This is a genomic window from Mesorhizobium sp. M1409 (assembly GCF_040317535.1).
Lineage (GTDB): Bacteria > Pseudomonadota > Alphaproteobacteria > Rhizobiales > Rhizobiaceae > Mesorhizobium.
On sequence record NZ_JAMYKV010000026.1, the window covers coordinates 1 to 55,306 of the forward strand.

57 protein-coding genes, 3 pseudogenes and 1 riboswitch (1 of these 61 cut by a window edge) are annotated in these 55,306 nt (G+C 62.9%); of the genes and pseudogenes, 18 read left to right on the forward strand and 42 right to left on the reverse strand.

Translation table 11 applies throughout. From position 1 onward, the window contains the following. Positions 1-136: 136 nt before the first annotated feature. The 12 genes and pseudogenes from rnhA to coxB form a co-directional block, all read right to left on the reverse strand. Positions 137-667, reverse strand: a complete 531-nt coding sequence (rnhA, locus tag NKG99_RS19815) for a ribonuclease HI (protein WP_352870325.1) — start codon at positions 665-667, stop codon at positions 137-139. Next, the gene (locus NKG99_RS19820; RefSeq protein WP_352870326.1) at positions 664-1,641 is read right to left on the reverse strand and encodes a homoserine kinase; all 978 of its coding nucleotides are present in this window, start codon (positions 1,639-1,641) and stop codon (positions 664-666) included. Before NKG99_RS19820 ends, rnhA begins: the two co-directional genes overlap by 4 nt. 5 nt (positions 1,642-1,646) lie before the next feature. Next, positions 1,647-2,657: a 4-hydroxy-3-methylbut-2-enyl diphosphate reductase gene (ispH, locus tag NKG99_RS19825; protein WP_352870327.1), complete on the reverse strand. Its 1,011-nt coding sequence runs from the start codon at positions 2,655-2,657 to the stop codon at positions 1,647-1,649. A gap of 89 nt (positions 2,658-2,746) precedes the next feature. Continuing rightward, the gene (locus NKG99_RS19830; protein ID WP_352870328.1) at positions 2,747-3,502 is read right to left on the reverse strand and encodes an SURF1 family protein; all 756 of its coding nucleotides are present in this window, start codon (positions 3,500-3,502) and stop codon (positions 2,747-2,749) included. Next, complete coding sequence (locus NKG99_RS19835) at positions 3,499-3,885, reverse strand: DUF983 domain-containing protein (protein ID WP_352870403.1); 387 nt, start codon at positions 3,883-3,885, stop codon at positions 3,499-3,501. The genes NKG99_RS19830 and NKG99_RS19835 overlap by 4 nt, the downstream gene beginning before the upstream one ends. 21 nt (positions 3,886-3,906) lie before the next feature. Further along, a pseudogene (locus NKG99_RS19840) lies at positions 3,907-4,017 on the reverse strand (L,D-transpeptidase family protein); the annotation flags it as partial. Positions 4,018-4,163: 146 nt separating this feature from the next. Then, positions 4,164-5,045 (reverse strand): cytochrome c oxidase subunit 3, encoded by an 882-nt coding sequence (locus NKG99_RS19845; protein ID WP_352870329.1) that lies wholly within the window; start codon positions 5,043-5,045, stop codon positions 4,164-4,166. A 1-nt stretch (position 5,046) separates the two neighbouring features. Further along, complete coding sequence (locus tag NKG99_RS19850; protein WP_352870330.1) at positions 5,047-5,679, reverse strand: cytochrome c oxidase assembly protein; 633 nt, start codon at positions 5,677-5,679, stop codon at positions 5,047-5,049. Next, complete coding sequence (locus NKG99_RS19855; RefSeq protein ID WP_023759130.1) at positions 5,679-5,846, reverse strand: cytochrome c oxidase system small membrane protein; 168 nt, start codon at positions 5,844-5,846, stop codon at positions 5,679-5,681. Before NKG99_RS19855 ends, NKG99_RS19850 begins: the two co-directional genes overlap by 1 nt. Next, on the reverse strand, positions 5,843-6,787 hold the full coding sequence (locus NKG99_RS19860; protein ID WP_352870331.1) for a heme o synthase: 945 nt from the start codon (positions 6,785-6,787) through the stop codon (positions 5,843-5,845). Before NKG99_RS19860 ends, NKG99_RS19855 begins: the two co-directional genes overlap by 4 nt. A 76-nt stretch (positions 6,788-6,863) precedes the next feature. After that, on the reverse strand, positions 6,864-8,516 hold the full coding sequence (ctaD, locus tag NKG99_RS19865) for a cytochrome c oxidase subunit I (RefSeq protein ID WP_023759128.1): 1,653 nt from the start codon (positions 8,514-8,516) through the stop codon (positions 6,864-6,866). Positions 8,517-8,553: 37 nt separating this feature from the next. Continuing rightward, positions 8,554-9,387, reverse strand: a complete 834-nt coding sequence (gene coxB / locus NKG99_RS19870) for a cytochrome c oxidase subunit II (RefSeq protein WP_352870404.1) — start codon at positions 9,385-9,387, stop codon at positions 8,554-8,556. On the opposite strand from coxB, the gene NKG99_RS19875 reads away from it, so the two are divergent. The 3 genes from NKG99_RS19875 to tldD all read left to right on the forward strand — a co-directional run bounded on the left by NKG99_RS19875 (position 9,305) and on the right by tldD (position 11,968). Continuing rightward, positions 9,305-9,628, forward strand: coding sequence for a hypothetical protein (locus NKG99_RS19875; protein WP_352870413.1), 324 nt, complete (start codon positions 9,305-9,307; stop codon positions 9,626-9,628). The genes coxB and NKG99_RS19875 overlap by 83 nt on opposite strands. Positions 9,629-9,829: 201 nt before the next feature. Next, positions 9,830-10,354, forward strand: coding sequence for an invasion associated locus B family protein (locus NKG99_RS19880; RefSeq protein ID WP_352870332.1), 525 nt, complete (start codon positions 9,830-9,832; stop codon positions 10,352-10,354). Positions 10,355-10,555: 201 nt separating this feature from the next. Further along, positions 10,556-11,968 carry a metalloprotease TldD gene (gene tldD / locus NKG99_RS19885; protein WP_352870333.1) on the forward strand — a complete coding sequence of 471 codons (1,413 nt, stop codon included), beginning with the start codon at positions 10,556-10,558 and terminating at the stop codon, positions 11,966-11,968. Between the two features lie 197 nt (positions 11,969-12,165). On the opposite strand, the gene NKG99_RS19890 is transcribed toward tldD, so the two are convergent. Together NKG99_RS19890 and NKG99_RS19895 are read right to left on the reverse strand one after the other, a co-directional pair. Continuing rightward, positions 12,166-13,407 (reverse strand): class I SAM-dependent RNA methyltransferase, encoded by a 1,242-nt coding sequence (locus tag NKG99_RS19890; protein WP_352870334.1) that lies wholly within the window; start codon positions 13,405-13,407, stop codon positions 12,166-12,168. Beyond that, positions 13,404-14,168 (reverse strand): TlyA family RNA methyltransferase, encoded by a 765-nt coding sequence (locus NKG99_RS19895; RefSeq protein ID WP_352870335.1) that lies wholly within the window; start codon positions 14,166-14,168, stop codon positions 13,404-13,406. The genes NKG99_RS19890 and NKG99_RS19895 overlap by 4 nt, the downstream gene beginning before the upstream one ends. 328 nt (positions 14,169-14,496) lie before the next feature. Between NKG99_RS19895 and NKG99_RS19900 the strand changes: the two genes are divergently transcribed. Together NKG99_RS19900 and NKG99_RS19905 are read left to right on the forward strand one after the other, a co-directional pair. Beyond that, positions 14,497-15,492: a sterol desaturase family protein gene (locus NKG99_RS19900; protein WP_352870336.1), complete on the forward strand. Its 996-nt coding sequence runs from the start codon at positions 14,497-14,499 to the stop codon at positions 15,490-15,492. Continuing rightward, entirely contained in the window at positions 15,489-16,637 is a 1,149-nt protein-coding gene (locus NKG99_RS19905; RefSeq protein ID WP_352870337.1) for a GNAT family N-acetyltransferase, read from the forward strand. The genes NKG99_RS19900 and NKG99_RS19905 overlap by 4 nt, the downstream gene beginning before the upstream one ends. A 106-nt stretch (positions 16,638-16,743) precedes the next feature. Here NKG99_RS19905 and NKG99_RS19910 read toward each other — a convergent pair whose 3' ends face one another. The 6 genes from NKG99_RS19910 to NKG99_RS19935 form a co-directional block, all read right to left on the reverse strand. Further along, on the reverse strand, positions 16,744-17,031 hold the full coding sequence (locus NKG99_RS19910) for a hypothetical protein (RefSeq protein WP_352870338.1): 288 nt from the start codon (positions 17,029-17,031) through the stop codon (positions 16,744-16,746). 142 nt (positions 17,032-17,173) lie between these two features. Beyond that, positions 17,174-19,087 (reverse strand): 1-deoxy-D-xylulose-5-phosphate synthase, encoded by a 1,914-nt coding sequence (dxs, locus tag NKG99_RS19915; RefSeq protein ID WP_352870339.1) that lies wholly within the window; start codon positions 19,085-19,087, stop codon positions 17,174-17,176. Positions 19,088-19,231: 144 nt separating this feature from the next. Beyond that, on the reverse strand, positions 19,232-20,152 hold the full coding sequence (locus NKG99_RS19920) for a pirin family protein (protein ID WP_352870340.1): 921 nt from the start codon (positions 20,150-20,152) through the stop codon (positions 19,232-19,234). Positions 20,153-20,190: 38 nt separating this feature from the next. Next, positions 20,191-20,457, reverse strand: coding sequence for a DUF2277 domain-containing protein (locus tag NKG99_RS19925; RefSeq protein WP_023759114.1), 267 nt, complete (start codon positions 20,455-20,457; stop codon positions 20,191-20,193). Positions 20,458-20,566: 109 nt separating this feature from the next. Next, positions 20,567-20,818, reverse strand: a complete 252-nt coding sequence (locus NKG99_RS19930; protein ID WP_027046614.1) for an exodeoxyribonuclease VII small subunit — start codon at positions 20,816-20,818, stop codon at positions 20,567-20,569. Between the two features lie 3 nt (positions 20,819-20,821). Further along, the gene (locus tag NKG99_RS19935; protein WP_352870341.1) at positions 20,822-21,748 is read right to left on the reverse strand and encodes a histone deacetylase family protein; all 927 of its coding nucleotides are present in this window, start codon (positions 21,746-21,748) and stop codon (positions 20,822-20,824) included. A gap of 121 nt (positions 21,749-21,869) precedes the next feature. Further along, positions 21,870-22,049: riboswitch (cobalamin riboswitch) on the forward strand. Between the two features lie 60 nt (positions 22,050-22,109). Here NKG99_RS19935 and bluB point away from each other — a divergent pair. Next, positions 22,110-22,727, forward strand: a pseudogene (gene bluB, locus NKG99_RS19940) (5,6-dimethylbenzimidazole synthase); the annotation flags it as partial. Positions 22,728-22,843: 116 nt separating this feature from the next. Here bluB and NKG99_RS19945 read toward each other — a convergent pair. Further along, the gene (locus NKG99_RS19945) at positions 22,844-23,827 is read right to left on the reverse strand and encodes a hypothetical protein (protein ID WP_352870342.1); all 984 of its coding nucleotides are present in this window, start codon (positions 23,825-23,827) and stop codon (positions 22,844-22,846) included. Between the two features lie 341 nt (positions 23,828-24,168). Next, positions 24,169-24,777: a TetR/AcrR family transcriptional regulator gene (locus NKG99_RS19950; RefSeq protein ID WP_352870343.1), complete on the reverse strand. Its 609-nt coding sequence runs from the start codon at positions 24,775-24,777 to the stop codon at positions 24,169-24,171. Between the two features lie 120 nt (positions 24,778-24,897). On the opposite strand from NKG99_RS19950, the gene NKG99_RS19955 reads away from it, so the two are divergent. Continuing rightward, complete coding sequence (locus NKG99_RS19955) at positions 24,898-26,121, forward strand: MFS transporter (protein WP_352870344.1); 1,224 nt, start codon at positions 24,898-24,900, stop codon at positions 26,119-26,121. A 44-nt stretch (positions 26,122-26,165) separates the two neighbouring features. On the opposite strand, the gene ribB is transcribed toward NKG99_RS19955, so the two are convergent. Next, complete coding sequence (ribB, locus tag NKG99_RS19960) at positions 26,166-27,266, reverse strand: 3,4-dihydroxy-2-butanone-4-phosphate synthase (protein WP_352870345.1); 1,101 nt, start codon at positions 27,264-27,266, stop codon at positions 26,166-26,168. Positions 27,267-27,381: 115 nt separating this feature from the next. After that, positions 27,382-28,482 (reverse strand): chorismate synthase, encoded by a 1,101-nt coding sequence (aroC, locus tag NKG99_RS19965; RefSeq protein WP_352870346.1) that lies wholly within the window; start codon positions 28,480-28,482, stop codon positions 27,382-27,384. A 278-nt stretch (positions 28,483-28,760) separates the two neighbouring features. Between aroC and NKG99_RS19970 the strand changes: the two genes are divergently transcribed. Next, positions 28,761-29,021 (forward strand): DUF1344 domain-containing protein, encoded by a 261-nt coding sequence (locus tag NKG99_RS19970; RefSeq protein WP_352870347.1) that lies wholly within the window; start codon positions 28,761-28,763, stop codon positions 29,019-29,021. A gap of 135 nt (positions 29,022-29,156) precedes the next feature. Here the strand turns inward: NKG99_RS19970 and NKG99_RS19975 are convergent, their stop codons facing one another. From NKG99_RS19975 to NKG99_RS19990, 4 genes are all read right to left on the reverse strand, one after another. Continuing rightward, positions 29,157-29,744: a histidine phosphatase family protein gene (locus tag NKG99_RS19975; RefSeq protein ID WP_352870348.1), complete on the reverse strand. Its 588-nt coding sequence runs from the start codon at positions 29,742-29,744 to the stop codon at positions 29,157-29,159. 42 nt (positions 29,745-29,786) lie between these two features. Further along, the gene (gene fabI / locus NKG99_RS19980) at positions 29,787-30,605 is read right to left on the reverse strand and encodes an enoyl-ACP reductase FabI (RefSeq protein ID WP_128288839.1); all 819 of its coding nucleotides are present in this window, start codon (positions 30,603-30,605) and stop codon (positions 29,787-29,789) included. Positions 30,606-30,711: 106 nt separating this feature from the next. Next, positions 30,712-31,641, reverse strand: a complete 930-nt coding sequence (locus NKG99_RS19985; protein ID WP_352870349.1) for a DnaJ C-terminal domain-containing protein — start codon at positions 31,639-31,641, stop codon at positions 30,712-30,714. Between the two features lie 261 nt (positions 31,642-31,902). After that, a complete protein-coding gene (locus tag NKG99_RS19990) occupies positions 31,903-32,364 on the reverse strand; it encodes an RT0821/Lpp0805 family surface protein (RefSeq protein WP_352870350.1) in 462 nt (153 codons plus the stop codon). Between the two features lie 77 nt (positions 32,365-32,441). Here NKG99_RS19990 and pdxH point away from each other — a divergent pair, with 77 nt between their 5' ends. Next, a complete protein-coding gene (pdxH, locus tag NKG99_RS19995; RefSeq protein WP_352870351.1) occupies positions 32,442-33,059 on the forward strand; it encodes a pyridoxamine 5'-phosphate oxidase in 618 nt (205 codons plus the stop codon). A gap of 9 nt (positions 33,060-33,068) precedes the next feature. Here the strand turns inward: pdxH and NKG99_RS20000 are convergent, their stop codons facing one another. Beyond that, positions 33,069-33,821 carry a crotonase/enoyl-CoA hydratase family protein gene (locus tag NKG99_RS20000; protein ID WP_352870352.1) on the reverse strand — a complete coding sequence of 251 codons (753 nt, stop codon included), beginning with the start codon at positions 33,819-33,821 and terminating at the stop codon, positions 33,069-33,071. 19 nt (positions 33,822-33,840) lie between these two features. Beyond that, positions 33,841-35,610, reverse strand: coding sequence for an acyl-CoA dehydrogenase family protein (locus NKG99_RS20005; protein ID WP_352870353.1), 1,770 nt, complete (start codon positions 35,608-35,610; stop codon positions 33,841-33,843). Positions 35,611-35,797: 187 nt separating this feature from the next. Between NKG99_RS20005 and NKG99_RS20010 the strand changes: the two are divergent. From NKG99_RS20010 to NKG99_RS20025, 4 genes and pseudogenes are all read left to right on the forward strand, one after another. Beyond that, positions 35,798-36,033 (forward strand): annotated as a pseudogene (locus tag NKG99_RS20010) (hypothetical protein). Positions 36,034-36,091: 58 nt separating this feature from the next. Next, positions 36,092-36,379, forward strand: a complete 288-nt coding sequence (locus NKG99_RS20015) for a type II toxin-antitoxin system TacA family antitoxin (RefSeq protein WP_352626533.1) — start codon at positions 36,092-36,094, stop codon at positions 36,377-36,379. After that, positions 36,376-36,879, forward strand: coding sequence for a GNAT family N-acetyltransferase (locus tag NKG99_RS20020; protein ID WP_352870354.1), 504 nt, complete (start codon positions 36,376-36,378; stop codon positions 36,877-36,879). Before NKG99_RS20015 ends, NKG99_RS20020 begins: the two co-directional genes overlap by 4 nt. A 134-nt stretch (positions 36,880-37,013) precedes the next feature. Further along, positions 37,014-38,123: a glycoside hydrolase family 25 protein gene (locus NKG99_RS20025; protein ID WP_352870405.1), complete on the forward strand. Its 1,110-nt coding sequence runs from the start codon at positions 37,014-37,016 to the stop codon at positions 38,121-38,123. 26 nt (positions 38,124-38,149) lie between these two features. Here NKG99_RS20025 and purD read toward each other — a convergent pair whose 3' ends face one another. Both purD and NKG99_RS20035 read right to left on the reverse strand, forming a co-directional pair. Continuing rightward, complete coding sequence (gene purD, locus NKG99_RS20030; RefSeq protein WP_352870355.1) at positions 38,150-39,427, reverse strand: phosphoribosylamine--glycine ligase; 1,278 nt, start codon at positions 39,425-39,427, stop codon at positions 38,150-38,152. 154 nt (positions 39,428-39,581) lie between these two features. After that, a complete protein-coding gene (locus NKG99_RS20035; protein ID WP_352870356.1) occupies positions 39,582-40,403 on the reverse strand; it encodes a phytanoyl-CoA dioxygenase family protein in 822 nt (273 codons plus the stop codon). A gap of 89 nt (positions 40,404-40,492) precedes the next feature. Between NKG99_RS20035 and NKG99_RS20040 the strand changes: the two genes are divergently transcribed. After that, a complete protein-coding gene (locus NKG99_RS20040; RefSeq protein ID WP_352870357.1) occupies positions 40,493-41,401 on the forward strand; it encodes a LysR family transcriptional regulator in 909 nt (302 codons plus the stop codon). A 68-nt stretch (positions 41,402-41,469) separates the two neighbouring features. Then, on the forward strand, positions 41,470-42,453 hold the full coding sequence (ubiA, locus tag NKG99_RS20045) for a 4-hydroxybenzoate octaprenyltransferase (RefSeq protein ID WP_352870406.1): 984 nt from the start codon (positions 41,470-41,472) through the stop codon (positions 42,451-42,453). 96 nt (positions 42,454-42,549) lie between these two features. Here the strand turns inward: ubiA and NKG99_RS20050 are convergent, their stop codons facing one another. The 3 genes from NKG99_RS20050 to NKG99_RS20060 all read right to left on the reverse strand — a co-directional run bounded on the left by NKG99_RS20050 (position 42,550) and on the right by NKG99_RS20060 (position 45,715). Further along, complete coding sequence (locus NKG99_RS20050; protein WP_352870358.1) at positions 42,550-43,116, reverse strand: DUF6101 family protein; 567 nt, start codon at positions 43,114-43,116, stop codon at positions 42,550-42,552. 185 nt (positions 43,117-43,301) lie between these two features. Next, positions 43,302-44,732, reverse strand: a complete 1,431-nt coding sequence (locus tag NKG99_RS20055) for an FAD-binding oxidoreductase (protein WP_352870359.1) — start codon at positions 44,730-44,732, stop codon at positions 43,302-43,304. Positions 44,733-44,740: 8 nt separating this feature from the next. Further along, entirely contained in the window at positions 44,741-45,715 is a 975-nt protein-coding gene (locus NKG99_RS20060; RefSeq protein WP_352870360.1) for an L-threonylcarbamoyladenylate synthase, read from the reverse strand. 224 nt (positions 45,716-45,939) lie between these two features. Here NKG99_RS20060 and NKG99_RS20065 point away from each other — a divergent pair, with 224 nt between their 5' ends. After that, the gene (locus NKG99_RS20065) at positions 45,940-46,416 is read left to right on the forward strand and encodes a hypothetical protein (RefSeq protein WP_352870361.1); all 477 of its coding nucleotides are present in this window, start codon (positions 45,940-45,942) and stop codon (positions 46,414-46,416) included. Between the two features lie 159 nt (positions 46,417-46,575). Further along, positions 46,576-46,962, forward strand: a complete 387-nt coding sequence (locus NKG99_RS20070) for a hypothetical protein (protein ID WP_352870362.1) — start codon at positions 46,576-46,578, stop codon at positions 46,960-46,962. A 107-nt stretch (positions 46,963-47,069) separates the two neighbouring features. Here the strand turns inward: NKG99_RS20070 and NKG99_RS20075 are convergent, their stop codons facing one another. Both NKG99_RS20075 and NKG99_RS20080 read right to left on the reverse strand, forming a co-directional pair. Continuing rightward, on the reverse strand, positions 47,070-47,351 hold the full coding sequence (locus NKG99_RS20075; protein WP_352870363.1) for an ATPase: 282 nt from the start codon (positions 47,349-47,351) through the stop codon (positions 47,070-47,072). Between the two features lie 109 nt (positions 47,352-47,460). Further along, entirely contained in the window at positions 47,461-50,085 is a 2,625-nt protein-coding gene (locus tag NKG99_RS20080; protein ID WP_352870364.1) for a glycine--tRNA ligase subunit beta, read from the reverse strand. 342 nt (positions 50,086-50,427) lie between these two features. On the opposite strand from NKG99_RS20080, the gene NKG99_RS20085 reads away from it, so the two are divergent. Then, positions 50,428-50,604, forward strand: coding sequence for a hypothetical protein (locus tag NKG99_RS20085; RefSeq protein ID WP_352870365.1), 177 nt, complete (start codon positions 50,428-50,430; stop codon positions 50,602-50,604). A gap of 3 nt (positions 50,605-50,607) precedes the next feature. Here NKG99_RS20085 and NKG99_RS20090 read toward each other — a convergent pair whose 3' ends face one another. From NKG99_RS20090 to NKG99_RS20110, 5 genes are all read right to left on the reverse strand, one after another. Beyond that, the gene (locus NKG99_RS20090; protein ID WP_352870407.1) at positions 50,608-51,528 is read right to left on the reverse strand and encodes a glycine--tRNA ligase subunit alpha; all 921 of its coding nucleotides are present in this window, start codon (positions 51,526-51,528) and stop codon (positions 50,608-50,610) included. 243 nt (positions 51,529-51,771) lie between these two features. Further along, on the reverse strand, positions 51,772-53,547 hold the full coding sequence (locus tag NKG99_RS20095; RefSeq protein ID WP_352870366.1) for a tetratricopeptide repeat protein: 1,776 nt from the start codon (positions 53,545-53,547) through the stop codon (positions 51,772-51,774). A gap of 235 nt (positions 53,548-53,782) precedes the next feature. Further along, positions 53,783-54,226 carry a DUF1284 domain-containing protein gene (locus NKG99_RS20100; protein ID WP_352870367.1) on the reverse strand — a complete coding sequence of 148 codons (444 nt, stop codon included), beginning with the start codon at positions 54,224-54,226 and terminating at the stop codon, positions 53,783-53,785. Further along, complete coding sequence (locus NKG99_RS20105) at positions 54,223-54,813, reverse strand: biotin transporter BioY (protein WP_352870368.1); 591 nt, start codon at positions 54,811-54,813, stop codon at positions 54,223-54,225. The genes NKG99_RS20100 and NKG99_RS20105 overlap by 4 nt, the downstream gene beginning before the upstream one ends. 108 nt (positions 54,814-54,921) lie before the next feature. Beyond that, a protein-coding gene (locus NKG99_RS20110; RefSeq protein WP_352870369.1) for a GntR family transcriptional regulator crosses the window boundary here: on the reverse strand, positions 54,922-55,306 show its 3' portion. The gene runs 284 nt beyond the window's last position; the window shows 385 of its 669 coding nt (coding positions 285-669); its start codon lies off the right edge, out of view; the stop codon is at positions 54,922-54,924.

Sequence of the window (55,306 nt, forward strand, 5' to 3'; positions counted from 1 at the left end):
ACCCTCGAAATTGTCACTTCAAACGAATGCCGAAATTACTTCCTCGAGGCCGGCTATGACCGAACCTAAAATCATCCCGCTCTAGAGCAGTTCACCGTTTCACGGAAACGGTAAAACTGCCGTCCGGCTCCCGGAATCAATAGCTCTGGGTCGAACGCCGCACCTTTGCGACCGCAGGCTGTGTTGCCTGCGCGGCTGGCTTTGGCGCTGCCGCAGGCTTGAGCGAGCCTTTCTTGAACGGTGCCATGCCCTCGCGCGCGAGTTCGTCGGCGCGCTCGTTTTCGGTATGGCCGGCGTGGCCCCTGACCCAGTTCCAGGTGACCTTGTGGCGCCTGTTGGCCTCGTCGAGCGCCTGCCAGAGTTCACCGTTCTTCACAGGCTTCTTGTCGGCGGTCTTCCAGCCGTTCCTCTTCCAGCCGTGGATCCACTTGGAAATGCCGTCCATGACATATTTGCTGTCGGTGTGAAGCTCGACCGAGCAAGGTTCCTTCAGCGCGTTCAGCGCCGAGATGGCGGCGAGAAGTTCCATGCGGTTGTTGGTCGTCTCGGCCTCGCCGCCGGAAAGCTCCCTGGTGGTGCCGTTGAAGCGCAGGATCGCGCCCCAGCCGCCGGGGCCGGGATTGCCCGAACAGGCGCCGTCGGTGAAAATCTCAACCTGTTTGATCATGACACCCCATATTCGGCCAATCCATATTCCGAAGGAGATCTGATGGCCCGGTGAAAACGCATCCTGCGGATATACTCGGTCGGATCGCGTTTCATCACCAGCCCGCCATTCGGAACAGTCAGCCAGTCGTACAGCCGGGTCAGCATGAAACGCAGCGCCGAACCGCGCGCCAGCATCGGCAGCGCCGCCTTCTCCTGGTCGCTTAGGGGACGCACGCTCTGATAGCCGGCAAGCAACGCCTTGCCCTTGGTGAGGTTGAAGGAAAAATCCTTCTCGAAGCACCAGGCATTGAGGCAGGTGGCGACATCGTAGGCATAAAGGTCGTCGCAGGCGAAATAGAAATCGATCAGGCCGGACAGCTTTTCGCCGAGGAAGAAGACGTTGTCCGGGAAAAGATCGGCATGGATGATGCCTTGCGGCAGGTCTTTCGGCCAGTTCCGCTCGAAATCGGCGAAGTCGGCATCGACCTCGGCCGCTAGGCCCGGCTCGACCTCGTCGGCGCGATCGCGCGCCGCATTCCAGAGCTTGCGCCAGCCGTCTATGGCCAGCGCATTCGGACGCGTCATCGAAAAATCGGCACCAGCCAGATGCAATTGCGCCAGCGCCTTGCCGACCTCGGCGCAATGCGTTGCTGTCGGCCGCCGCAGCGAAAGCCCTTCGAGGAAGGTGATGATGACCGCCGGCCGGCCCGCGAGCGTGCCGATGACGCTGCCGTCATCCGCGGTCACCGGCAGCGGGCAGGACACGCCTTTGTTGGCGAGATGGCTCATCAGCCCGAGGAAAAACGGCAGATCCGCCTTCTCGACGCGCTTTTCATAAAGCGTCAGGATGTAGGAGCCACTAGAGGTGTGCAGCAGGAAGTTCGAGTTCTCGGTGCCTTCGGCGATGCCCTTGTAGGACAGGAGCTCGCCGACCGGATAGTGCTTCAGGAACGCGCCAAGTTCGCCTTCCGCAACGTCGGTGTAGACCGCCATGTGCCCTACGCGGCTCCATTGACGAAGGCCATGTCGGCCCGCGTCAGTTCGACATCGCGCAGTACCCGCATGACCGGAAAATCCTCCGTTTCCGTGGCCGTGATGGCCAGGTCGATCGTCACATCGAAGCGTTGCCGGAACGCATCGATGATCTCGTCGACGATGATTTCGGGCGCCGACGCGCCGGCCGACAGGCCAAGCGTCGAAATGTTGGCGATGTCATTCCACGGAATCTCGGCGGCGCGCTGCACGAGAAGCGACATCGAGGCACCGGCACGTTCCGCGACTTCGACAAGGCGCCGCGAATTGGAGGAATTGGGCGCGCCGACGATCAAATAGAGATCGGCGCCGGCCGCGGTCTCCTTCACCGCCTCCTGGCGATTGGTGGTGGCGTAGCAGATCGATTCCGCCGCCGGCGCCTGCAGGGCTGGAAAGCGATCCTGCAGCGCGCGGATGATGCCGGCGGTGTCCTCGACCGACAGCGTGGTCTGGGTAACAAAGCCGAGCGCCCGCGGGTCGGCGGGCGCGAGCTTTGCCGCATCGGCTTCGGTCTCGATCAGCGTCACCGCGCCGTCCGGCAGCTGGCCCATGGTGCCGATCACCTCGGGATGTCCGGCATGACCGATCAAGAGCACATGCCTGCCAAGCCGCTGATGGCGCATTGCCTGCTTGTGGACCTTCGACACCAGCGGGCAGGTGGCATCGAGATAGAAAAGGTTGCGCGCCTGGGCATCCGCCGGCACCGACTTCGGCACGCCATGCGCCGAGAACACGACTGGCGACTGCCGGTGTTCGGCCGGGATCTCGGAGAGCTCCTCGATGAAGACGGCGCCAAGGCTTTGCAGTCCCTCGACGACGTAACGGTTGTGCACGATCTCGTGACGGACATAGACCGGCGCGCCATATTTCTTCAGCGCCAGCACGACGATCTGGATGGCACGGTCGACACCGGCGCAAAAACCGCGCGGCTGGCAAAGCCGGATCGTCAGGGGTGGTTTGGTCGTTGCTTGAAGCATGAATCCAGGCCGGTTGATCAGAGCCGAAATGAGGTGCCTACCCCCGCCCTGTCAAGGGCATCGGTAGAGAGAGGGGGCGTCGGGCGCGTTCATTCCTCTTTCGCGGAACGGCGAAGCCGCAGGATGAGCACGGCGGCGAGTGCCGCGGCAAGGCCATACCAGGTCATCGCATATTGCAGATGGCTGTTCGGCAGATCGATGATGGTGACGCCGCCAACCGGCAATCCGCCTGGATTTGGCGTCTTGTCGGCATCGATGAAGATCGGCACCGGCGCGGCGCCCGCCGGCAGCCCGGCGCTCGCCGCCATCGCGTCGCGGTCCTTCCAGTAGAAGATGTTCTTCGCCACATCATTGTCGGGAAGCATCATCGACGGCTTTGCCGGCAGCGGATTGCGGGCAAGCCCCGTGATCGTCACCCTGCCCGTCACCTGTCCCTTGGCGCGCTTGGCGGCATCCTTCAGCTCGTACGGTACGAAACCGCGATTGACCAGGACGAAGCGGCCATCGTCGAGGCCAAGCGGCGTATAGACGTTGAAGCCGGCTTCGCCTTCCCAGGTCGCGTAGAAATGCCGTTCGCCTTGATGCAGGAACGTGCCGGTGACGGTGACCGGCGTGTAGTCGACGTCGCCGGTGGCGGCGAATTCTTTCTCGATTTCGGCTAGCGGCCGTGGCGCTGAATGGGTGCGCTGGTCGATGGTCTGGAGAAGACCTTCCTTCCAGTACAGGCGCTGGACCTGCCAAGTGCCGAGCGCCAGCAGGATCAGGAACAGCGCCAGACCAAGGCCGAACAGCAATGCCGTCCGTGGCCGCGAGCGGCCACCGGCTTTGATGGACGCCTCGCTCATTCGCCGCGGTCCAGCCGCCCCTCGGCCGCCTTGTTGCGGTATTGCAGGGTAAGCAGGACGCCCTTGATCAGCCGCAGCGCCGTCAGGCACAACACGACAGCCAGCGGGATCCAGACCAGCAGATGCAGCCAGAGCGGCGGGCTCAGCGTGACTTCAACCCAGAGCGCCAGACCAACAATGAGGAAGCCGATGATCAGGATGACGAAAACCGCCGGTCCATCGCCGGCATCGGCGTAGGAATAGTCGAGGCCGCAATTGACGCAGCGCTTGCCGACGGTCAGGAAACCGGAAAACAGCCGCCCCTCGCCGCAGCGCGGGCAGCGGCCGTGCAGGCCGGCCGAAATCGGGTCAACCGGCGGCCAGATCGCCCTATCTTCACCCATTGAAGCGTCGTCGCTCATTGCTTACCGCTCGATCTCGATCGGTGTGCCATCGGCCACCATTGCCCAGATTTCGTCCATGTCGGAGTCCGTAACCGCAATGCGGCCGTCGGTCCAGTCGACCAATTGAAGCAGCTCGGCAACATCGTGAGCATGAATGCGCAGATGGCAGGGAATTGTCGGCCGCATCGTCCATCGATCGGCGATCATTGCGCCGGAAAGAAGAAGGCGGCCACGTCGCCGCGGCCGCCCCTCCCCAAATCGAAATCCTAAAAGCTAGATCAGTGGGCTTCGACCACCGCGCCGACCGATCCCCAGACGTAGATCGATGCGAACAGGAACAGCCAGACCACGTCGACGAAGTGCCAGTACCAGGCGGCCGCCTCGAAGCCGAAATGCTGCTTTGGGGTGAAATCACCCTTCATCGCCCGGATCAGGCAGACAGCCAGGAAGATGGTGCCGATGATGACATGGAAACCATGGAAGCCGGTCGCCATGAAGAAGGTGGCGCCATAGATAGAATCCTTGAAGGCGAACGGAGCGTGCATGTACTCATAAGCCTGCACCATGGTGAACAGCATGCCGAGGCCGACGGTCAGCACCAGCCCGTTGATCAGTCCCTTGCGGTCGCCATGGATGAGCGAATGGTGCGCCCAGGTAACGGTGGTACCCGACAGGAGCAGGATGACGGTGTTGTAGAGCGGCAAATGGAAGGGATCGAGAACCTCCATGCCCTTCGGCGGCCAGACGCCGCCGGTAAACGCGGTGCGGGCATATTGCTGGGCTTCGCCGGCGAAAAGGCTGGCGTCGAAATAGGCCCAGAACCAGGCAACGAAGAACATCACCTCCGAGGCGATGAACATGATCATGCCGTAGCGCAGATGGAGCGACACGACGCGCGTGTGATGGCCCTCATGCGCTTCCTTGATCGTGTCCGACCACCAGGCGAACATGGTGTAGAGGACGATCACGATGCCGATGAAGAACAGCCACGGATTGGCGATGTTGAAGCCGAAGATCGGGAAGCTGCCGCCCTTCAGGTACTCCATCAGGCAGACGCCGCCAAAAGCGGTTACGAGCGCTCCTACCGATCCCAGGAAAGGCCACGGGCTCGGATCGACGAGATGATAGTCATGCTGTGGTTTTGCGTGCGCGTCTGCCATATCAACCCCCGAGATTTGCTTCGGTATTCGAAATTGTCTTGCTATTGCCCTTGGCCGGCTCCGAGGAGGCGACCGGCTTGGTCTTCTCGACCGGGAACATCGTATAGGACAGGGTGATCGTCCTCACGTCCTTCAGTTCCGGCACGTTGACGATATCGGGGTCCACGTAGAACAGGACCGGCATGTCCAGGGTCTCGCCGGACTTCAGCGTCGTGTCGGTGAAGCAGAAGCACTCGACCTTGTTGAAGTAGGGCCCTGCCAGTTCCGGTTGCACATTGAAGGTGGCGCGGCCGGTCACGGGGCGATCGAACTTGTTGGTCGCCTTGTAGTGCGCTTGCACCGTCTCGCCGATCTTCATGGTCATAGAGCGCTGGACCGGCTGAAACTCCCAAGGCACGCCGGCGATGTTGGCATCGAAGCGGACTGTGATCTCCCGGTCGAGCACACGGCCGGCATACTGCTTCTCGGCACGTTGCGTCGTGCCGCCATAGCCTGTCGCCTGGCAGAACATCTTGTAGAGCGGCACCGCGGCATAGGCCATGCCGATCATGCCGGTGAAGAAGGCAAGGCAGACGGCTGCGACAACGACGTTGCCGTTCTTCCCGGCAGGCCTTTTGGACGTCTCGACGCTCATCACATCGTGCCTGACAGATTGTGGCCGAACTTCACGATCGTCGCGATATAGAAAATGACGACCAGCACAGCCAACGCCACGCCGATGGCGACCGAACGGTTGCGTCTGGCCTTCCTCTGCCGCTCGGTCAGCGTGACCAGTTCGAGCTTTTCTTCGATCATGGTCATGCTCCGCTCATGGCAAGCGCGCGCTCGACGACGCTGTCGGCCAGATAGGCAGCGAAGATGGCGAAGAGATATAGCAGCGAATAGGCGAACAGAGCCTTGGCCGGTTTCATGACTCGGTCGTCATCGGCCATGCCAAGCACTTTCCAGGCATACCAGACAAAGCCGACCCCGAGCAGCGCGGCGGCCACGCCATAGACCGGCGTGGTGTAGCCAAGCAGCCAGGGCAGCACACCGACGGGGGCCAGAACCAACGCGTAAGCGAAGATCTGGCGACGGGTCGAAGCGTGTCCGGCGACGTTCGGCATCATCGGGATACCGGCCTTGGCGTAGTCCTCGGACTTGAACAGCGCCAGAGCCCAGAAGTGCGGCGGCGTCCACAGGAAAATGATCAGGAACAAGACAATGCTTTCAAGACTGACCGTCCCGGTCGCCGCGGCCCAGCCGATCACCGGCGGAATGGCGCCCGCGGCACCGCCGATGACGATGTTCTGCGGCGTCCAGCGCTTCAGCCACATCGTGTAGACGACGGCATAGAAGAAAATGGTGAAGGCCAGCAGCGTTGCCGCCAGCCAGTTGACCAGCACGCCGAGCGTCATCACCGACAGCACCGACAGCACCAGACCGAAGCTCAGCGCCTCGTGCGGCTGGATGCGACCGGACGGCACCGGACGGCTGGCGGTCCTGGTCATCACCGCGTCGATGTCGGCGTCGTACCACATGTTGAGCGCGCCCGAGGCGCCAGCACCAATGGCAATAGCCAGGATGGCGATCACGGCCAGCAGCGGATTGATGGTCACGGGTGCCGCGACCATGCCGACAAAGGCGGTAAACACCACCAGCGACATGACACGCGGCTTCAGCAGGGCGAAGAAATCGCCCGCTGTTGCTTCCGACATGCGAAAGCCCGCTTCGTCAATCAATGGGTCGTCGACAAGGGCCATGCGTACTTAAGTCCATTATTCCGTTGGCCAAAACCGCCGGCGGACCGGCGGTTTCGTATTCGAGCGGGCAGCCGCCTTACTTGATCTTCGGCAGTTGTTCCCACTGGTGGAAAGGCGGCGGCGAAGGCAGTTGCCATTCGAGAGTCGTTGCACCCTCGCCCCACGGGTTGGCACCGGCGATCCGCTTCTTCTGGAAAGCCTCGAACACGCAATAGAGGAAGATCAGGACGCCGACGGCCGAGATATAGGAGCCGATGGACGACACGTAGTTCCAGCCGGCAAACGCGTCCGGATAGTCGATGGTGCGGCGCGGCATGCCGGCGAGGCCGAGGAAATGCTGCGGGAAGAAGATCAGGTTGACGCCGACGAAGGTGACCCAGAAGTGGGTGTTGGCGATGACCGGCGAGTACATGTAGCCGGTCATTTTCGGGAACCAGTAGTACCAGCCGGCGAAGATGGCGAACACCGCGCCCAGCGACAGCACATAGTGGAAGTGGGCAATGACGAAATAGGTGTCATGCAGCGAGCGGTCGAGGCCGGCATTGGCCAGCTGGACGCCGGTAACGCCACCGATGGTGAACAGGAAGATGAAGCCCAGCGCCCACAGCATCGGCGTCTTGAACGAGATCGACCCGCCCCACATCGTCGCGATCCAGGAGAAGATCTTCACGCCTGTCGGCACCGCGATGACCATGGTGGCGAAGACGAAATAGCGCTGCGTGTCGAGCGACAGGCCGGTCGTGTACATGTGGTGCGCCCAGACGATGAAGCCGACGGCGCCGATCGCCACCATGGCGTAGGCCATGCCGAGATAACCGAACACCGGCTTCTTCGAAAAAGTCGATATGACGTGGCTGATGATGCCGAAGCCCGGCAGGATCAGGATGTAGACTTCCGGGTGACCGAAGAACCAGAAAAGGTGCTGGAACAGGATCGGATCGCCGCCGCCATCGGGAGCAAAGAAGGTCGTGCCGAAATTGCGGTCGGTGAGCAGCATGGTGATGCCGCCGGCCAGAACCGGCAACGAGAGCAGCAGCAGGAAGGCGGTGATCAGCACCGACCAGGCAAACAGCGGCATCTTGTGCAGCGTCATGCCAGGCGCGCGCATGTTGAAGATGGTGGTGATGAAGTTGATGGCGCCAAGGATCGACGACGCACCGGCGATGTGGATCGACAGGATCGCCAGATCCATGGCGGGTCCGGGCTGACCCGAGGTCGACAGCGGCGGATAAAGCGTCCAGCCGCCACCGACGCCGAAGGCACCCGGCGCACTCGGCACGAACATCGAGGTGAGCAGCAGGATGAAAGCTGGCGGCAGCAGCCAGAAGGAGATGTTGTTCATGCGCGGGAACGCCATGTCGGGCGCGCCGATCATGATCGGCACCATCCAGTTGGCAAAACCGCCGATCAGCGCCGGCATGACCATGAAGAAGATCATGATCAGCGCGTGCGCGGTGGCGAATGCATTGTACATGCTCTTGCCGCCGTCGATCGCGGCGTCACCGTTCATGCCGTAGACCATCTGCGCCAGACCGCTGAATATCTGAATGCCCGGCTCCTGCAACTCCATGCGGATGGCGACAGACAAGGCACCGCCGATGATGCCGGCCATGATCGCGAAGATCAGGTAGAGCGTACCGATGTCCTTGTGGTTGGTCGAATAAACCCAGCGCACCCAGCCGTGATAAGGCTTGTGATCGTGCCCGTCGTGAGCTGCAGCGTCTGCCATGTTCCGCTCCGTTCCCTGATCTTTTCTGGCCGCGGCATCAGTTGCCGGCGGCTGCTACCTTGTTTTGGCCGTCGACCTCGGCCATCAGCGTCTTGTTGGCGCCGGGCAGATCCGTCTTGGCTGCCGCCAGCCAGGTCTTGAACTGCTCATCCGAGACGACGCGGATTGCAATCGGCATGAACGCATGGTCCTTGCCGCAGAGCTGCGAGCATTGGCCGTAATAGAGGCCTTCCTTCTCCGCCTTGAACCAGGTCTCGTTGGTGCGGCCCGGAATGGCGTCGATCTTGATGCCGAACGACGGCATGGCAAAGGAGTGGATGACGTCGGTCGCGGTGACAAGCACGCGGGTCATGGTGTTGACCGGCACCACCATCTCGTTGTCGACGGCCAGCAGGCGCGGATATTCGTTGCGGTCCTCCTTGCCGGCGGCGGTGCGGTCGGTGTCCTGGAGGATCGCGGAGTTGAAGGAGAGCGTGTTCTCGGTCTGGTACTCGTAGTCCCAGTTCCACTGGTTGCCGGTCGCCTTGACGGTCAGCTTTGCTTCTTCCGGCGGCGTATATTGCGCGGTCAGCAGCTGGAACGAGGGAATGGCGAGGCAGAGCAGAACGACGACCGGGCCGACAGTCCAGATCACCTCGATCAGCGTGTTGTGGCTGGTCTTGGACGGGACCGGGTTCGCACTCGCGCGGAATCTCACGATGCAATAGGCGAGGAGAAGCAGCACCAGGATGGTAATCGGGACGATGAACCACATCGTGTAATTTCCGAACCACTCGATCTGCCGCATCATGTCCGTCGCCGGCGCCTGGAAGGTTGTCTCCCAGTTTTTTGGCTGGTCGGCATGGGCGGATGTGCCGGCGAAAAACGTGATAGCGGCACAAGCACTTAGAAGCTTGTCACTTGCTGGAAACTTGGCGTTTGCCAGGAAATTTCTCATCGCCCTCATCGTCTCCCAGTTCCTCGCAGCTGTAGCCACGAGAATAACGAACAACGCCGGGACGGGAATCCCGACTGTCTCAAGTTGGTTCAAACCATACTCTTTTTCCCTCCGCAAGAAAGGAGCGGGCAAAACCGTGCGGCATTTTTGCGCGCAAGCCCGGATGCGCCTTTGAAGGCAACGGCGGCGGCCCCGAATCGCCTATGTTGGGCCAACGGTTGCATTCCTGCGGGCCGCTCGTACCGGGCGTCGCAATTCGGGCGAATTTGGCAGGGAAAAGCGCCGGATTGGCCTTTTCAGGGCAGACCGGTTGCGGTCTCATCCTTTACTTGGCTTTGGCGCGGCTTAAAGTGCCGTGATTCGCAATGGAGCCGTCATGAACTCTTGGCTTTCGAGAACCTTGGCGAAGGTCATCTTTCTCGCCGCCTTGTCCACGACGGGCCTGCCCGGCACGGCCACTGCCGCGCAGCCGAGCGGCACCGTCCGCTCGACGCACGGTGCATGGTCGATCATTTGCGACACGCCAGCTGGCGCCACGTCGGAACAATGCGTGATGATGCAGAACGTCGTCGCCGAGGATCGTCCGGAGATGGGGCTGTCGGTCGTCGTGCTGCGCACCGCCGACAACAAGGCGGAGATCCTGCGCGTGCTGGCGCCGCTCGGCGTGCTTTTGCCCAACGGGCTCGGCCTCAATGTCGACGGCAAGGATATCGGCCGCGCCTATTTCGTGCGCTGCTTCCAGGACGGCTGCTATGCCGAGGTCATTCTCGAAAAGCCGCTGCTCGACACGCTAAAGACCGGCACGTCGGCCACCTTCATCGTCTTCCAGACCCCGGAAGAAGGCATCGGCATCCCCGTCGATCTCAAGGGCTTCGCCGACGGTTTCGCCGCCCTGCCCTGACAGCTTAGCACTCGCTGGAAACCCAGCTCTGCAACTGGGATTCAATGGCTAGCGACATCAAGGACTTCATCAACCAGAAGTGACGTCGAGAAGCTGTCGGCGGAACGCATTTGTCTTCGCAATGCGACGGGACGATTGTCTCGACGCGCCTTCGCGCCTACATCGTGGCAAAGACCCATTCCTCCTGTGAACGGACGCGCCATGAACAGCCTGATCGGCCAATTCGACATTTCAGACGATCGCATCAAGCAGATCGTCGCCGAGACCATCAATGGTGCCGACGACGGCGAACTGTTTCTCGAATACAGCGAAAGCGAAGCGCTGATGTTCGACAATGGCCGGCTGAAGACCGCCAACTTCAACACCGACCAGGGGTTTGGCCTGCGTGCCGTCGCCGGCGAAGCCAGCGGTTACGCGCATTCCAGCGATCTTTCCGAGGCCTCGCTGCTGCGCGCGGCCGACGCCGTTTCAACCGTCAAGAGTGGTTATTCCGGCACGCTTGCCGCCGCACCCGCCCGCACCAACCGCCATCTCTATGGCGACGAGAACCCGATCCCCTCGCCCACCTTCGAGGCTAAGGCCAAACTGCTGCAGGAAATCGACGCCTGGCTGCGCGCCGAGGATCCGCGCGTGCGCCAGGTTTCGGCCTCGCTTGCCGCCTCCTGGCAGCATGTCGAGATCGTGCGCGCCGACGGCCATGTGGTGCGCGATATCAGGCCGCTGGTCCGCATCAACGTCTCTGTCGTGGTCGGCAATGGCGACCGCCAGGAGAGCGGCTCCTACGGCATGGGCGGTCGCAAGGCCTTTGGCGAATTCCTGGTCGAGGACAGCTGGAAGCACGCCGCCAAGGAGGCGCTCAGGCAAGCCCTGGTCAATCTCGAGGCGATACCAGCGCCGGCCGGCACCTTCGACATCGTGTTGTCCAGCGGCTGGCCGGGCGTCATGCTGCACGAGGCCGTCGGCCATGGGCTGGAGGGCGACTTCAACCGCAAGAAGACTTCAGCCTTCGCCGGCCTGCTGGGCCAGCAGGTCGCCGCCAAAGGTGTCACCGTCGTTGACGACGGCACCATGCCCGAGCGGCGCGGTTCGCTGACGGTCGATGACGAAGGCACGCCTTCGGCCCGCAACGTGCTGATCGAGGACGGCAAGCTGGTCGGCTATATGCAGGATCGCCAAAACGCCCGGCTGATGGGCATGAAGGCAACCGGCAACGGCCGGCGCGAAGGCTATGCCCACCAGCCGATGCCACGCATGACCAACACCTATATGACGGCGGGCGACATGGAGCCGGACGAAATCATCGCTTCGGTCAAGAACGGCATCTATGCCGTCTCCTTCGGCGGCGGCCAGGTCGACATCACGTCGGGAAAATTCGTGTTCGGTTGCACCGAGGCCTACATGATCGAGAACGGCAAGGTAACGCAGCCGATCAAGGGCGCCATGCTGATCGGCAACGGCCCGGATGCCATGCACCGCGTTTCGATGATCGGCAACGACATGAAGCTCGACACCGGCATCGGCATGTGCGGCAAGGCCGGACAGGGCGTGCCGGTCGGCGTCGGCCAGCCACATCTGCGCATGAATCAGATGACGGTCGGCGGCACCAGGGTCTGATGCGATGGCCACTGGAGAAAAGTCCGTTGCCTCCAATTCAACCGACGATCAGGTCACACGGCCTGCTCCGGTCTTTCCCCCAACGCGACCGGAGGATGTGTTCGGGTCGCTGCCCAACAGAGGCAAGTCGAAAACACTGAGAGAAATGGAAACGGGCGTGCTCGCGGAAGCACGGCGTCGCCAAACCAGCGAATGATCTACCGTCGCCGTTTCGGCTTCTCCAGCAGCGCCACCGCCTCGACATGTGGCGACCACAGAAACTGGTCGATCGGCGTCACGCTTTTCAAGGTGTAGCCGCCGTCGATGAGGATGCGCAAATCCCTGGCGAGCGTCACCGGATTGCAGGACACCGCGGCAACGTAGGGAACATCCGAACGGGCGATCTGCTTCGACTGGTCCTCGGCGCCCGCCCGTGGGGGGTCGAACACCAAGCCGTCGAAGGCATTCAATTCCTTGAATGTCAGCGGTCGGCGGAACAGGTCGCGGCGTTCGCCCGTCACCCGCTTCAGCCCGGTCGCGAAGCGCGATCCTCGGTCGAGTGCCGAAAGGGACGCCGCATCACCTTCCACCGCATGGACTTCCGATTTGGTCGCTAGCCGCAAGGCAAAGCTGCCGCAACCGGCGAAAAGATCCGCTACCTTCTTGGCACGCTTCAGATGTCCGCCGACGATATCGGCCATCGCCTGTTCGGCGGCCTCGGTCGCCTGCAGGAAGGCGCCCGGTGGAATGGCGACGGCCACGCCGCCGAACTTAACCACCGGCTTTTTGGGTTCGATGACGATCTCGTCGTCGATCGAAAGCCGGGCAAATCCCCGGGCCATGACGAAGTTGGAGGCGACCCGACGTTGGTTCTCGCCCAGTTTGCCTGACTCATAGACCGCGACATCGAGCCCCGAACCGGTCACGGTGACCGCCATGCGGAACGATTTGGTGGTGGCGCAGACCAATTCAGCGAGTGCCTTCAAGCGATCGAACGCGGCGACGATCTCCGGCAGCGAGATCGGGCATTCCTCGATGGAGATGATCTCCGGCGACAGATGCCGATAGAAGCCGAGCAGCATGCCCGTGTCGGTGCGCCGGGCGGCAAGCACGACACGGCGGCGGGTGTGCGGCGCGCAGGCGACCAGTTCGCCGATCTCACAATCGATGCCTTTGCCCTTCAGGGCGTGCACCACCTTTTCGCGTTTCCACTGGCGATAGGCTTCGGCTTCGAAATGCTGGAGGGCGCAGCCGCCGCATTCGGTGAAATGGCGGCAGGCGGGATCGATGCGCAGCGGCGAGGCTTCCAGCACCGCCATCAGCATGGCGCGATCCCTTTCGCGCGCGGCGGTGACCGTTTCGCCGGGCAGTGTGAAGGGGATGAACAGATCGCCTGTCTCGGTCTCGGCGATGCCGTCGCCCTGGGCGCCAAGTTTCCTGATGCTGAAGCGCGCGCTCATCGATCCTTGATCCCACCGAGCAGGAATTCGCGATTGCCGTCGCCGCCCTCGATCGGCGACAAATGCAGCCCGAGCGCGCGCCAGCCGGGAACGGCGTCCAGCCAATCCTGCAGCAGGCCGGCGACACGGGAGGCATTGTAGGGATCTTTCAACAGACCACCCTTGCCGATCGCTTCGCGACCAGCCTCGAATTGCGGCTTGACCAGAAACATGGCCTTGGCGCCAGCTTTCGCAAGGCCAAGCGCCGGCGGCATCGCCAGCTTCAACGATATGAAGCTGACATCGGAAACGATGAAATCCGGAATACGACCGCCAAGATCGGCGACGGTGAGATCGCGTGCGTTCAGACCTTCGATCACCGTCACACGCGGATCTCCCCCGACATCAGGGTGCACCTGACCATGCCCGACATCGATGGCGGTGACGTGGGCAGCGCCGCGCTCCAGCAGAACCTGGGTGAAGCCGCCGGTCGAGGCTCCGATGTCGAGTGCCTCACAGCCGGCGGGATCGAGGCCGAAATGGTCGAGCCCGCCGATCAGCTTGAGCGCCGCGCGCGACACATAGCCTTGCGCCGGATCATCGATGGCGATGAGACATTGCGGCGAAACGCTCTGACCGGGCTTGCGGGCAAGGACGCCGTCGACAGTCACCGTGCCGCGTTCGACCGCGTCGCGGGCACGCGAGCGGCTGGCAAACAGCCCGCGCTGGACGAGCAAGTCGTCGAGCCGCTGGCGTGCGCTGGCTGGCAGAGGTGAAGTCATCGGCCTTCATGGCGAAAGCGGACGACGATGGCAAGGGCACTAGCCCGGCATCGACGGGAAGCATTTCGTCTCCCATCCCTACCACCATGCCCAGCATTGGGCTTGAGACGACGGCGAGTATTTCTGTCACGCCCACCATTCTTTGAAAACTACACGCGGTGGCGCGCGTGGTTGCCGAAGCACCAGGCGTCGCCGTTTTGCGGACCACTGTCCCGAGTTCCAGAAATCTCATGGATCGTTAACCTATTTTTGTCGCATTTGCTTGAGGACTTAAATGTTATGACTGCGACAGCCCGCAAAACGGAATGAAGAGGCGGCAACCTTGGAAATGGCCAGCGATATCGTCTACAAGGTGCTTGATCGGATTTCCGGTGCTGGCCTGCTGGCGACCGGACTTCTGTTGCTGACCGCTTTGCTCAGCGCTCTCGTCGCCTATTGGCGCACGGTCGAGAAAAAGAGCTGGAAAGAATTCTTCGAGTTCGCGATCCCGCACGAGGTGATCACTCATCCCTCGGCTAGGGCTGACCTTTTGTTCTGGGTGACGAGGAAGGCCCTGATGCCATTCCTCATGCTGCCTGCCGGCATCGTCTTCGTCAGCGCCGTCGGCTATGCGACGAACTGGCTGCTCTCGACGCTCCTGGCGATCCAGCCGCCCCTTGTGGAGGGCCCGGCAGGGCCAGTGACGGTGACCATCTTCACCATCACCATGCTGCTCGCCTACGACATTTCGTACTATCTCTATCACGTCGCCCAGCACCGCTATCCGGTGCTCTGGGAACTGCACAAGGTGCACCATTCGGCCGAGGTGATGGTCGGCATCACCAAGGATCGCGTCCACCCGCTCGACGAATTGATGAACCGGGCCTGGGATGGCGTCATTCCCGGCATCTGCTTCGGCATCTGGTCGCTGGTCGCGTTGAACCTCGTCGAACTGACGATCTTCGGCGTCAACGTCTACATCATACGCAACATCCTGATGATGGATTTCGTCAGGCACACGCATTTCAAGATCTCGTTTGGGCCGTTGAACAACCTGATCTTGTGTCCGCACTGGCATCAGTTGCACCACAGCACGGACCCGCGTCATTACGACAAGAACTTCGGGCTCCTCTTCTCGTTCTGGGACCGGCTGTTCGGAACTCTATGCGTCCCCAGACCGGACGAGGATTTCAAGTTCGGGTTGATCGAACGCAACGCGCGCGACTATCAGTCGCTCGCAGGCCTCTATATCCTGCCGCTGAAGCGGATGTGGCGGCAGATCGCCAGACACTTCCGCACCGACAAGCCCGAGCCACGGCAATTGCCGCAAAGGGGCGAGCCTTGAACGGGCCTGTCGTGTGCCGGCTGCCGCGAACGCACCGGATCGAGGTCGCGACCTCGGCCGCGCGCCTGGCGGAAATAGCGCCCGCCTGGACGGCGCTCTGGCAACGCGCCGGCGGCCTCGTTTTCCAGCATCCGGACTGGATCTCGGCCTGGTGGCGCACGACGCCGCATCAGGACCGGCGCGGCCTCAGGATCGGGTTGGTCTGGAGCGACGAGCGGCTCGTGGCCGTCATTCCGCTCGCGACCTTCAAGCGCTCCGGCATCCGCATCCTAGAATGGGCGGCGAAGGATCACTGCGACTATGGCGATGTCTTGCTCGCCCCCGACTGCGATCCGCAGATCCTGCCGGAGCTCTGGCAACGCATTCTCGACGATGGCGGCTTCGACCTCGTCTATTTGAATCGTTTGTTGCCGGATGCCCGGTTCCAAGCCCTGCTCGATCCCGCCGTCCCAGGCCGCGGCACGATCCTGCAGCCAAACCACCGCAGCGAGATCAGCTATCGTGTCGTTGGCACCTGGCAAGACGGCGCGCAATGGTTCGAAAGCCAATCGAAAAAAACCCGGCAAAACTATCGCCGTGGCCACAAATTCATGGAGGAAGGCGGCGCGCTGCGCTTCCGGCTGATGGATGCGCACGAAGACCGCGAGCCGGTGCTCGAGCGCGTCGCGGCGCTGAAGCGGCTATGGTTGGCAAAGCACGGCCGCGCGTCGGACCTCTTCGACGAAGGCTCCACAGCTCTGGCGGCACTGGTCTCCGTCCTGGCCGGGCTCGGATTGCTGCGCATCTTCGTGCTCGAACGCGACGATGCGATCATCGCCGTCTCGATCAATTTCGAGCAGCATGGAACGATGATGGCTTTCGTCACGACCTATGACCCGGCCTTCGAGCGAGCCTCACCGGGCATGGTCTTGATGATGGATTATATCCAGTGGTCGCTAGACCAGGGCTTGACCACGGTCGACTTTCTCTGCGGCGGCGAGGATTTCAAGCGCCGCTTTTCGACGCATTCGGTGACCTTGTCGTCGGTGATGGGCGGGCGGAGCCTGCGCGGGCGCCTCGCTGCCTTGGCCGACCGGGCCCACCACGCCACAAAATCATGGCGCTCGGAGAAACCGTCGAAACGAGCGGAACTGGCGGAGGAGTAACGCCGGCATGGCGGCTGGGACAATGAAAAGGCATCGGCCGGAAACCGATGCCGATCATACCTTGCTAAGCGGCTCCCAGGCTTACTGGTCTCATTGGAACTTAGAATTAGAATATGGTTCGGGAAACCTGCCGTTCCACGGCGGGCGACAGACCGTCATCCGGCTTGCCCGTGGCTTCCTCGAGTGGGCGTTCGGTCACGGCCGCCGGCGCTACGCCCGGCACGACCACAAGCTGCGGCACCTGCTTGTAGGAAAAGCCGCCGCGAATATCGCCCATCTTGCCGGCGACAATGCCCATGGCCGCCTTTTCGAGGCTGCGATCATAGCGCGTCTCGGCGGCGGCCGGCGCGACGATGACGGCGCAAAGCGCTACGCCGCACAGAAGCGTTTTCATTTGTCGTCTCCCTGCCTGATCAACGATCTAGCAGGGCGTCGTTGAAAAACGGCCAAGAGACACGGTAAGCGAAAAGCCAAATTGCAGCGTAAACAATGGGTTAAGGTCGCGGTTCGGCTAACTTATTCGTTGAGGCTTTGATTCAGGCGCGCTGAGCGCGAACTGTATGACCGAGCGCGACGAACACGGTGCGCACGATGCCGGCCGCGTCTAGCCCGGCATCGGCGTACATCTTTTCCGGCTTGGCGTGGTCGGTGAACGCGTCGGGCAGCACCAGCGGACGCACCTTCAGGCCGCTTTCCAGCAGACCTTCATGGGCGAGGAACTGCAGCACGTGGCTGGCGAAGCCGCCGACGGCGCCCTCCTCCACCGTCACCAGAACCTCATGCGAGCGGGCCAGCCGCCGGATCAGATCCTCATCGAGCGGCTTGGCGAAACGGGCATCGGCGACCGTGGTGGAAAGTCCGGCGGCACCTAATTCCTCGGCGGCGATCAGACAATCCTGCAGCCGCGTGCCGAAGGACAGCAGCGCCACCTTGGTGCCCTCCCTGACGATGCGGCCCTTGCCGATTTCGAGAACCGAGCCACGCTCCGGCATGTCGACGCCGATGCCGTTGCCGCGCGGATACCGGAAGGCGATCGGGCCCTCATCATAGCTCGCCGCGGTCCGTACCATGTGGCGCAGTTCCGCCTCGTCGGCCGCCGCCATGACGACGAAACCCGGCAAGGTCGCCAGGAAAGTGGTGTCGAAGGCGCCGCAATGGGTCGCGCCATCGGCGCCGACGAATCCGGCGCGGTCGATGGGAAAGCGCACCGGCAATTTCTGGATGGCGACGTCGTGGACGACCTGGTCGTAGGCACGCTGCAGGAAGGTCGAATAGATCGCCGCGAACGGCTTGTAGCCTTCGGTGGCAAGGCCGGCGGCGAAAGTCACCGCGTGCTGTTCGGCGATGCCGACATCGAATGTCCGCGACGGAAACGCTTCGCCGAACAGGTCGAGGCCGGTGCCGCTCGGCATGGCGGCGGTGACGGCGACGATGCGGTCGTCCTCGCGGCCTTCCTGAACCAGGCTTTCTGCGAACACCTTGGTGTAGGCAGGCGCGTTGGCCGGCGCCTTGGCCTGCGCGCCGGTGATGACATCGAACTTATTGACGCCGTGATATTTGTCGGCGGCGGCTTCCGCCGGTGCGTAGCCCTTGCCCTTCTGGGTGACGACATGGATCAGCACCGGGCCTTCGCCATTGTCGCGGACATTTTTCAGGACCGGGATCAGATGCTCCAGATTGTGACCGTCGATCGGGCCGATGTGATAGAAACCGAGCTCCTCGAACAGCGTGCCGCCGGTGACGTAACCGCGTGCATGCTCGACCGCCCTTGTGATCGCACGGTCGGCGCGCTTGCCGAGATAGGACGTCAGTTTCTTGCCGAAGTCGCGCAGGCCGATATAGGCCTTGCCCGAGGCCAGACGCGCCAGATAGGCACTCATCGCGCCGGTCGGCGGCGCAATCGACATGTCGTTGTCGTTGAGGATGACGATGAGCCGCGCATCGAGCGCGCCGGCATTGTTCATCGCCTCATAGGCCATGCCGGCAGACATCGCACCGTCGCCGATGACGGCGATGACATTGTTGCGGCCGCCGGAGAGATCGCGGGCAGCGGCCATGCCGAGGCCAGCCGAAATCGATGTCGAGGAGTGGGCGGCGCCGAAGGGATCGTACTCGCTCTCGGCGCGGCGGGTGAAGCCCGACAGGCCGCCTTCCTGGCGCAATGTGCGGATGCGGTCACGGCGGCCGGTCAGGATCTTGTGGGGATAGGCCTGGTGGCCGACATCCCAGATCAGCCGGTCATCGGGGGTGTTGAAGACATAGTGCAGCGCCACCGTCAGCTCGACCACGCCAAGGCCGGCGCCAAGATGGCCGCCGGTGTGAGAGACGGCGTCGATCAACTCGGCGCGAAGCTCGGCTGCCAATTGCGGCAGCTCGCTTTCGGCAAGCGTGCGCAGGTCGGCCGGGATGCGGACCTTGTCGAGAAGCGGCGTATGCGGCGTTGCGTTCACGGGTGCCCAGGCTTTCTGTTCATTGGCGAAATAGGCCGCCGGCCGGAGAATGTAAATGCATGTCAGTGACGCGGATCAGGCCGTGGTTTTTGTTTTGATGCACGCCGTTCGCCCAAAACCGGGGCCACCTTTAGGCGACACGCATCAGCTTTCCGGCAACGGAATGAACTCTTCCTCATCGCCAGGAACAATATCGAAGCGTCCCGTCTTCCATTCCTGCTTGGCCTGCTCGATGCGTTCCTTCGACGATGAGACGAAGTTCCACCAGATGTAGCGCTGCGAGCCGAGCGAAGCGCCGCCGAACAGCATGAAATGCGCGCCGGTCCGCGACGATACGACGATCTCGTCACCGGGCCGAAACACCAGCAGCCGTTCGGCCGGGAAAATGTCGCCCGAAATCGAGACCTCTCCTTCCAGTGTGTAGATGGCGCGTTCTTCCGCATCGGCCGGGATCTTCACGCCGGCGCCTGGCGCAAGGCGCAGGTCGGCATAAAGCGTCTCGGAGTCGGCCCTGACCGGGGACCGCAATCCCTGGAAATCACCTATGACGATGCGCCCGCTGACGCCTTCGGCGTCGATCTCGGGCAGCCGTAGTGCCGCGGTGTTCTCGAAAACCGGGGCTACTTCTTCCTTGCCGTCCGGCAGCGCCAACCAGGTCTGCAAGCCGGAAATCGACATCGGTGCGCCGCGCAGTTCTTCGGGGGTGCGCTCGGAATGGACGATGCCGCGGCCGGCGGTCATCAGGTTTACGTCACCGGGCTGGATGACCATTTCGGTGCCGAGTGAATCGCGATGCCTGATCCTGCCGTCGAACAGATAGGTGACCGTCGACAGGCCGATATGCGGATGCGGACGGACATCGAGCGCCTGCCCGGCGCGCAGGATAGCCGGGCCCATCCGGTCGAAGAAGATGAACGGTCCAACCAACCGCCTCTTGGCGGTCGGCAGGGCGCGGCGCACCTGAAAACCGCCAATGTCCTTGGCATTCGGGATGACCATAAGCTCGATCTGGTCGCTGGCGAAGGCGTCGCCGACTTCAGGGTCTTTCCCCGGGAAAAAGCTCATGAACTCTCCTCGTCAGCGCCAGAGGCAGCCTGGACGTATCAGGCAAACCGGATCGCCGATTTCGCCCTTAGTTTGGCCGCCACTTCTTCGCGATTGCGCGGATGCTGATGGGTTTCGAGTGAATCAAGCAGTTCGCGCGCCGATGCCGCGATGGCTTCGACCGCGTGGTCGAAGGCATGCTGATTCTGCTTCGAAGGCCGCGTCGTTCCGCTCAGCTTGCGGACGAACTGAAGTGCCGCGTCGCGGACTTCGTCGTTGGTAGCGGGCGGATCAAAATTGAACAGGGTCTTGATGTTTCTGCACATCGCTTCCGTATCTCCTCTTGTCCTGGAGCGCTTTCAATCGGGACGCGTTCTATCCTCGATCATGATCATGTCCAAAAGCCGGTGAGGCAAGACCACCGTTCGGACCGCCTCAATCCGCGTCAAGCGGCTCCGTTCCGACCGGCTTGCCATCGCGCGACAGCCTGATCTTCTCGACCTTGTCCTCGGCGGCCTTCAGCAGCCGGTCGCAATGCGCTTTCAGTGCCTCGCCGCGCTCATAGATCTTAATCGACTGGTCGAGCGGCACGTCGCCACGCTCAAGATCATCGACGATCTTTTCGAGTGCGTCGAGTGCCTGTTCGAAGCTCATCGCCTTGACATCTTCGTTGGTCTCACCGGCCATCATTCATCCTTTCATCAGTCGCCCGACATGGGCGGCGACCGAAAATGCCAATCCCTGCAGATCGTAGCCACCCTCGAGCAGGCTTACGAGCCGGTTGCCGCTGTGACGCGCGGCGCGCTGCATCAGCTGGCCGGTCGCCCAGTCGAAATCGTCCTCGGTCAGGTTGATCTCGGCCAGCGGATCGCGGTGATGCGCGTCGAACCCGGCCGAAATGATGATCAGATCGGGCGCGAAATTGTCGAGCGCCGGCAGCACGCGCGACAGGAAGGCATCGCGAAACACCTCGCTGCCGGTCTGCGGCGCCAGCGGTACGTTGACGATGTTGCCGGCGCCGGTTTCGTTCTTCGCGCCGGTGCCGGGGTAGAGCGGCATCTGGTGCGTCGAGCAATAGAGCACCGACGGATCGTCCCAGAAAATATCCTGCGTGCCGTTGCCGTGATGCACGTCCCAGTCGACGACGGCAACCCGCTCGACACCATGCTTCTTCTGCGCATAACGCGCCGCGATCGCCGCGGTGTTGAACAGACAAAAACCCATCGACGTGGTTTTTTCGGCATGGTGGCCGGGCGGCCGAGCGGCTACGAAGACATTGTCGGCGCGGCCTGCAAAGACGTCGTCGACGGCGGCGTTGGCCGCACCGATCGCGGTGATCGCCGCCTGCCAGCTCTTCGGGCTGGCGGTGGTGTCGGCGTCGATGCGGGCGATTCCCTCGTCGGGAATGGCGGCGCGCACGCGGGCGACGAAATCGGCGGGATGGGCATAGAGGATGGTGGCCTCGTCGCCTTCCGGCGCCTGGATACGATCGAGCGCGGCAAAAGCTTCGTCGTCCAGCACGCGCTCGATGGCGCGCAGGCGGTCCGGCCGCTCGGGATGGCCGGGCGGCGTGAGGTGCTCAAGGAAGACTGGATGGGTATAGAGACGGGTAGCCATCGTCCTAATCTAGTGACCCGGATCGACAAAGGCCATGCACGGGCGGCCGATGATTGGGGAAAATCGCGCCTGCGTCCATTCGCGTCGCTGCAGGCATTGGCGTCGTCCGCGCTTCGGAGTAAGGTCGGTGGCACTGCCTGGTGCCCGCCGCAAGCGGGAGAATCGGGAACACGGTTGAACTCCGTGGCGTGCCCAACGCTGTAAGGGGGACCGCGCCGGTATGTGCCACTGTCGATGACGGGAAGGCACCGGACGCGGGTTGATCCCAAGCCAGAAGACCGGCCTGGCAGGCATCGTCATCCGCATGGTCAGGCGGATGGCATTGATTGCAATCGCAAGGGGACAAGCGATGCCGGAAACCATGACCGTTCTTGTTGGCGACGGATTTGAGCAGAATGCGCGCGATGCGGTGTATCGCGCCATGTTCACGCGGCGTGATGTGCGCAGCCACTTCCTGCCCACCGCGCTCGACGATGAGGTGCTGGCGCGGCTGCTGCTTGCCGCTCATCACGCGCCGTCGGTCGGCTTCATGCAGCCTTGGAATTTCATCGTCATTCGCGATGCCGAACGACGGGAAAAGGTGCGCGACCTGTTCCTGGCGGCGCGCGAGCAGGAATTGCCGGCCATCGAGGAAGAGCGCCAGGCGCTCTACCGCAAACTCAAGCTGGAAGGCATTTGCGAAAGCGCGCTCAACATCTGCATCACTTGCGACCGGCAGCGCTCGGAAGGTTCGCCGCTGGGACGCTGGCACAATCCGGAGATGGACCTCTACAGCACGGTCTGCGCGGTGCAGAATTTCTGGTTGGCGGCGCGCGCCGAAGGCGTCGGTGTCGGCTGGGTCAGCATCATCGAGGCGCAAGCGCTGAAAGGCCTGCTGTCAATTCCGGAGCATGTGACCCCGGTCGCCTATCTCTGCGTCGGCCGTGTCTCGGAGTTCGCGCCAAAGCCGGACCTTGAAACGCATGGCTGGGGACGGCGGCTGCCGTTGCCGGAACTGATCATGAGCGAGGTTTTTTCCGGGCAAGGTGAAGCGTTGCTCAAATCGACCGTGGCGCGCCTCAACACCGTTGCTGCCACGCCGGCGAGCCTCGCCGATCAGCTTGTCGCGCCGGCCGTGCCCCAACGCGAGCCGCCGAAGGAGGCCAGCGCCTTATCCTTAAGCTCCCTGAACTTCGACGACGCCTCGGCCAGCCGGGCGTCCCAGTCGGGATCGGGCACCTGGCCGGCGATGGTCTTGAAATAGACCTGCATCAGGCAGGCGATGGCGAAGGGTTCGATGAACGCCGCCTTGAAAGCCCAGGCGAAGACGATGGCGAGCACGAAGGCCCAGCCGGCGAGTTGGCCGGGCATCAGGAAGAGAATGGCGCCGGCAGGCGCCAGCATCAGCAGGAAGATGACGAAGGACACGCCCCACATGATGACCGCCAGCCAGACGGCGTTCTTGACCATGACCTTGCCGTTCTGGGCATAGAGCACGACGCCCTGGCGCGCCGTCTCGAACGGCGAGGACGAATTGATGCGGATGTTGTAGCCGAGGATGATCTCGTCGACATAGGTCAGGGACAGGCGGATCACCGTGTTGATGAAGGAGATCAAGCCGCCCAGGCCCGGGATCGGCAGGAAGGCGGCGATGCCGCCGATGAGGCCGGTGATGGCGCGGATGGCGCCCTTGACCAGTTGGTCGACGACGAAAAGGATGTTGGCCTCCGCGAAACGCTGGGTGACGATATCCTTGGCGTAGGCGATCTGGTCCTGGCCGCCGGGAATGTCACGGCCGTCGATCAGATGGACCATGACGGCGATGTGGCCGGCCTTGACGACATAGAGGATGTATTCGCGGATCCAGTAGACGGCGATCGAGACGATGCCGAAACCGACCACCCCGCCCCACAAGGCAAAGGACATCGGCCCGTCGGGATCGGTGGAGATGTGGCCGACGCCATAGCCGACGCTAGCGCCCGTGCCGGTCGCCATGATGTAGGCCAGCGTGATGCCGAAATAGACGATCATGCGAAAGACAATGAACGGCCAGGTCCGCATCATTATGGACACCGACCCGCCGATATCGAAATCCCACATGCCCCGAATCTCCCCCTCAGAGGTGGTGAAAGAGGATGGACCCAACCCGGCGATTGTCAATTGCCGGGTTGGCGCCCGGGCAACGAACTCGGGTTAACGGGTTTCCTTCGCAGCCTTCGCCGGCGCGTTGGCTGACGGAGCATCAACCGAAAAACCCGCCTGTGCGGCGGGTCACTGGCGCAAATCAGCACCATGGACGAATATGTACCATAGCTGAGGTCATGGAATCAAGAAAAAATTCCTATCGTGAAAGCTGCCGGCACCGCCGAACTGGCTGTCGTAAGGTCTTTTATTAACCTGAGTTCGAAGCCCTACCGTGGCGCCGGGCCACCGATGGGATTTCAGTTCGATTGCGAACCCGGCTTTTTGAGCAGGCCTTCGAGCAGTTGCTTGAACGCCGTCACCACTTTCTTCGAGGTCGCTTCGGGGTCGTTCGAATTGGCGATCCGTTGCGCCGCCTGGCTGCTCGCGCCGTTGATCAGCCGCGAGGCCGTTTCGGGGTCGAGGCTGGAGACGACGACTCCCTCCTCCTGCAGCGCCGTCAGATGGCTGGTCATTGAAGCGATGCACGCATTGGCGTTCGGCCATTGTGCCGGATCCCCGAGAACGGCCGGGCCATCCCGGAACATGATGCGCTGGATTTCCGGCTCAAGCGCCATCTCGATATAGGTCGTGCATTCGTCGACAAAATGCTGCCAGCGGGTCGGCGCTCTCGACGCGACCTCATTGATGCGTGCCGCCATCTCGCCGTCGATTTCGGCGATAACCGCCTGCAGCAGTCCCTTCTTGTCGCCGAAGTGATGATACAGCGCGCCGCGCGTCAGCCCGGCTGAGGCAGTGAAGTCATCCATCGAGGCTTCGGCATAGCCGACCGTGCCGAAGGCATGGCGGGCGGCCGCGATCAGCTTGGCGCGCGTCTCGGCAATCATCTCCTTGCGAGGTTTGTGCATGGCTCTGGCCCTACCAACATACGTGCCGTATGCCAATTGACATACGCGGCGTATGCTTTATTTGATATTCATACGCACCGTATGTAATTGTCGAATCGTGCTTTGTCGAGGAACCAACCCATGCAAAATCCCTATGCGGAGATCTTTCGTGCCCCCGGAACCAAGGGCTTTGCCGCCGCAGGCTTCATAGCGCGCCTACCGATCGCCATGGCGCCGATCGGCATCGTGGCAATGCTGTCGCAGACGCGCGGTGAATATTGGCTGGCCGGCGCCGTCGCCGCGACATTCGCGCTCGCCAACGCTTTCCTCGCGCCGCAGATATCAAGACTGGTGGATCGCCTTGGCCAGACGCGGATCGTAGTGCCCACCACCATCATTTCCGTGTTGGCCTTCGCCGTCCTGATGGCAGCGGCTAATCAGGACTGGCCGGTATGGACGCTGTTCGTGTCGGCACTGCTGGCTGCCGCGATGCCCAGCATCCCGGCAATGGTGCGCGCGCGCTGGACCGATATTTTCCGCGGGCGGCCGCAGATGAACACCGCTTTCGCCTTCGAGTCGGCAGCCGACGAGCTGGTCTATATCGCTGGGGCATCGCTGTCGGTGGGCCTGAGTGCCGCCCTGTTCCCGGAAGCGGGCATGCTGGTGAGCACCTTGTTCCTTGCCTTCGGCTCGACCGCCTTCATCCTGCAGCGCTCGACCGAGCCGCAAGTGCAACCGGTGGAACAGGGCTCTAGCGGCTCGGCAATCCGCCTGCGGCCGGTGCAGATCCTCACCTTCGCCCTGATCTTCATCGGCGCGACGTTTGCAACGACCGAAGTAAGCACGGTGGCGATCACCAAGGAGCTTGGCCAACCGGGGGCCGCGAGCCTCGTCATCGGCGTCTATGCGCTGGGATCGTTCGTGTTGGGCATCGTCGTCGGCGCGCTCAACCTGAAAGCGCCGCTGCAACGCCAGTTGGCCATCGCAGTCGCCCTCGTCGCGCTCGGCACGCTGCTGCCGCTCACCGCCGACACCGTGCCTCTGCTGGCGCTGACCGTATTCATCAGCGGCGTGGCGATCTCGCCGACCTTCATCACCGCCTTCGGCCTGATCGAGCGGCATGTGCCGGAAGCGATGCTGACCGAAGGCATCACCTGGGTGATGACCGGGATCGGCGTCGGCATGGCCATCGGGTCCTTCGCCGCCGGTGCGGTGGTGGACGTGTTCGGCGCCCAGAACGGGTTCTGGGTCTCGGTGGCTTCAGGCACAATCGCACTGGCCACCGTGCTGCTTGGGCAGCGCAGCCTTGCCACTCAGGAGTGCGAACTGGACGGATGCGAAGCCACCGCGATTGCGGCGGAATGATCGACGGGCGCCCGGTTTGAAACCGGGCTCTGTCGGCCGGAGGCTCAGAGAATCTCGGTCTTGGCGATATGGATGCCAAAGCCCTCGAGGCCGACATAATGGCGTTCGCGCGAGGCGATCAGGTTGATCGAGGAAATGCCGAGATCCTTGAGTATCTGCGCGCCGAGCCCGATCTCGCGCCACTCGTTTTCGCGGCGGCGCGCCTCTTCGTGATCCTCGCGGTCGCCGCTCGCCGGCCGCTTGCGCTCCTGATGGGCGACGCCGACGGAGCCTTCGCGCAGATAGACGATGACGCCGCGCCGGCGCTCGCCCATCGCCTTCATGATGGCGTCGAGCCGGTGGCTGGTGCCGAACACATCCGTCACGACATCTTCTGAATGCAGGCGCACCGGCACGTCCTCGCCGTCGCGGATGTCGCCGAAGACAATCGCGACATGATGCATGGAGTCCCAGGGCAGCGTATAGGTGAAGACCTGCGCCTTGCCGCCGAGCGTGTCGATTTCGGAGCAGGCTACGCGCTCGACCAGCGTCTCCTTGCGCTGCCGGTAGGCGATGAGATCGGCGACCGAAATCTGCTTCAGGCCATGCTCCTGGGCGAAAGCCTGCACCTGCGGGCCGCGCTTGACGGTGCCGTCATCATTGACCAACTCGGAAATGACGCCGACCGGCGGCAGGCCGGCGAGCTTGCAGAGATCGACCGCGGCTTCGGTATGGCCAGAGCGCATCAGCACGCCGCCCTCGCGCGCGATCAGCGGGAAGATGTGGCCGGGCCGGACGAAGTCCGAGGCGCCGACATTGCCGTTGGCAAGGTTGCGCACGGTCAGCGTGCGGTCGTCGGCCGAAATGCCTGTAGTCGTGCCATGCTTGAAATCGACGCTGACGGTGAAAGCAGTGGTGTGGGCCGAATCATTGTCGGCGACCATCGGCTGCAAGTTGAGCCGCTTTGCTTCCTCGCGCGGCATCGGCGTGCAGACAATACCGGACGTGTGGCGGACGATGAACGCCATCTTTTCCGGCGTGCAGTGGACGGCGGCGACGATCAGATCACCCTCGTTCTCGCGCCCGTCATCATCCATGACGACAACGATCTCGCCGCGTTCGAAAGCGCGCAGGGCTTCGACGATTTTCTTCTGGTCGTAAGGCATGAAAAACTCGCTTCGCTCGTAGGGAGTAGGGAGTAGGGAGTAGGGAGTAGGGAGTAGGGAAAAGACTGTCTCTGTAGACAATCCAACATACTGCCTACTGCCTACTGACTATTCCCTATTCCCTTCCTGTCTGTCCCCGATGACGCAGATAGTGATCGGCAATCGCGCAGGCAACCATTGCTTCGCCGATCGGCACGGCGCGAATGCCGACACATGGGTCGTGGCGGCCCTTGGTCATGATCTCGACGTCGTGGCCGTCCTTGTCGATCGACTTTCGCGGCGTCAGGATCGACGAGGTCGGCTTGACGGCGAAACGGGCGACGATGGCCTGGCCGGTCGAGATGCCGCCCAGGATGCCGCCGGCATTGTTGGACAGGAACACCGGCTTGCCGTCATTGCCCATGCGCATCTCGTCGGCATTCTGCTCGCCGGTGATGCGGGCGGCCTCGAAGCCGTTGCCGATCTCGACGCCCTTGACCGCGTTGATCGACATCAGGCCGGACGCGATGTCTTGGTCGAGCTTGGCATAGATCGGCGCGCCGAGGCCTGCTGGAACGCCGTCGGCGACGATCTCGATCACCGCACCTACCGAGGAGCCAGCCTTGCGGATGCCGTCGAGATATCTAGTGAAGACGGGAACGGAAGCCGGATCGGGGGTGAAGAACGGATTTTCCGCGTCGCCGAGGAAATTCCAGTTCCAGTTGGCGCGGTCGATGGATTTTTCCCCCATCGACACCAGCGCGCCGCGCACCACCACGCCGGGCACAACCTTGCGGGCGAGCGCGCCGGCCGCCACGCGCGCCGCGGTCTCGCGAGCCGAGGAGCGGCCGCCGCCACGATAATCGCGCACGCCATATTTGACGTCATAGGTGTAATCGGCATGGCCGGGCCGGTATTGGCGAGCGATCTCGCCATAATCCTTTGAACGCTGGTCGACATTCTCGATCAGCATCGAGACCGGTGTGCCGGTGGTGATCATCGTCTCGCCGTCCTCGTCGAGGATGAAGCCGGACAGAACCTTCACTTCATCTGGTTCGCGACGCTGCGTCACGAAACGTGACTGTCCCGGCCGGCGCTTGTCGAGTTCCGCCTGGATGTCAGCTTGAGTAAAGCGGATGCCGGGCGGACAGCCGTCGACCACGCAGCCGAGCGACGGGCCATGGCTTTCGCCCCAGGTGGTGACGCGGAAAAGGTGGCCGAACGTGTTATGAGACATAAATGACCCTGCCCGGCATCGGAGCCTGCTTGGAGCATGACCCCGAAAATCGGAGCGATTTTCGGAAAGGATCATGCGCAAAATCAAAAGTGCTACAGCGTCCTTTGCACGTCCAAGAGGACGCGCGGCGCTGTAGCTTGCCTTCTATTGGCGTTTTTCACAGGGGTCAAACTGTGATCTGGCGGATTTAGTTTTGACACATTCGGTTGGTTTCTGCTCTGCTCCATCCGCCGTTGAACGTCCGCCGCCATGCCGGTGCAATGATAAAGAGGAACGATATGCGTACCCTGATTGGCGCCGTTGCCGCCACACTGCTGCTTTCCACCGCCGCTTTCGCCGGCCAGACCGAAGGCTTGATCAAGAACGTCGACAAGGACGCGCTGACGCTGACGCTGGATGACGGCAAGTCCTACAAGCTGAACGCCGAGACCGATCTCGACGCGCTGAAGCCGGGCATGGACATCGTCATCGCCTACGACGTGACCAATGGCGAAAACGTCGTCACCGACATGGAACTGCCGGACAGCTCGGCGAATTAAGGCTTTCTGCCAAGATCGGAGCGATGGTTCCGCACCTCTAAGCGCGTCGCGTTCGAACGGATTCAGGCGACGCGCTTCGGGTCATTGATTTTGCGCATGTCATTCCCCCATTTTGGGTAACATGCATTCAGTGGCTTACAGCCACTCCAGGCTCTTGCCTTCGAGCTTGAGCAGGCGATCGTGCGGTATGTCCAGGTTCGCTGCCTCGTCCTCGGCCAGTCCCAGAACGAAGCGAAACAAGGCGCGCATGACGCCGCCATGGGTCACGCAGATCGTCGGGCGTTGGATCGCGTCGAAGCAGGGCCCCACCCGTTCGAGCAGCATCTGGTAACTCTCCGCGCCTTTGCCCGGCGGCTGAAAGTTCCATTTGTCCAGCGCGCGCGTCCTGCTCGCTCCGGGATACCGTGTCTCAAGCTCGGCAAAGGTAAATCCCTGCCAATCGCCGAAATTGACTTCGACGAGGCGCGGGTCGGTTCGATAGGCATCCGGATCGAGCTTCATCGCGGCGCGGACCCGCTGCATCGTTTCGCGCGTCCGTTTCATCGGGCTGGCGACGAAGTCGAATTCCCAGGAATTTTGGACCAGTCCGGCGAGCCGCTGGCCGTTTCCGGTCGCCTGTTCGCGGCCAAGAGCGTTGAGATCGGTGTCGGCCTGCCCCTGAAGCCGGAATTCGGCGTTCCACGCGGTTTGGCCGTGGCGCGCGATATAAACCAGCGGATACATCAAGTCTTCCGGTGCGGGATCGGGACGGACGACGGTTGGCGGTTAGTCCTTGACCGTCGAAATGTCGGGCGCGTCGACCGCCTTCATGCCGACGACGTGGTAGCCCGAATCGACGTGATGCACTTCACCGGTGACGCCGCGCGACAGGTCGGACAGGAAGTAGACGCCGGAATCGCCGACTTCCTCCTGCGTCACCGTTTGCTTCAGCGGCGAATTGTACTCGTTCCACTTCAGGATGTAGCGGAAATCGCCGATGCCGGAAGCGGCCAGCGTCTTGATCGGGCCAGCCGAGATGGCGTTGACGCGGATCTTCTTGGCGCCGAGGTCGACGGCCAGGTAGCGCACGCTGGCCTCGAGCGCCGCCTTGGCGACACCCATGACGTTATAGTGCGGCATCACCTTTTCGGCGCCGTAATAGGTCAGCGTCAGCAGCGACCCGCCATTGGTCATCAGCGCCTCGGCGCGCTTGGCAATGGTGGTGAAGGAGTAGACCGAAATGTCCATGGTGCGCAGGAAATTGTCGCGCGTCGTCTCGACATAGCGGCCGGTCAGCTCGTCCTTGTCGGAGAAGGCAATGGCGTGGACGAGGAAATCAAGCTTGCCCCAATGCCTGGCGACATTGGCGAAAACCTCGTCGAGGCTCGCCGGATCGGTGACGTCGCAATGGCCGGCGACAAAAGCGCCCAATTCCGCCGCCAGCGGCTCGACACGCTTCTTGAACGCCTCGCCCTGATAGGTCAGCGCGATCTCGGCGCCATGATCGACGCACGACTTGGCGATGCCGTAGGCGATCGATCTGTTGTTGGCGACGCCAAGAATAAGGCCGCGCTTGCCGGCCATTAGGCCCTGTCCACCCGCCATGTGAGCGCTCTCCGCAAGGTTTCTGCTTTGTGGAGTGCCCTATCGCACAGGCACAGAGCCCCTTCAAGCGCTCAAACCGGACAGTTCAGGGGACAAAAGCCGTCGATCAGCCTTTTTGGCCGCGCAACAGCGTTTCGAGCGCGCTATCGCCGCCCTCCGGCAGCATGATCCGCACATGGGCGTAGAGATCGCCGTGGCCGCCGGCCTTTTCCGGCAGGCCCCTGCCCTTCAGCCGCAGGACCTTGTCCGAGCTCGACCAAGCAGGGATGTTGACCGCGAGCCGGCCGGTCGGCGTATCGACCGGCACCTTGGCGCCGAGCACCGCATCCGCCAGTGCCACCGGCAGATCGGCGTGCAGGTCGCGGCCCTCGATGCGGTAGCGCGGGTGGCGGCGCAGATGGATCTTGACCAGCGCGTCGCCCGGCTGGCCTGGCCCTTGCTCGCCCTGCCCCTTCAGACGGATGGTCTGGCCGTCCTCGACATAGACCGGCAGCTTCACCGCCACCTTGCGGCCGTCAGGGAACATCGCCGTCACCTTTTCGGCGGTCGCCGCTTCCTCGATGGTCACGTCGAGCGTCACATTCAGGTCGGCAGCGGTCGCCGGCTGACGGCGATCGCCCGTGCCGGCACCGCGCGCGCCCGAAAAGGCATCGCCGAATATCTGGCTGAAGATGTCGCTGTTGCCGTCGAACGGATCGCCGCCCGGGCGGCCGGAGCGGAATTCGAATCGCGAACCGCCCGGACCTTGCTGCCGGCGAAATCCGCCGAAGGGATCGCCGCCACCGGCAGCGCCCTCGAAGCCCTGGAATCGCGGCTTGCCGTCGGCGTCGATCTCGCCGCGATCGAAAGCGGCGCGATTCTTCTCGTCGCCGACGATCTCGTAGGCCTGGTTGGCCGCGGCAAAACGGTCCTTCGCCTTGGGATCATTCGGATTCTGATCCGGATGATGCTTCTTGGCGAGTTTCCGATACGCCGATTTTATGTCCTTGGCCGATGCGTTCTTGGCAACGCCCAGCACCTCATAGGGGTCGCGCATGCTTACTGCCCTGGAGAAGAGTTGAGTCTCTGGTTGCCCCCTATATGCGCTCGCATAGGAAGAAATTCCAGTGCTGGAGCAGCATATCAAAAGCGGAAAATCAGAGCTTGATCCGAAAGTCGGCGGTTGAGGATTGGCGAGGGATTTTTGTCGGTCCGGAAGGAGCCGATCGCAGCCGATATCGGGATATCGGCAAGATTGGCGACGCAGCGGCCGGCGAAAAGACCCACCGAGCCGACCCGATCGACTCTCGGATCAAGCTCAGAGCGCCTTGAAGTCCTGCATGCGCCAGCCGCCGGCGCTGGCGAGGCACAGTTCGCCCTCGAACATGGCGACGCCGTCAAAGCTCTCGCGCGAGACCTTGAAACGGCGGCATGTCTGGCCGTTGTCCTTCAATTCGGCCAGCCCGGTGATGGAACCGCGTGACCCGGTACCGGCATTGGCCCACGGCACGGCCTGCCCGCCGAGCTGCTCGATGTCGGCCGAGGACACCGCGTTGCCGATCGTCGTCTGGTCGGAGTCGCGATCCAAATTGGCCGGCGCGGCCGAGGCCGATGTGCTGCTGGTCAGGATCGAGCGGTCGACTTCGGCCTTTTCCAGGCTGAAGCCACCGGCGCCACAGGCGGCAAGCGGCAAGGCGAACGCCACGATCGCGACTTTCGTGCTGGCCGAAGCGATAACGCCCCATTGCCTGCTGTCAAAAGCTTGCGCGATACGCGACAATCGGCAACCTCCCCCTGCTTCTTGAAAATCTGGGCTTCGTAAAAAATTCTGGGCTTCGTGACAAATTGAGAAAAACTATGAGTGACACAGAGTTAACAAGCGGTGACTTTACCGAGGCCGCGGAGCCGTTTCGCCTCTTTGCCGCATGGCTGGAGGACGCCACGAAGAGCGAAATGAACGATCCCAACGGCGTGGCGCTGGCGACCGTCGACGCCGACGGCATGCCGAACGTGCGCATGGTACTGCTCAAGGGGTTCGATGAAAGCGGGTTTGTCTTCTATACGAATTTCGAGAGCGCCAAGGGCCAGGAAATTCTTGGCAGCATGAAGGCGGCGATGTGCTTCCATTGGAAATCGCTGCGCCGACAGGTGCGCATTCGCGGACCGGTCGAGATCGTCAGCGACGCCGAGGCCGATGCCTATTACGCAACGCGGCCTCGCGGCAGCCGCATCGGCGCCTGGGCCTCGAAACAGTCGCGACCGCTGGAAAGCCGTTTCGCCCTGGAGAAGGCGGTGGCCGAATACACGGCGCGCCATGCGATCGGCGAAATCCCTAGGCCAAAGCACTGGTCGGGCTTTCGCATCGTCCCGCGGACGATCGAATTCTGGCACGACAGGCCGTTCCGGCTGCACGACCGCGTGGTCTTTTCCCGCGATGCGAAAGGCGGCTGGGACAAGACGAGGCTTTACCCCTGAAAGAGAGGCTCAGGCCTTCTTTCTCGTCATGAACGCCGTGAGCGCCGCGCGCGCCTCATCCGACTTCAGCCGCTCGCGAAAATGCTCGCTTTCCTCGCCGATGCGGGCGAGGAGATCGTCGCGCGAGCCGCGCATCAGGTCGCGCGCGATCTTCAGCGCCTGCGGCGGCTTGGCCGCGATCTGGCCGGCGGCCGCCAGCACCGCGGCTTCAAGTGCTGCTTCCTCGACCACCTCGTAGATCAGGCCGGCGGCCTTCGCCCGTTCGGCCGAAAAGCCCTCGCCGAGGCCGAGCAGCGCAAACGCGCCCTGCTGTCCCAGGATTCTCGGCGCCAAAAGGCTCGATCCCGCCTCCGGCACCAGGCCGAGATCGACGAAAGGCGTCCTGAAAACGGTGCGCGGCGTGGCGAAGGTCAGGTCGCAATGCAGGTTGAGCGTCGTGCCGATGCCGACCGCGATGCCGTCGACGCCGGAGACGATGGGCTTCTCGACCCTGGCCAGCGCCATCAGGAAGTCCCAGACCTCGGTGCCGCCATCGCCGCCGGTGGCGACGACCATGAAATCGGCGAGATCGTTGCCGGAGGAGAAGGCGCCGGGCACGCCGAGGAACACATGGACGTGGATCGCTGGATCGGCGTCGCCCTCGGCCAGGGTGTTTGACATTTTCGCATACATGGCGCGCGTCAGCGCGTTCTTCTTGTCCGGCCGGTTCATGCGGATGATCTGGATGGCGCCCTGGCGCTCGACGAGGATATGGTCTGTCACGATGTTTTCCTTGTGAACGTCAGGCAGAAATGAGCGTCTTGCCGGCTAGGGCGAGGCTCTCGGCGCCATCGACGACGCGCTCCTTCAAGGCACTGACCTCGCCGAGCAGGTTTTCGGCGAAGAAGCGGCAAAGGGGAATACGGCTTTGATCGGCAAGAGCGCCCCGCGCCAGATAGGCGCCGCCGGCGGCCAGCGAGATCAGCCTGAGATAGGGCGTAGCACCCGCCAGCGCCTCGTCCGAGCGGCCGTCGGCCGCCAGTTTTTGCAGGAAGCGGGTCGCTTGCGTCAGATCGGCAAATGCTGCGTCGAGAGCATCGGCGGTGCGGCCGAAACCCTGCAGGTTCGAGGTTCGCACCGCTCCTGCCACCGCTGCCAGTTCATCGATATAACCATGCACATGGTCGCCGCCGCCGAGCGACAGCTTGCGCATGACCAGATCGATCGCCTGGATGCCGTTGGTGCCCTCATAGATCGGCGCGATGCGCGCATCGCGGTAGAAGGCGGCCGCGCCCGTCTCCTCGATGAAGCCCATGCCGCCATGCACCTGGACGCCGAGCGACGCAACCTCGACGCCGACATCGGTCGAGAAAGCCTTGGCCAGCGGCGTCAGCAGATTGGCACGGTCGCGCCAGTGCGCCGCCTCGTCGCCGTCCGAGACGCGGGCCAGGTCGATGGCGTGGGCACAGGAATAGCTGATCGCCCGCGCGATCTGCGTCAGCGCCTTCATGGTCAGGAGATTGCGCTGCACGTCGGGGTGATGGACGATGGGCGCCATGCCGGCACCAGCGTAGCTTGCCGCTTTGCCTTGCCGGCGCTCGTTGGCATAGGCTATCGCCTTCTGGGTCGCGGCTTCCGCGACCGCGACGCCCTGCATGCCGACACAAAGCCGCGCATTGTTCATCATGGTGAACATGCAGGCGAGGCCTTTGTTCTCCTCGCCGATCAGCCATCCGACGGCACCCGGCTTGGCGCCCTGGAAGCCGTCACCATAGATCATGGTGCAGGTCGGCGAGGCATGGATGCCGAGCTTGTGCTCGAGGCCGGAACAGAAGACGTCATTGCGGGCACCGAGCGAGCCATCGTCGCCGACCAGGAATTTCGGCACCAGGAACAGCGAGATGCCGCGCGTGCCGGCCGGCGCATCGGGCAGCCGCGCCAGCACAAGGTGGATGATGTTGTCGGTGAAATCGTGCTCGCCATAGGTGATGAAGATTTTTTGGCCGAAGATACGGTAGGTGCCATCACCCGCCGGTTCGGCGCGAGCGCGCAAGGCATTGAGGTCCGAGCCGGCCTGCGGCTCGGTCAGGTTCATCGTGCCCATCCATTCGCCGGACACGAGCTTTTCGAGATATTTTGCCTTGAGGTCTTCGGAGGCGTGTTTGTCGAGCGCTTCGACCGCGCCCATGGTCAGCGTTGGACCGATGCCGAAGGCCATGGCGGCGGAGTTCCACATTTCGAGCGCCGCCACGCCAAGCATGGTCGGCAGCGCCTGGCCGCCATAGGCTTCAGGCCCGGAGAGCGCGTTCCAGCCGCCGTCGATCCAGCGGCGATAGAGCTCCTTCCAGCCGGGCGGCGTGGTGACGGCGGCACCCTTCAGCACCGCACCTTGTTCGTCGCCGATCTTGTAGAGCGGTGCCACCTCCTCGGTGGCGAAACGGCCAGCCTCACCCAGGACGGCATCGACCAGATCCTCGCCGAGATCGCCGAACCTGCCGGCGTCGAGGGCGGATTTCATGCCCGACACGTGCTTCAGGGTGAACGCGATATCCTCGACCGGTGCCTGATACATGCCGCTCGCTCCTCCTGATGCATCGGCCCTGCCAACCCTAGAGCCGGTGCCGCTGCAAAACCATCCGCCCTTTGGTCAGTCTCTCTTCTTCTTTTTACGTAAACGTCAAATTTTGTCACGCTGATTTTGCAATCGCGCCCGCATGCATTAGATTCGATCGAGCACAAACCATCGACCCAGATGTCTCATGCTCGCTAGACCCGACGCCTATCGCTGCATCGAATGCGCCTACCCTACCGGTCGGAGGGATTCTGGTATTATCAGGGCAAGATCGAGAACGGCGCCGCCTACTGGTCGAATCGCGGCATATTGTGCTCGCCGCAATGCTCGCTGGCCCACCACCGCAAACGCGCGGCCGATGGCACGTTGCGGCAAGAACCAGCGCCTGACCCGTTTGAGGTTCAGCCATTCACGCAACGCTGAACGCAGCGCTTGATATGTACGGTCAAAACCCGTACATATCGTCTTAGAGGTGATCGTGATGCCAAACCAACAGACCCGTACCGCCCGTCTCGAAGCTCGGATCTCACCGGATATGCTGAGTGTGGTGAAACGTGCGGCCGAAATCCAGGGCCGCAGCGTCAGCGACTTCGTGGTCTCCGCAGCGCAGGAAGCTGCACAACGCACCATTGAGGAGACTGCTATCATCCGCCTGTCCATCGAGGATCAGCACGCTCTGGTAGAAGCCATTCTCAATCCACCCGAACCCAATGAAGCGCTGCGCAAAGCTGCCGACGCCTACAAGCGACTTGTCGTCGAATCCCGGTGAGTCTAGACCTGATCATCGAGCCGCTGGGCGGATCGTATGATCGTAAGGCATTCAGTTGTGGCGTGCTGGCACTCGACCACTATCTACGCGAGCAGGCGAGCCAGGACGTCAAACGCCGAGTCAGCAACTGCTTTGTCGCCGCAGACCGTGATGTCGATCTCATTGCCGGATATTACACTCTTGCAGCGTCAAGCGTGCCCATAGCTTCGCTGCCACAAGACCTGACAAAACGCCTACCGCGTTATCCAGTCCTGCCCGCCATATTGATCGGAAGGTTGGCAGTCGATACCCGATATCAGGGACAACGAGTTGGATCGATATTGATCGTGGATGCGCTCCGGCGCTGCGCTCAAGCTGCTCCTGCCTGCTTCGCGCTGATCGTCGACGCCAAGGACGACAAGGCTGCGGCTTTCTATCGCAAACATGGTTTCACGCCATTTCAAGGCCACCCATTGTCGATGTTCCTATCGGTAGCGACGGCGTTGAAGCTGTTCGACTGACGCACCGCATTGCCTTGAAAGCATTTCCTTAACCATAGCGGTTCAGGATTTGTCTTTGATCAACGGGGATCCCCTGTTTGAAAAGGACGGCGCGCCTCCTTCGCCGCACAGCGCTTCTCGCTTTCGCGGCGACGATGGCGCTGTCGATGGCGGCAAAGGCCTCGGATTTTTCCGAGCCGTGGAAGAACGCTGATCGCGCCCTGGTCGTCGACGCCTACGAATACAATTCCATCGACTGGGCCCAGCTCGCCACCGACAAGCGGGTGGTCGGCTTCATCAACAAGGCGTCCGACGGCATGCCGCCGCCCTATTTCTGTTTCGGCGACGACACCGAGGTGAAACTGTGCAAGGCGCTGTGGAAACGCCACGCGGTGACGCGCGAGTTGTTCCAGACGCGCAGGGTCGTGGCCAAGGCGCTTGGCCTGAAATGGGGCGCCTATCATCTCGCCCGCCCCGGCAATCCGGTCGAGCAGGCCAATAATTTCCTCGATTTCGCCGAACCCGCGCCGGACGATCTCATGGCTCTCGACATCGAGGGCAATGATCCTTCGCAATGGATGTCGCTCGACGATGCCGAGGAATTCGTGCGCCAGGTGCATCGGCGCATCGGCCGCTTCCCGGTCATCTACACCAACGGCAAGACGGCCCGGTATATTGCCGACAACAGCTACAGATACAGGCTCCTGTCGCGGTTGCCGCTCTGGTATGCCCGCTACATCAACGACATCGACGAGCATTTTCCGATGGGCAACTGGCAGGGCTACGCGCTGTGGCAGTTTTCGGCGCAGGCCAATTGCGGCAGGTTTCGCTGCCCTTACAGGGTCGCCGGCACGCCCAAGGACATCGACGTCAATGTCGCGCCGACGGATGCCGCCACGCTGCGTGCGCAATGGCCGTTAGGTGGGCTCATCGACGTGCCGCCCGACTATCTCGCCTCGATACCGCTGCCGATCTCACGCGAAGCCGGCCTCGCAGGCAACGTCACCATCACCTATGCGTCGGTAGCGGCACCACCGACCTTCGAGGAGATGGTGGCAGCGCTGGGCACGCGCTGGACGAAATTTCGCGACGGTTTCCACATGCCTGTCGTGAAGACGGTGCCGCGACGGCCGGGCTTCGGCATTGTCCAGTATGTCGCCTGGAAGCGGACCGAACAGCGTTCCCCCGCCCAACTCAACGCCGCCTTTGCCGTCGCCGATCCGCTCAGCACCGCTTCGACCGAGATAGATCGCCGCCAGCGGTAGACTGCCCGTCTCTCCAATAGCGATCTTCAGTTTGCCTGTTCGCGCGCCACGGCCTGCCAGCCGATGTCGCGGCGGCAGAAGCCATCTGGCCAGTCGATGCGGTCTAGCGCGGCATAGGCTCGTCTCTGCGCCTCGCCGACCGTGCTTCCTATCGCCGTGACATTGAGGACACGGCCGCCATTGGCAACCAGCGCGCCGCTGTTGATGGCGGTACCGGCGTGAAATATCTGAACGCCGTCGCTCGCCGCGTCTTCGACGCCGCGGATGACCGACCCCTTTTCCGGCGTGCCCGGATAGCCCCTGGCCGCCATCACCACGGTGAGCGCGGCCTCGTCGCGCCAACGCACCGAAGTATGCGCAAGCTGGCCGTCGGTTGCCGCATTGAGCAGGACCAGCAGATCGTCCTTCAGCCGCATCATCAGCACCTGGCATTCCGGATCGCCGAAACGGGTGTTGTATTCGATCAGCTTCGGCCCCTTGTCTGAAATCATCAGCCCGGCGAACAGCACGCCGGCAAAGGGCGCACCAAGTTCAGCCATGCCGCGCATGGTCGGCTCGACGATCTCGCGCATGGTGCGCTCCACCAGTTCCGGCGTCATCACCGGGGCCGGCGAATAGGCGCCCATGCCGCCGGTGTTGGGGCCGGTGTCGCCATCGCCGACGCGCTTGTGATCCTGCGCGGTGCCGAAGGGCAGCGCGGTCTTACCGTCGCAGAGGCAGAAGAAGCTCGCCTCCTCGCCGGTCATGAACTCCTCGACCACCACCTCCGCGCCAGCGGCACCGAAGGAACCGTCGAAACAGCCATCGAGTGCGGCCCGCGCCTCATCCAGCGTCATGGCGACGGTGACGCCCTTACCGGCGGCTAATCCATCAGCCTTGATGACGATCGGCGCACCCATCTTCTCGACATAGGCCTTCGCGGAGGCGAGATCGCCGAAGCGGCCATAGGCAGCGGTCGGGATGTTGTATCGGGCACAGAGGTCCTTGGTAAAACCCTTCGAACCTTCCAGCCGTGCGGCCGCCTTGGATGGGCCGAAGACACGAATGCCTTGCGCGCGCAAATCGTCGGCAATGCCGGCGACCAGCGGCCCTTCCGGACCAACCACGACGAGGTCGATTTCTTTCTCCCGGCAGAACGCGGCTACAGCGGCATGGTCGGCTATATCCAGTTTCACCAGTTCGGCCTCGCCGCCAATGCCCGGATTGCCGGGGGCTGCGTAAAGCCTGGTCAGCAACGGCGATGCGGCGATCTTCCAGGCGAGCGCATGTTCGCGGCCGCCGGAGCCGAGAAGAAGAACGTTCATGGCCACCTCTTGATGCCGATCTCTTACAGCACCCGCTATTGCTCTCTGGACGACGGGTCAAGGCATCAGGGTGCTTTGATCGGAATTTGCGCACGGGAACGTTATCCCCAGCAGAATATGGGCGCCGAACACAGCGCCCATATTCTGCTCGAACTCAACCCTGGTAGACGACCGGAAACCAGTCCTCGCGCAATTTCTGTCCCGGCTGCATGCCATGGCCATGATAGGGCGGCGAGGTGCGCCCCGGCCGCTCGACATAGCGCGCATCGTCACCGACCCATCGCAGCGACAGCGCCCGGCGTCGCGCCGCCGTCAGATTGCCGCGCGCGCCGTGCGCGGTCCTGAAGTCGAACAGGATGGCGTCGCCCGGCTCCATTTCCCATTCGAGAACCTTCAGGGACGGATCCTTGTCGGGATCGGGCACCGGCAGATAGTCGCCCTCGCCGGCATAGAAATTGCTGTCGTCGAGCCAGCGAACCGGCAGGATCATCTTGTCCCATTTGTGCGAACCGGCGATCAGCCGCAGCGTCGCTTCCTTCACCGGATCGATGGGAATCCAGAAGCTTACCGTCTGCTGGCCATCGACAAAGTAGTAGGGGATGTCCTGATGCCAGGGCGTCGGCTTCTGCGTGCCGGGCTCCTTGACCAGCACGTGGTCGTGGAAGAACTGCGCGGTGCGTGACCGCATGACCGCTGCCGCCAGTTCGGCGGCCGGTGATTTCCGCACCACCTCGGCGAATTCGGGAATGCGCTCCCAGTTGCAGTAGTCGTCGAAGAAACTGCCGCGGCCGTTGGCGATGTCGGATGCGGCGGCGCTGCGGTTCCGCATGTTGCGCTCGATGCCGGCGGCAATCGTGTCGACCCAGCCCTTGAAGGCGCCACGGATGCAGACGGCGCCGTCACGCTGATAGTCGGCAATCGTCTTAGCGTCGATTGTCTGGGCATCGATCGTCTCGGTGTCGATTGCGGAAGCCATGGTGTTCTCCTCTTGGAATGAACCGACTATCGCAACCAGCCTTCATTCAGTAAAATAATAACTTTCCATTCAGCACATAGAGTATGCCTATGAACATGACCCTTACGCAGTTGCGCTACCTTGTCGCCGTGGCGCGTCACGGCAGTGTCACCGGCGCGGCAAAGGTGCTGAACGTCTCGCAGCCGTCGATTTCGGTGGCCATCGACGCGGTCGAAAAGAATTTCGGCCAGAAGCTGTTCGTCCGCCAACGCGGAAGCGGCGTGTCACCGACATCGTTTGGCCGCGCCGTCGTGGCCAAGGCAAGACAGGTTCTCACCGAAACGGACGAACTCATCGGCCTGGGTTCAAGCAAATCAGCTGTCAGCGGTGAGCTCGTGCTGGGATGCTTCGAGGACTTGGCACCTTTCTTCGCGCCGGCCCTGATCCGCGCCTTCTCCGAACGCTATCCAGCCGTCAATGTGGTCGTTCGCGACGAGACCTTCGAGACGCTGGGAAGACGGCTCGGCGATGCGGCCATCGATCTCGGCCTCACCTATGATCTCGGCCTGCCGACGCATTTCGCCCGCATCCTGCTGCGCGAACTTCACCCGCATGCGCTGTTGCCGGCGGGCCATGCCCTGGCGGATCGCCCGTCGGTCAGCCTTGCGGATCTTGCCGCCTATCCGCTGATCATGACGGACCAGCCGCACAGCTGGCAGCACATGCTCGACCTGTTCCGCAGCCGCGGCCTTTCGCCGGTGGCCGACATGACGACGAGCTCGTTCGAACTGCAGCGCAGCATGGTCGCCAACGGCTTCGGCGTTGCGGTCAGCTATACCCGCCCGCACGGTGACCGCAGCTATGACGGGCTGCCGCTGATCTGCAAGCCGCTGTCCGATCCGGTGCCGATGCAGCGGATCCTGCTCACCTATGACACGCATCAGCGTGTGTCGAATGCGGCGCTGTCCTTCATTGACGTGGCGAAGGGTTGGTTCGCCACCCGCGACATCTTTTCGTGAAAGGGCGATGGACACCACTCCTACGCTTGCCGCTTGACGGTTTCCGCCGCTGCTGCCACTTCATGGACATGGAAACTATCCAGTCGAAAACGGCGCAGGGCCGTGTCGCCGATGCGCCGAACGGCCACTGGGTCTATCGCGTGCTGCCGCGCTCGATATGGCCCTATGCGCAGCTTGCCCGGTGGGACAGGCCGATCGGCTGGCAGCTGCTGCTGTGGCCGTGCTGGTGGTCTGCGGCACTCGCGGCGAGCGCCTATCCGCGCCCCGGCGACCCGCTGCTGTCGCTGCTGCCTACGCCATGGTATCTCGTGCTGTTCCTGGCCGGCGCCATCGCCATGCGCGGCGCCGGCTGCACCTACAACGACCTCGTCGATCAGGACATCGACAACCAGGTCGAGCGCACACGCTCGCGGCCGCTGCCGTCGGGCAAGGCGACGCGCCGGCGGGGATGGCTGTTTGTTGCCCTGCAGGCGCTGGTCGGCCTCGTGGTGCTCATACAGTTCAACAGCTTCGCCATCCTGCTCGGGATCTGCTCGCTGGCTGTCATCGCCATCTATCCGTTCATGAAGCGGATAACCAACTGGCCGCAACTGGTGCTTGGCCTTGCCTTTTCCTGGGGCGCGCTGATGGGATGGGCGGTCGAGTTCGGCGATCTCGATGGACCCGCGATCATGCTCTATATCGGCTCGATCCTGTGGGTGATCGGCTACGACACGATCTACGCGCATCAGGACAAGGAAGATGACGCCATTGTCGGCGTGCGCTCGACGGCACGCCTGTTCGGCGACAACACCAAATCGTGGCTGGCAGGGCTCTATGGCGGCGCGCTGATCTGCTTTGCCATCGCCTTCGCCTCGGCGCAGGCGCCGGTGGTGGCGCTGGCCGGACTGATCGCCGCCGGCGCCCATCTGGCCCGGCAGATCGCGGTTCTGGATATCGACAATCCGGACCAATGCCTGCGGCTGTTCAGGTCGAACAACCAGGTCGGCTGGCTGATCTTCCTCGGCCTGATCGGCGGCGCTGTGTGGGTGGCGCTGAAGCCGCTGGTTTAGCGCTAGGTCCCTCGCCCCGGCCCTTCGCAGGCTCAGGGCGTTCGAAGCTCGAAAAGCCAAGCAATTGGCTTTTCGTCCGCTGTCGCGGACTGCTTCTCACTCCCGCGAAATGATCTCCTGGCCGTCGATGACCAGCCTGAGACCGAGGGCGCCAGCCCTGCGGCGGGCGAGGAAGCGCGGGCGACGCGTGTGGGAAACGCGGCCCTTGCGCCGATCCTGCGGCGGCAGCGTCTTGATGGCAGCGCCAAGCGATTCTTCCAGGGTACGGGCAACGCCGTCCGACTCGATCAGCAGCATCGGCAGACGGTAAGCGTCGGCCCAGGCGCGCCAGTCGGCGGCGACATCGTCGAGATCGTCGGCAACCAGCAGCGGCACCGACAGCATCGGATCGTTGTGCAAGAGTTCCAGGGTCACGGTGACATTGCCGTCCGGATCCTCCATGGCGCGGGCGGCAACGCCGCGGAACGCATTGGCGGGCAGCACGACGATCGCGGGCAGGCCGCTCATCTCGAGCATGCGGCGGATCACGGCGCCACGCTGGTCGATGGTGAAGGTCACGTCGCCGTAGTCGTCGCGGGTCGCGTAGCTCACCACTTGCGGCAGGCGAAATGGGTCGAGACGCATGTTGCGTCCCGCCCAGACTGGCTTCAGTCCGGTGTTCATAGATTGCCTTCCTGTCTGTCTCCTGAGAGCCGGTGTCCGGTTCTCTCCGGGCCGGTTTTTCCAGCCTCGTTTGTACGGAGACAGTAGCGCGGGCTCCTTACCGCCCCGCTTAAGAAAGTCGGTTAAATTTTGCTGATCTCAGGGATGGTTATCGGAATGCCACCAGCCACAAGGCGTTGAAAGGATCAGATAACCTTACCGGGATTCATGATGCCGGCCGGGTCGAAGGCGGCCTTCACCCGGCGCATCAGATCGATCGCTATCGGTGGCGCGGTGGCGATCAGCTCGTCGCGCTTCAACTGGCCGATGCCGTGCTCGGCCGAGATCGAACCGTGCAGGCTGCGCACGACGTCGTGCACCGCCTTGTTCATGGGATGATAGAGGGCAAGAAATGCCTCGTCGTCGCCGTCGACAGGCCGTGAGATGTTATAGTGGAGATTGCCGTCACCCATATGGCCGAAGCAGACCACGCGGGCGCCGGCGCTCACCGACGCCACCGCGGCGGCTGCTTCTTCGATGAAGCGCGGGATCGACGCGATAGGCACCGAAATGTCGTGCTTGATCGAGGCACCCTCCGGTTTCTGCGCCTCGGGCAGTACCTCGCGGAAATTCCAGAATGCATCCCCCTGCCTGAGACTCGCAGCGATGACGGCGTCGCCGACGAATTCCTGTTCAAGGCCGGCCGAGAGCACGTCCTCGATCAAGGCTCTCGAATCTTCCGATGAACGGCCGGACGAGATCTGCATCAGCACATACCATGGCCAATCCTCGATCAGCGGCCGCGTCACGCCTTGGGCATGGGCGAGCGTGAAATCATATGGCCGCTTGCCGATCAGTTCGAAGGCGGTCAGTGCTGCCCCGGCGCGGTCGATCGCCAGGCTGAACAGGGAGAGCGCGGCTTCGGGCGACGACAGGCCGACGAAGGCGACGTCCCGACCCTTCGGCTTCGGGAACAGCTTGAGCACGGCGGCGGTGATGACCCCGAGCGTGCCTTCGGCGCCGACGAACAGGTTCTTCAGATCGTAGCCGGTGTTGTCCTTCTTCAGCTTGCGCAGATCGTCGAACACCTCACCCGTCGGCACCACCACCTCGACACCGAGGCAGAGTTCGCGCGCATTGCCATAGGCAAGCACGCCGGTGCCGCCGGCGTTGGACGACAGGTTGCCGCCGATCTGGCAGGAGCCTTGCGCGGCCAGCGACAGCGGAAACAGCCGGTCGGCGGCATCGGCCGCCTCCTGCAGCGTCTGCAGGATGACGCCGGCCTCGACCGTCACCGTGTTCGACAGGACATCGATCTCGCGGATGCGGTTCAGCCGCGAAAGCGACAGGATGATCTCGCGACCGGACCTGTCCGGTACCTGGGCGCCGACCAGCCCGGTGTTGCCGCTTTGCGGCACGACCGGTGTGCCTGTCTCGGTCGCCAGCCGCATGATCCGGCTGACCTCGTCGACGCTGCCCGGCCGCAACACCAGCGATGTCACGCCGTGCCAGAGCCCGCGCCGCTCAATGAGGTAAGGCGCGATATCCTGCTCGTCGCGCAGCGCATATTTGTCGCCGACGATCGCCGCGAAGCGATCAATGAGTGCGGGATCCAGTTTGGCTGAATTTTCGGTCATGTGGAAAACTATGTCGTGGACAGCGTGTTGTCACGAGGGGCGGCGGCACGCGAAAGCCGGTCGTTGATCGCCTCGCCCAGGCCGTCGAAGGGAACCGGCTCGACGGCGATGGTCCGCGCGCCGCTGCGGTCAAGCTCCTGCATAAAAGCGAACAGGTTGCTCGCCGCTTCGCGCAGGTCTCCGGTTTCGGATAAATTGAGGAAAGCGGCGGCGTGTCGCCAGCCTGCCGCCCGTTGGCCGCCGAAGCCGAGCAGAGCTTCGCCTTCGCTGACCGTCCCGGCATTGAGCCGCATCGCAGCACCCGGCGCATAGTGCGAGGCAAGCATGCCGGGCGCCTCGACGCCAGCGGCCCCGCCGCGCAACAATTCCATGCCGATGGCCGCCTCGATCTCCCCGGCGGCGATGCCACCGGGCCTCAGCAGCCGCAATGTTGCGCCCTCGACCTTGACAATGGTCGATTCCAGCCCGACCGGCGTCGCGCCGCCATCGACCACCAGCTTTATCCGCGCGCCGAGATCGGCTGCCACCGCTTGCGCGGTCGTCGCGCTGATCCTGCCGGATGAATTGGCGCTGGGCGCGGCAAGCGGGCGACCGAGCCTGGCGATCAGGTCGCCGCCAAAGCCCCTCGGCATGCGCAAGGCGATCGTATCGAGCCCGGCCGTGACCAGCGGATGGATGCCGTTGCCGGGCCGTTGCGGCAGCACCAGCGTCAGCGGCCCGGGCCAGAATGCCAGCGCCAGCTTCTTCGACAGAGGATCGAACCGCGCGAGGCGCTCTGCCATCGTCATGTCGGCGACATGGGCGATAAGCGGGTTGAAGCGCGGCCGTCCCTTGGCTTCGAAGATGCGCGCCACGCCGATGCCATTGGTGGCATCGCCGGCAAGCCCGTAGACGGTTTCCGTCGGGATGGCGACGACATCGCCACCCCTGAGCAGCGCCAGCGCCTGCTCCATCGCCTCGCCGACGGCAAGAATTTCAGCCACTCTCGTCACCTCGCAGATGCGGGGGTGCGTAGTACGATGGCGGCCGTTGGGCAAGTCGGCTGTTAGGGCAAGTGCTGTTGGGCAGGGCGTCGTCCGACAAGATGTTGTCGGACAAGTCTGGGAATTGGCGATTTATCAATTCCTAAAATGCTATGCTTCCACGAAAGCCGGTATCAATTCCGGTCCGCTATTGTGCAGCTTCTGGGCAAAGGGGAGCGGTGATCATGTCTGTGCGTATCCTGCTGGGTATAATTCTTACGGCGGCAACTGGCGGGGCCCAGGCCTCGTCTCTCGTTTTCCCAGGCGCGTCGTCCTCGACACCGTCGGTCATCAGGCTGGGCGCACCTATGGCCAGCGATGCCAAGTCGGTGGTGGCGGTCGGTGATGCCCAGCCCGGCGTCACCGATGAAAAGGTGGCGGCAATTCCGGACAAGCCCGAGGCCAGGCATGGCTTCCAGCCAGACCCGATGGTCATTCGCGGCGGCGTTACCGGTCCCGCCTTCTCGGCACCGGCGCCAACCGCTGCACCCGCGACAGATGTCGCGCCGGCGGCAGGCACCGCGCCGGCGCCAGGCATGGCGCCGGCAACAGCCACCGCCTCCGCGGCCCCCTCGGGGAACGCTGAGAACCAGTCCACCCCGCCGAGCGCCCCAGCGCAGGCAGCAGGCCAGCGGTTGCCTCCCAACGGCTATACCAAATAGCCTTGGCATTGATGGCGTGACTTGACGGCGGTCCGCCGCCCGGCGCACCATTGCCGGGCAAATCCCATCCCGGTTTATCGCCGCTGGATACCATCGCCTAGATTTCGTCAGGCGGCTCTGGCAGACGGGATTTCATCGTTAGGGGTAAAGGGGTTGATCATGAGAACATCTGGAATCGTCACCGCGGCCGGGCTTCTGCTGGCGTCGTTGCTTGGTGGCGCAGCTCATGCCGACGACATGCTGGGATCTTATGTCGCGCGCATTTCCGATCGGGACCATCAGGCGAGTGACGGCTATGCACTGGACAACGCCGCGCAGATGGTGCGGCAGGACCGCGCCAACTGGCACAAATTCCACCGCCGCGACAGCGACGATGAGGGTGATCGCTGGTTCAGGACCAACGGCCAGCGCGCCGATCTGCAACGCATGCTGGAGCGTGGCGGCGCGATGAATTCATCGACCAAGCGCGCAATCGTCAATGGCGAACCGCTGATCCAGGTAGACGTCTACGAAAACAGCGTGCGCGTCAGCATCCTCGAGAACTGATCGGGCCGTCACCCGGGACGACTGACAAGTCGGCATCGGGGAAGACTGACGAAAAAGGCGGCGCGTCAGCGCCGCCCTGCCATCGATAGGATCGGCAGCTGAAAAAATCAGGCTGCTTCTTCCTTGTCGTCGTCCTCTTCGGACTCGCCGTCTTCAGCTTCTTCTTCGGACTTTTCGTCCTCGCCTTCAGCCTTCACGCTGTCCTCGGCGTCGTCTTCGTCCTCATCTTCACCTTCTTCATCGTCGCCGTCTTCGTCGTCATCCGACAGGTCAGCGGCTTCGACCGCGGCGGCCGCGGCATGATCGAGGATGGTTTCGGAAGCAGATTCAAGCGCCTCGGCGGGAGCCGGGGTTTCTTCTGTCACTTCGATGTCGTGATCGGAATTCATGGAAGCCTCCGTGGGGTTGGGGAACATGTCCCTTTTGCCACGGAGAGATCATCGTCATATGACTGTAAGCCGGCTCGAACGGCCGGTGGCAAAGAATATTTTCTTCGCCTTAACCGGCAATCTTCGAGAAATCCGCGACCTGACCGGTTGCCGCGCGGATGCGGGCGAGCAGCGCCAGGCGGTTGGCACGCACGGCCTGGTCCTCATCATTCACGAGAACGTGCTCAAAGAATGAATCAACCGGTTCACGCAGCGCGCTAAGCGCCAGCAGCGCGGCGGAAAAGTCATCGTTTTGAACAGCTTCGCCGGCTTGCTTCTCAGCCTGATTCACCGCCGCAAACAGAGATTTCTCGGCATTCTCGCGCAACAGCGCCGGCTCAACGGTCTCGGCAATCACCGTTTTCTTCTTCTCCTCGGCAGCCAGGATGTTGGCCGCACGCTTGGTGCCGGCGAGCAGGTTTTTGCCGTCCTCGGAGTCGAGGAAGGAGCCTAGCGCTTCGACCCTGCGGACGATCTGCAAGAGGTCGTCGTTCGGCGATTGGCCAATCTCCCCCCTTGTGGGGGAGATGGCCGGCAGGCCCGAGGGGGGCGCTGCGCGCTGAGAGGGCGGCGGGACAGCGCCCCCCTCTGTCGGCTTCGCCGACATCTCCCCCACAAGGGGGGGGATTGGGCGCGAACCTGCCGCCAGCACCGCGTCGATCAAGTCGTGGCGGGCGCCCTGGTCGCGGAGGTAGACCTTGAGGCGGTCGTGGAAGAAGGCGAGGAGGTCAGCGACAACCCGTAACACTGCATCTTCGCTCTCCGTGATAAGTTGAACAGCCCGATCTTGAGTTTGCTCCCGATTGACCATTTCGTTCAGCTTACGAACGGTTTCTTCGCCAACATCAAGATCGGCCAAACGTTGCGCAGCCTGCGTTTTCTGGTCGAGTCCACGAAAATGGTGGCCAACTACATGATTAGCCATGCTGAGTGCGAACGTGGAACGAAGCTTCAATCTGATACTATTCTCAACCAATATTCTCACCACGCCCAGCGCTGCACGACGCAGTGCGTACGGGTCTTTCGAGCCCGTTGGCTTCTCATCGATGGTCCAGAAACCAACCAGCGTGTCGAGCTTGTCGGCGAGCGCCACCGTGATCGAAACCGGATCGCTCGGTACGCGGTCGGATGGGCCCTGCGGCTTGTAGTGTTCCTCGATCGCGGCGGCCACGGATGGATGCTCGCCCTGGAGCAGCGCGTATTTGCGCCCCATCGCGCCCTGCAATTCGGGAAACTCGCCGACGACTTCAGTGGTGAGATCGGCCTTGGCCAGGACAGCCGCTCGGGCGGCGAGCGCGGCCATCTCCCCCTCGAAGGGGGAAATCGACTGCGCCACGATCGGCGCCAGTTCTTCGGCCAGGCGCTTGATCCGCTCCACCCGCTCGCCCTGCGTGCCGAGCTTGGCATGGAAGGTAACGCCGAGATGGTCGAGGCGGGCCATGCGCTGGTCGAGCGGCTTGCCCAGGTCAAGTCCGAATTTTTCCGCCGATGCCTTGAGCTCGCCGAGATCCGGCAAATCGCCCTGGTCGGTCGTCCAGAAATAAAGCGCATCGGACAGGCGTGCGCGCACCACCTTGCCGTTGCCGTGGGCGATCTCCTTGCCGCTGTCCTTCGCCTCGATGTTGGCAGTGAGGATGAAGCGGTTGGAAAGCTGGCTAATCTCCCCCCTCGAGGGGGAGATGGCCGGCAGGCCAGAGGGGGTCGCCGCGCGTGAAGCGCCTGCATCCTCTGTCCAAGGTAGGAGGTCGCGTCCGATCGTACCGACCCCCTCTGTCGGCTTCGCCGACATCTCCCCCTCGAGGGGGGAGATCAGGCGCGATGTTACAAAGCACTTCTGGTTGGCGCGGATGGTCAGCCGGATCACCTCGGCTGGAATGGCCAGGAAAGCCTGCTCGAACTCGCCCATCAGCACGACCGGCCATTCCACCAGTCCCGACACTTCCTCCAGCAGCCCTTCGTCCTCGATCAGGTCGAGCCCGTTGGCGAAGGCAAGGTTGCGGGCGTCGGCAAGTATGATCTCCTTGCGGCGGTCGGCATCGAGCACGACCTTCGCCGCTTCCAGCTTGGAAACATAGTCGCCGAAGCGGCGCACCGTGATGGCATCGGGCGCATGGAAGCGGTGGCCATAGGTGATGTTACCCGAGCGGATGCCGTCGATCTCGAAATCGACCACCACCGGCTCCTCGGTCTCCGGGCCGAAGGTGCACAGGATCGATTGCAACGGCCGCACCCAGCGCAGCGAGCCAGGCTTGGCCGAGGCCGGCCCCCAACGCATCGATTTGGGCCATGGGAAATTGCGGATGATGCCCGGCACCAGTTCGGCGACGATCTCTTCGGCCGCCCTGCCCGGCTTCGAAATATGGGCGACGTAGAAGTCGCCCTTCTTCGGGTCGGAATGGATATGCGCCTCGGCGACCGAAGCAAGCCCTGCCTTGCGCAGAAAGCCTTGCACCGCCTGCTCCGGTGCTGATGTCGAAGGCCCCTTGATCTCCTCGCGTATATCTTTCGAGCGCGCGGTCAGGCCCCTGATATCGAGCGTCAAACGCCGCGGCGTCCAGTACTCGCGTGCCGCCTCATAGGTCAGCCCCGCCTCGACCAGACCGTCGGTCAGCATCTTCCTGAGATCGCCCGCCGCCTTGCGCTGCATGCGGGCGGGGATTTCCTCGGAGCGAAGTTCTAGAAGCAGGTCAGGCATAGTAGCTCCTCACCCTCCCCTCGATGGGGAGGGTCGGCGCGTCAGCGCCGGGGTGGGGTGGCGGCGTCTCGGTCTCACCGCCTTCGGCGTCTCGCGTGCCAAGGTGTGATTTCTTCTACCGCCGCATAGATCGTATCGAGCACGGAATCCAGTTCGTTTTTGATTTCATGGTTCCGGAAGCGAATGGCGCGGCGATCGCCGATTTACGCCCGTTTTCAGAAATCTTGGCCGTCCCTGTCGGGACGAGACCATCCCGCTCGTCCTTGGATCAAAGATTTCCATGAACCTAATGCAGCGCTGAAGCGACCCACGCTCAGTCAGGGAACTATTGGCTGAACGACCATGAAAACGGCATCCAGACTTCTGCAGATCCTCGCACTCAGCGCCTGTTTCACCGCGCAGGCTCACGGCGCCTTCTCGATGCCGGGTGTACGGCAGGCATTGCGGACAATGGCCGGCCCGAGCGGGCAGATGCTGTCGCCAATCAACGCTTCCCTCGAGATGATGAAGCGTGCCTGAAACTCAGGCCGCCAAGCCACCCGCCTGCGTCTTCAAAAATGCCTCACCGCAGGCCTTCGCCAGATTGCGCACCCGCAGGATGAAGCTCTGCCGTTCGGTGACCGAAATCACACCGCGCGCGTCGAGCAGGTTGAAGACATGGCTGGCCTTGATGCACTGGTCGTAGGCCGGGAAAACCATGCGGTGCATCGGCAGATTGTCGTTCGACGCCGGCGCACCGGCATCGAGCAGCGCCTTGCACTCGGCCTCGGCGTCCTCGAAGTGGCGCAAAAGCATCGCCGTGTTGGCGTATTCGAAATTGTGGCGCGAATATTCCTGCTCGGCCTGCAGGAAGACATCGCCATAGGTGACCTTGTCGTCGCCTTCGCGGCCGTTGAAGTTGAGGTCGTAGACATTGTCGACGCCCTGCACATACATGGCCAGCCGCTCCAGCCCGTAGGTGAGCTCGCCGGCCACCGGCGCGCATTCGATGCCGCAGACCTGCTGGAAGTAGGTGAACTGCGACACCTCCATGCCGTCGCACCAGCATTCCCAACCGAGACCCCAGGCGCCCAATGTCGGGCTTTCCCAATCGTCCTCGACGAAGCGGATGTCGTGCAGCAGCGGGTCGACGCCGATCGCCGCCAGCGAGCCGAGATAGAGCTCCTGCAAATTGGGCGGGTTCGGCTTCAGGATCACCTGATACTGGTAATAATGCTGCAGCCGGTTCGGGTTCTCGCCATAGCGGCCATCCTTTGGCCGACGCGAGGGCTGGACATAGGCGGCGTTCCAGCGCTTCGGCCCGAGCGCACGCAGTGTCGTAGCCGGATGAAAGGTGCCGGCGCCGACTTCCATGTCGTAGGGCTGCAAGATGACGCAGCCATAGGCCGCCCAATAGTTGTGCAAGGTCAGGATCAGCCCCTGGAACGAGCGGCTGGGATGCATATGGGCGGGGATTTCAATCGTCGGGATTTCAATCGTCACGGGGGCCTCGACAGCACAGGCTAGCTTGCAGGCACGTCCTAGAGACACGGCGGCGAAGCGTCAAGCAAGGCGCCCGCCCGCCCCGAACGGAAGATGTTTTGAGGCCGTTTCCGCAAATCAGCGCGCGTTGGACGAGCGCATGTGGCCCAAACGAAAACGGGGCTCTGAAAGAGCCCCGTTCGCATTCACATTCTATAGCTTACTTCACCCCTTCGGGGCGGGCACCGGCTCTGGCTTGACCTTCGGGGTTTCCTGCGCCGTGTTGGATTCGATCGGCGGCAGGCCCTTCATCAGCTTCTGCTGCAAGTTGGCCAGCACATCGGGATCGGGCTTCAGGTCGCGGGCCTGATTCCACTGGAAGGTGGCTTCCAGCTTGCGGCCGACGCGCCAGTAAGCATCGCCAAGGTGGTCGTTGAGAACCGGGTCTTCCGGCTTCAGCGACACGGCGCGTTCCATTTCGCGCACGGCATCGTCGAACCGGCCGAGGCGGAAATAGGCCCAACCCAGCGAATCGACGATGTAACCGTCGCTTGGCCTGAGATCGACGGCCTTCTGGATCATCGCCAGGCCTTCCTTGAGATTCATGTTCATGTCGACCCAGGAATAGCCGAGGTAGTTCAGCACCTGCGGCTGGTCGGGGACCAGTTCCAGCGCCTTGCGGAAGTTCGGCTCGGCCTTGGGCCATTCCTTCAGGCGCTCATAGGCGATGCCACGCTGGTAGAAGATGTTCCAGTTGGCCGCGGTCGGTGTCTTCAGCGCCTCGACAGCCTTGTCGTAGAGATTGGCGGCCGAGCGGAAATCATCCTTCGAGGAATAGACGCCACCGAGCGCCAGATAGGCGCGCATGTCATCGGGGTGGGCGTCGACGAAGGCCTTCAGATGGGTGATCGCCTCCTCATGACGGCCGAGATCGGCAAGGTTGAGGCCGAGCTGCAGGTCCGAAAGCTCCTTCAGCGGCGAGGTAGCGGGGATCCGCCGATAGAGCGCGATGGCGCCCTCGCCGTCCTTCAACTGCTCGGACACTGCAGCGAGCTGCACCAGCGCCGCATCGCTGTCGGGCTTCAGCGCCAGAGCATACTGCAGATAGAGACGGACGAACGGCTCGCCGCCACCACGGTTGAGCGCGGTGGCGAGATCAAGCAGAATCTCGGAGGCGCCATCGGACGGACCGGCAGCGAAGGGCGCGATCTTGTCTCCCTTGGCGATCTTGTCGCGCAAGGCGACGATTTCCAGCTTGCCGGGCGAAAACGTCTCGGCCTGATCGAGCACCGACATTGCCTTGGTCTTGTCGCCCTTGCGGGCCAGGAACGAGGCGTAGGCCTGCGCATTACGCATCCAGGTTTCGGGAGCCGCACCACCGGCGGCCGTATCCTGCATGGTCGCGGCGTAGATCGCTTCGGCCTTCTCGGGCATACCGGACGCATCGGCGATCAGCGCGCGATGGAACGACTTGAACAGGCCGAACCAATCCGGCCCCTGGAGCTTGTCGATGGAGGCCATCGCATCGGAGGCCTCACCGGCGCCCTGTTGGGCCCAGCCGGACATGACCCCGGAGATCAGCCGGTCGAGATCGGACTCCAGCGACAGCTTGAGCCAGTACTGCGCCTTGGTGAAATCCTTCTTGTGGAAGGAATCAACGGCGAGTGCCAGGCGCGAGAAGCGCTCGACGTCTGGAACTTCCTTGAGCTTGTCGGCATAGACCAGGGATTCGTCGAAGCGGCCTTGCGCGATCAGCGACAGCATCAGGCTCTGCTGCAGGCTGGTGTCGCTCGGGTCGAAGGCCAATGCCTGCTTGTAGTAGGCGATGGCGCTGTCGAGGTCGTTGTCACCTTCGGCGATCCGGGCCGCCAGATAGGCGCCAGAGAACGACGTGATCTTGACCGGTTCGGTGGTTTGCTTGGCATAGGCCGGCAGAGCCGAGATCGCCATGCCGGTCACAATTGCCAGCCTTGTCAGCCAGCGCGCACGTCCTTGCCGCATCGTATCCCTTTCAGCCAGGCGCCATCTCCGCATCAGCGGGATCGGCGTAGACTCCATCTTCGTGATAAAGCATGGCCTTTTTGGGGTCGCGCTTCAATCCGCCTCGAATTCACAATCCGGGCACCCGATTAACAAACCATGGCGACAAGGGACAGTTTCCGATTTTGAATTCCGGCCACGGCCCTGCGCGGAGCCGAATATATCACAGATTCGACCGCTGGGCTCGGCGCCAATATCAGCGCTCACTTGGCGAGCCAGACCGTTGCACCAGCGTGTCGCCATATCCGCCGGCCGCAATCGTGCCGCACAGATCATTCCACTCACAGCCGCCGCAAGCCTTGCGCACGCGGCCGGCCGAAAACGCCTGCCGCATCTGGACCAGGATTGCGGCGTCGAGATCGAGGCTGGCGCCGACCCGGATTGGGCGCGCCAGCAACTCCTCCAAATCCTGTGCCGCGAGCCGGTCCCGCTCGACGACGCTCTCGTTGAGACAATGCGGTTCCGGCTCGTCGAGCAACGGGCCGCAGACATCGTCCGGGCCGGAAACGAGGAGGATGCCCTCGCCCCGGCTCAGGCGCTCCGCGACGCGATCGTAGTTGGCGGTGAAGGCGGGACTGTATCCCTTGCCCACATAGGTGAGCAGGCAAAGGAGGTGATGGGCGCGCAGCCTAATCGTCACGGATTGGCCGGCTTAGCGCTGCCGGGAAGGGCCATGAGTGTCGCGGCACCCAGCGCCGACTTGAGCAAGCCGCCGACCAGAAAAGGCAGAAATCCGAACGTGATGGCCTGCTCGGCGCCGATCATGACGGCGAGCCACATGGTGCCGAGAACCAGGCAAGCAAGGTTGCCGAGCAGCATGGCGGCGAAGGCAAGCATCACCCTGTTGCCGTTCCAGCCGCGTTCGGCGAGCCAGCCAACCAGCGCGCCGGTGACCGGAAATGCGAAGAGGTAGCCACCGGTCGGCCCGACGAAATGCTGTACGCCGGCGGCGCCGCCGGCCAGCACCGGGAAACCGACCGCGCCCTCGACCAGCCAGGCGGCGATGGTGATGGCGCCAAGCCGCCAGCCATAGAGCGCGCCGATCAATGTCACGGCGAAAGTCTGCATGGTCACCGGAACCGGCACCATCGGCACTTCGATGTAGGAGGACAGCGCCAGGAACAGCGTGCCGAGCACGACGGCTCCAACCTGCCAGGCAAGAGAGCGGCCCTGAAGCCGGAGCGGGCTGAACGACGGCTTGCTGGCCGAGAATGCGACGTCTGTCATCGGGATTCCTTCGATCGATTTCAAATTATAGATAATTTCTATTTTCGATCTATTATCGAATCCACAATTTCTCGGAGATAGCAAGCCCCGGCTGTGCGAAGGGTCGTCCTAGCCTACGATGGCAAAGGCTTCTCGCGTCGTCCCGGCAGCCGTCCTGACAGGCTTGCGGCCAATCCATTGGACGTGCCGTCCCAGTGTCGCGGCGGCTGATTCGGTGTTTCCCTGCCGCAAGGCGGCGAGTATCGCGCGATGATCCTGGTCGGTGCGTGTCTCCCACTCCGAGCGCCAAGCCGCGAACAGGAAACGGGCACTCGCCGCGTGCAGATCGTCGATGGTGGCGAGCAGGCGCGGCATGCCGCATGGCGCCAGGATCAAGCGGTGGAAGGAGCGATTGGCTTCTTCCCATGACCTGACATCGCGGGATTTGTCGCCGGCCTTGGTCGCTTCCTCGGCCAGGTCGAGAATGGCCGATGTCAGGTGCGGCGCGGCGTGC

Excerpts from the sequence above, each read along its gene's own strand:
- rnhA (WP_352870325.1), bottom strand. The coding sequence starts at position 667 with ATGATCAAACAGGTTGAGATTTTCACCGACGGCGCCTGTTCGGGCAAT.
- NKG99_RS19820 (WP_352870326.1), bottom strand. The coding sequence starts at position 1,641 with ATGGCGGTCTACACCGACGTTGCGGAAGGCGAACTTGGCGCGTTCCTG.
- ispH (WP_352870327.1), bottom strand. The coding sequence starts at position 2,657 with ATGCTTCAAGCAACGACCAAACCACCCCTGACGATCCGGCTTTGCCAG.
- NKG99_RS19830 (WP_352870328.1), bottom strand. The coding sequence starts at position 3,502 with ATGAGCGAGGCGTCCATCAAAGCCGGTGGCCGCTCGCGGCCACGGACG.
- NKG99_RS19835 (WP_352870403.1), bottom strand. The coding sequence starts at position 3,885 with ATGGGTGAAGATAGGGCGATCTGGCCGCCGGTTGACCCGATTTCGGCC.
- NKG99_RS19845 (WP_352870329.1), bottom strand. The coding sequence starts at position 5,045 with ATGGCAGACGCGCACGCAAAACCACAGCATGACTATCATCTCGTCGAT.
- NKG99_RS19850 (WP_352870330.1), bottom strand. The coding sequence starts at position 5,679 with ATGAGCGTCGAGACGTCCAAAAGGCCTGCCGGGAAGAACGGCAACGTC.
- NKG99_RS19855 (WP_023759130.1), bottom strand. The coding sequence starts at position 5,846 with ATGACCATGATCGAAGAAAAGCTCGAACTGGTCACGCTGACCGAGCGG.
- NKG99_RS19860 (WP_352870331.1), bottom strand. The coding sequence starts at position 6,787 with ATGGCCCTTGTCGACGACCCATTGATTGACGAAGCGGGCTTTCGCATG.
- ctaD (WP_023759128.1), bottom strand. The coding sequence starts at position 8,516 with ATGGCAGACGCTGCAGCTCACGACGGGCACGATCACAAGCCTTATCAC.
- NKG99_RS19875 (WP_352870413.1), top strand. The coding sequence starts at position 9,305 with ATGTCCGTCGCCGGCGCCTGGAAGGTTGTCTCCCAGTTTTTTGGCTGG.
- NKG99_RS19880 (WP_352870332.1), top strand. The coding sequence starts at position 9,830 with ATGAACTCTTGGCTTTCGAGAACCTTGGCGAAGGTCATCTTTCTCGCC.
- tldD (WP_352870333.1), top strand. The coding sequence starts at position 10,556 with ATGAACAGCCTGATCGGCCAATTCGACATTTCAGACGATCGCATCAAG.
- NKG99_RS19890 (WP_352870334.1), bottom strand. The coding sequence starts at position 13,407 with ATGAGCGCGCGCTTCAGCATCAGGAAACTTGGCGCCCAGGGCGACGGC.
- NKG99_RS19895 (WP_352870335.1), bottom strand. The coding sequence starts at position 14,168 with ATGACTTCACCTCTGCCAGCCAGCGCACGCCAGCGGCTCGACGACTTG.
- NKG99_RS19900 (WP_352870336.1), top strand. The coding sequence starts at position 14,497 with ATGGCCAGCGATATCGTCTACAAGGTGCTTGATCGGATTTCCGGTGCT.
- NKG99_RS19910 (WP_352870338.1), bottom strand. The coding sequence starts at position 17,031 with ATGAAAACGCTTCTGTGCGGCGTAGCGCTTTGCGCCGTCATCGTCGCG.
- NKG99_RS19920 (WP_352870340.1), bottom strand. The coding sequence starts at position 20,152 with ATGAGCTTTTTCCCGGGGAAAGACCCTGAAGTCGGCGACGCCTTCGCC.
- NKG99_RS19925 (WP_023759114.1), bottom strand. The coding sequence starts at position 20,457 with ATGTGCAGAAACATCAAGACCCTGTTCAATTTTGATCCGCCCGCTACC.
- NKG99_RS19930 (WP_027046614.1), bottom strand. The coding sequence starts at position 20,818 with ATGGCCGGTGAGACCAACGAAGATGTCAAGGCGATGAGCTTCGAACAG.
- NKG99_RS19935 (WP_352870341.1), bottom strand. The coding sequence starts at position 21,748 with ATGGCTACCCGTCTCTATACCCATCCAGTCTTCCTTGAGCACCTCACG.
- NKG99_RS19945 (WP_352870342.1), bottom strand. The coding sequence starts at position 23,827 with ATGTGGGATTTCGATATCGGCGGGTCGGTGTCCATAATGATGCGGACC.
- NKG99_RS19950 (WP_352870343.1), bottom strand. The coding sequence starts at position 24,777 with ATGCACAAACCTCGCAAGGAGATGATTGCCGAGACGCGCGCCAAGCTG.
- NKG99_RS19955 (WP_352870344.1), top strand. The coding sequence starts at position 24,898 with ATGCAAAATCCCTATGCGGAGATCTTTCGTGCCCCCGGAACCAAGGGC.
- ribB (WP_352870345.1), bottom strand. The coding sequence starts at position 27,266 with ATGCCTTACGACCAGAAGAAAATCGTCGAAGCCCTGCGCGCTTTCGAA.
- aroC (WP_352870346.1), bottom strand. The coding sequence starts at position 28,482 with ATGTCTCATAACACGTTCGGCCACCTTTTCCGCGTCACCACCTGGGGC.
- NKG99_RS19970 (WP_352870347.1), top strand. The coding sequence starts at position 28,761 with ATGCGTACCCTGATTGGCGCCGTTGCCGCCACACTGCTGCTTTCCACC.
- NKG99_RS19975 (WP_352870348.1), bottom strand. The coding sequence starts at position 29,744 with ATGTATCCGCTGGTTTATATCGCGCGCCACGGCCAAACCGCGTGGAAC.
- fabI (WP_128288839.1), bottom strand. The coding sequence starts at position 30,605 with ATGGCGGGTGGACAGGGCCTAATGGCCGGCAAGCGCGGCCTTATTCTT.
- NKG99_RS19985 (WP_352870349.1), bottom strand. The coding sequence starts at position 31,641 with ATGCGCGACCCCTATGAGGTGCTGGGCGTTGCCAAGAACGCATCGGCC.
- pdxH (WP_352870351.1), top strand. The coding sequence starts at position 32,442 with ATGAGTGACACAGAGTTAACAAGCGGTGACTTTACCGAGGCCGCGGAG.
- NKG99_RS20005 (WP_352870353.1), bottom strand. The coding sequence starts at position 35,610 with ATGTATCAGGCACCGGTCGAGGATATCGCGTTCACCCTGAAGCACGTG.
- NKG99_RS20015 (WP_352626533.1), top strand. The coding sequence starts at position 36,092 with ATGCCAAACCAACAGACCCGTACCGCCCGTCTCGAAGCTCGGATCTCA.
- NKG99_RS20025 (WP_352870405.1), top strand. The coding sequence starts at position 37,014 with ATGGCGCTGTCGATGGCGGCAAAGGCCTCGGATTTTTCCGAGCCGTGG.
- purD (WP_352870355.1), bottom strand. The coding sequence starts at position 39,427 with ATGAACGTTCTTCTTCTCGGCTCCGGCGGCCGCGAACATGCGCTCGCC.
- NKG99_RS20035 (WP_352870356.1), bottom strand. The coding sequence starts at position 40,403 with ATGGCTTCCGCAATCGACACCGAGACGATCGATGCCCAGACAATCGAC.
- NKG99_RS20040 (WP_352870357.1), top strand. The coding sequence starts at position 40,493 with ATGAACATGACCCTTACGCAGTTGCGCTACCTTGTCGCCGTGGCGCGT.
- ubiA (WP_352870406.1), top strand. The coding sequence starts at position 41,470 with ATGGAAACTATCCAGTCGAAAACGGCGCAGGGCCGTGTCGCCGATGCG.
- NKG99_RS20050 (WP_352870358.1), bottom strand. The coding sequence starts at position 43,116 with ATGAACACCGGACTGAAGCCAGTCTGGGCGGGACGCAACATGCGTCTC.
- NKG99_RS20055 (WP_352870359.1), bottom strand. The coding sequence starts at position 44,732 with ATGACCGAAAATTCAGCCAAACTGGATCCCGCACTCATTGATCGCTTC.
- NKG99_RS20065 (WP_352870361.1), top strand. The coding sequence starts at position 45,940 with ATGTCTGTGCGTATCCTGCTGGGTATAATTCTTACGGCGGCAACTGGC.
- NKG99_RS20070 (WP_352870362.1), top strand. The coding sequence starts at position 46,576 with ATGAGAACATCTGGAATCGTCACCGCGGCCGGGCTTCTGCTGGCGTCG.
- NKG99_RS20075 (WP_352870363.1), bottom strand. The coding sequence starts at position 47,351 with ATGAATTCCGATCACGACATCGAAGTGACAGAAGAAACCCCGGCTCCC.
- NKG99_RS20080 (WP_352870364.1), bottom strand. The coding sequence starts at position 50,085 with ATGCCTGACCTGCTTCTAGAACTTCGCTCCGAGGAAATCCCCGCCCGC.
- NKG99_RS20085 (WP_352870365.1), top strand. The coding sequence starts at position 50,428 with ATGAAAACGGCATCCAGACTTCTGCAGATCCTCGCACTCAGCGCCTGT.
- NKG99_RS20090 (WP_352870407.1), bottom strand. The coding sequence starts at position 51,528 with ATGCATCCCAGCCGCTCGTTCCAGGGGCTGATCCTGACCTTGCACAAC.
- NKG99_RS20095 (WP_352870366.1), bottom strand. The coding sequence starts at position 53,547 with ATGCGGCAAGGACGTGCGCGCTGGCTGACAAGGCTGGCAATTGTGACC.
- NKG99_RS20105 (WP_352870368.1), bottom strand. The coding sequence starts at position 54,813 with ATGACAGACGTCGCATTCTCGGCCAGCAAGCCGTCGTTCAGCCCGCTC.